The 49568-nt window shown below is 72.0% G+C and carries 57 protein-coding genes; 20 read left to right on the forward strand and 37 right to left on the reverse strand.

Translation table 11 applies throughout. From position 1 onward, the window contains the following. Positions 1 to 494: 494 nt before the first annotated feature. Entirely contained in the window at positions 495 to 3086 is a 2592-nt protein-coding gene (locus BI06_RS43100; protein ID WP_149030673.1) for a DEAD/DEAH box helicase, read from the forward strand. A 247-nt stretch (positions 3087 to 3333) separates the two neighbouring features. On the opposite strand, the gene BI06_RS43105 is transcribed toward BI06_RS43100, so the two are convergent. From BI06_RS43105 to BI06_RS43115, 3 genes are all read right to left on the reverse strand, one after another. Next, a complete protein-coding gene (locus tag BI06_RS43105) occupies positions 3334 to 3693 on the reverse strand; it encodes an STAS domain-containing protein (RefSeq protein WP_043478046.1) in 360 nt (119 codons plus the stop codon). Positions 3694 to 4003: 310 nt separating this feature from the next. Continuing rightward, entirely contained in the window at positions 4004 to 4927 is a 924-nt protein-coding gene (locus BI06_RS43110) for a hypothetical protein (protein WP_051743004.1), read from the reverse strand. Next, positions 4924 to 5772, reverse strand: coding sequence for a ParA family protein (locus tag BI06_RS43115; RefSeq protein ID WP_051743005.1), 849 nt, complete (start codon positions 5770 to 5772; stop codon positions 4924 to 4926). Before BI06_RS43115 ends, BI06_RS43110 begins: the two co-directional genes overlap by 4 nt. A 442-nt stretch (positions 5773 to 6214) precedes the next feature. On the opposite strand from BI06_RS43115, the gene BI06_RS43120 reads away from it, so the two are divergent. Continuing rightward, on the forward strand, positions 6215 to 7393 hold the full coding sequence (locus BI06_RS43120) for an IS30 family transposase (protein WP_107113307.1): 1179 nt from the start codon (positions 6215 to 6217) through the stop codon (positions 7391 to 7393). A 68-nt stretch (positions 7394 to 7461) separates the two neighbouring features. Here BI06_RS43120 and BI06_RS43125 read toward each other — a convergent pair whose 3' ends face one another. Continuing rightward, on the reverse strand, positions 7462 to 7905 hold the full coding sequence (locus BI06_RS43125; protein ID WP_043478049.1) for a hypothetical protein: 444 nt from the start codon (positions 7903 to 7905) through the stop codon (positions 7462 to 7464). Between the two features lie 196 nt (positions 7906 to 8101). Between BI06_RS43125 and BI06_RS43130 the strand changes: the two genes are divergently transcribed. Then, a complete protein-coding gene (locus tag BI06_RS43130; RefSeq protein ID WP_149030674.1) occupies positions 8102 to 8659 on the forward strand; it encodes a hypothetical protein in 558 nt (185 codons plus the stop codon). Positions 8660 to 8668: 9 nt separating this feature from the next. Here BI06_RS43130 and BI06_RS52050 read toward each other — a convergent pair whose 3' ends face one another. Next, entirely contained in the window at positions 8669 to 8881 is a 213-nt protein-coding gene (locus tag BI06_RS52050; protein WP_043463480.1) for a hypothetical protein, read from the reverse strand. Positions 8882 to 9157: 276 nt separating this feature from the next. On the opposite strand from BI06_RS52050, the gene BI06_RS43140 reads away from it, so the two are divergent. The 4 genes from BI06_RS43140 (at position 9158) to BI06_RS43155 (ending at position 12215) form a co-directional block, all read left to right on the forward strand. Continuing rightward, positions 9158 to 10270: a DUF6192 family protein gene (locus BI06_RS43140; RefSeq protein ID WP_043464028.1), complete on the forward strand. Its 1113-nt coding sequence runs from the start codon at positions 9158 to 9160 to the stop codon at positions 10268 to 10270. 3 nt (positions 10271 to 10273) lie between these two features. Beyond that, a complete protein-coding gene (locus tag BI06_RS43145; protein ID WP_043463477.1) occupies positions 10274 to 10702 on the forward strand; it encodes a hypothetical protein in 429 nt (142 codons plus the stop codon). A gap of 74 nt (positions 10703 to 10776) precedes the next feature. Further along, on the forward strand, positions 10777 to 11628 hold the full coding sequence (locus BI06_RS43150; protein WP_043463473.1) for an IS5 family transposase: 852 nt from the start codon (positions 10777 to 10779) through the stop codon (positions 11626 to 11628). Positions 11629 to 11810: 182 nt separating this feature from the next. After that, positions 11811 to 12215 (forward strand): hypothetical protein, encoded by a 405-nt coding sequence (locus tag BI06_RS43155; protein WP_043463470.1) that lies wholly within the window; start codon positions 11811 to 11813, stop codon positions 12213 to 12215. 252 nt (positions 12216 to 12467) lie between these two features. Here the strand turns inward: BI06_RS43155 and BI06_RS49010 are convergent, their stop codons facing one another. The 27 genes from BI06_RS49010 to BI06_RS43295 all read right to left on the reverse strand — a co-directional run bounded on the left by BI06_RS49010 (position 12468) and on the right by BI06_RS43295 (position 31851). Next, positions 12468 to 12803, reverse strand: coding sequence for a hypothetical protein (locus BI06_RS49010; protein ID WP_043478058.1), 336 nt, complete (start codon positions 12801 to 12803; stop codon positions 12468 to 12470). A gap of 111 nt (positions 12804 to 12914) precedes the next feature. Further along, on the reverse strand, positions 12915 to 13427 hold the full coding sequence (locus BI06_RS43170) for an AAA family ATPase (RefSeq protein ID WP_051743006.1): 513 nt from the start codon (positions 13425 to 13427) through the stop codon (positions 12915 to 12917). A gap of 35 nt (positions 13428 to 13462) precedes the next feature. Further along, the gene (locus BI06_RS43175; RefSeq protein ID WP_043478061.1) at positions 13463 to 13954 is read right to left on the reverse strand and encodes a hypothetical protein; all 492 of its coding nucleotides are present in this window, start codon (positions 13952 to 13954) and stop codon (positions 13463 to 13465) included. A gap of 104 nt (positions 13955 to 14058) precedes the next feature. Then, positions 14059 to 14523, reverse strand: coding sequence for a hypothetical protein (locus BI06_RS43180; RefSeq protein ID WP_043478064.1), 465 nt, complete (start codon positions 14521 to 14523; stop codon positions 14059 to 14061). Next, complete coding sequence (locus tag BI06_RS52055) at positions 14523 to 15035, reverse strand: hypothetical protein (RefSeq protein WP_043478067.1); 513 nt, start codon at positions 15033 to 15035, stop codon at positions 14523 to 14525. Before BI06_RS52055 ends, BI06_RS43180 begins: the two co-directional genes overlap by 1 nt. 124 nt (positions 15036 to 15159) lie before the next feature. Next, positions 15160 to 15576: a hypothetical protein gene (locus BI06_RS43190; protein ID WP_043478068.1), complete on the reverse strand. Its 417-nt coding sequence runs from the start codon at positions 15574 to 15576 to the stop codon at positions 15160 to 15162. Positions 15577 to 15717: 141 nt separating this feature from the next. After that, on the reverse strand, positions 15718 to 15957 hold the full coding sequence (locus BI06_RS43195) for a hypothetical protein (RefSeq protein ID WP_043478071.1): 240 nt from the start codon (positions 15955 to 15957) through the stop codon (positions 15718 to 15720). Positions 15958 to 16047: 90 nt separating this feature from the next. Then, on the reverse strand, positions 16048 to 16281 hold the full coding sequence (locus BI06_RS43200) for a hypothetical protein (protein WP_043478074.1): 234 nt from the start codon (positions 16279 to 16281) through the stop codon (positions 16048 to 16050). Positions 16282 to 16345: 64 nt separating this feature from the next. Next, positions 16346 to 17098, reverse strand: a complete 753-nt coding sequence (locus BI06_RS43205) for a hypothetical protein (RefSeq protein ID WP_051743007.1) — start codon at positions 17096 to 17098, stop codon at positions 16346 to 16348. Between the two features lie 32 nt (positions 17099 to 17130). Next, the gene (locus BI06_RS43210; protein WP_043478076.1) at positions 17131 to 17421 is read right to left on the reverse strand and encodes a hypothetical protein; all 291 of its coding nucleotides are present in this window, start codon (positions 17419 to 17421) and stop codon (positions 17131 to 17133) included. 37 nt (positions 17422 to 17458) lie between these two features. After that, entirely contained in the window at positions 17459 to 18280 is an 822-nt protein-coding gene (locus BI06_RS54970) for a hypothetical protein (protein WP_043478079.1), read from the reverse strand. A gap of 85 nt (positions 18281 to 18365) precedes the next feature. After that, a complete protein-coding gene (gene dnaN / locus BI06_RS43220) occupies positions 18366 to 19559 on the reverse strand; it encodes a DNA polymerase III subunit beta (RefSeq protein WP_043478082.1) in 1194 nt (397 codons plus the stop codon). 66 nt (positions 19560 to 19625) lie between these two features. Next, positions 19626 to 20162, reverse strand: coding sequence for a hypothetical protein (locus tag BI06_RS52060; protein ID WP_043478084.1), 537 nt, complete (start codon positions 20160 to 20162; stop codon positions 19626 to 19628). Between the two features lie 126 nt (positions 20163 to 20288). After that, a complete protein-coding gene (locus BI06_RS43230) occupies positions 20289 to 20564 on the reverse strand; it encodes a hypothetical protein (RefSeq protein ID WP_051743008.1) in 276 nt (91 codons plus the stop codon). A gap of 24 nt (positions 20565 to 20588) precedes the next feature. Next, positions 20589 to 21248: a hypothetical protein gene (locus tag BI06_RS43235; RefSeq protein WP_043478087.1), complete on the reverse strand. Its 660-nt coding sequence runs from the start codon at positions 21246 to 21248 to the stop codon at positions 20589 to 20591. Positions 21249 to 21383: 135 nt separating this feature from the next. Continuing rightward, positions 21384 to 21578: a hypothetical protein gene (locus BI06_RS43240; RefSeq protein WP_051743009.1), complete on the reverse strand. Its 195-nt coding sequence runs from the start codon at positions 21576 to 21578 to the stop codon at positions 21384 to 21386. Positions 21579 to 21887: 309 nt separating this feature from the next. Then, positions 21888 to 23330, reverse strand: coding sequence for a hypothetical protein (locus BI06_RS43245; RefSeq protein WP_051743010.1), 1443 nt, complete (start codon positions 23328 to 23330; stop codon positions 21888 to 21890). A 1-nt stretch (position 23331) separates the two neighbouring features. Next, positions 23332 to 24162, reverse strand: coding sequence for a hypothetical protein (locus BI06_RS43250; protein ID WP_043478094.1), 831 nt, complete (start codon positions 24160 to 24162; stop codon positions 23332 to 23334). A 101-nt stretch (positions 24163 to 24263) separates the two neighbouring features. Next, complete coding sequence (locus BI06_RS43255; RefSeq protein WP_051743011.1) at positions 24264 to 24770, reverse strand: hypothetical protein; 507 nt, start codon at positions 24768 to 24770, stop codon at positions 24264 to 24266. 14 nt (positions 24771 to 24784) lie between these two features. Then, complete coding sequence (locus tag BI06_RS43260) at positions 24785 to 26884, reverse strand: hypothetical protein (RefSeq protein ID WP_043478096.1); 2100 nt, start codon at positions 26882 to 26884, stop codon at positions 24785 to 24787. 145 nt (positions 26885 to 27029) lie between these two features. Beyond that, entirely contained in the window at positions 27030 to 27212 is a 183-nt protein-coding gene (locus BI06_RS43265) for a hypothetical protein (protein WP_043478099.1), read from the reverse strand. Between the two features lies 1 nt (position 27213). Beyond that, complete coding sequence (locus BI06_RS43270) at positions 27214 to 27729, reverse strand: hypothetical protein (RefSeq protein ID WP_043478102.1); 516 nt, start codon at positions 27727 to 27729, stop codon at positions 27214 to 27216. A 158-nt stretch (positions 27730 to 27887) separates the two neighbouring features. Beyond that, positions 27888 to 29720: a DUF2637 domain-containing protein gene (locus BI06_RS55335; RefSeq protein ID WP_051743012.1), complete on the reverse strand. Its 1833-nt coding sequence runs from the start codon at positions 29718 to 29720 to the stop codon at positions 27888 to 27890. A gap of 24 nt (positions 29721 to 29744) precedes the next feature. Further along, positions 29745 to 29999, reverse strand: a complete 255-nt coding sequence (locus tag BI06_RS43280) for a hypothetical protein (protein ID WP_043478105.1) — start codon at positions 29997 to 29999, stop codon at positions 29745 to 29747. Between the two features lie 106 nt (positions 30000 to 30105). Then, complete coding sequence (locus BI06_RS43285; protein WP_043478108.1) at positions 30106 to 30360, reverse strand: hypothetical protein; 255 nt, start codon at positions 30358 to 30360, stop codon at positions 30106 to 30108. Positions 30361 to 30717: 357 nt separating this feature from the next. Continuing rightward, the gene (locus BI06_RS43290) at positions 30718 to 31137 is read right to left on the reverse strand and encodes a hypothetical protein (RefSeq protein ID WP_043478111.1); all 420 of its coding nucleotides are present in this window, start codon (positions 31135 to 31137) and stop codon (positions 30718 to 30720) included. A gap of 165 nt (positions 31138 to 31302) precedes the next feature. Next, the gene (locus BI06_RS43295) at positions 31303 to 31851 is read right to left on the reverse strand and encodes a hypothetical protein (protein WP_051743013.1); all 549 of its coding nucleotides are present in this window, start codon (positions 31849 to 31851) and stop codon (positions 31303 to 31305) included. A 407-nt stretch (positions 31852 to 32258) separates the two neighbouring features. On the opposite strand from BI06_RS43295, the gene BI06_RS43300 reads away from it, so the two are divergent. The 9 genes from BI06_RS43300 (at position 32259) to BI06_RS43340 (ending at position 41810) form a co-directional block, all read left to right on the forward strand. Continuing rightward, a complete protein-coding gene (locus BI06_RS43300) occupies positions 32259 to 33038 on the forward strand; it encodes a GntR family transcriptional regulator (protein ID WP_043478114.1) in 780 nt (259 codons plus the stop codon). Then, positions 33035 to 33571: a GNAT family N-acetyltransferase gene (locus BI06_RS43305; RefSeq protein ID WP_043478117.1), complete on the forward strand. Its 537-nt coding sequence runs from the start codon at positions 33035 to 33037 to the stop codon at positions 33569 to 33571. Before BI06_RS43300 ends, BI06_RS43305 begins: the two co-directional genes overlap by 4 nt. Positions 33572 to 33705: 134 nt before the next feature. Continuing rightward, entirely contained in the window at positions 33706 to 35145 is a 1440-nt protein-coding gene (locus tag BI06_RS47515; protein ID WP_043478120.1) for a helix-turn-helix transcriptional regulator, read from the forward strand. Positions 35146 to 35166: 21 nt separating this feature from the next. Then, complete coding sequence (locus tag BI06_RS43315; protein ID WP_233290544.1) at positions 35167 to 35832, forward strand: dihydrofolate reductase family protein; 666 nt, start codon at positions 35167 to 35169, stop codon at positions 35830 to 35832. Between the two features lie 594 nt (positions 35833 to 36426). After that, positions 36427 to 37878: a hypothetical protein gene (locus BI06_RS43320; protein WP_043478126.1), complete on the forward strand. Its 1452-nt coding sequence runs from the start codon at positions 36427 to 36429 to the stop codon at positions 37876 to 37878. 222 nt (positions 37879 to 38100) lie between these two features. Further along, positions 38101 to 38919 carry a DnaB-like helicase C-terminal domain-containing protein gene (locus tag BI06_RS43325; protein WP_043478129.1) on the forward strand — a complete coding sequence of 273 codons (819 nt, stop codon included), beginning with the start codon at positions 38101 to 38103 and terminating at the stop codon, positions 38917 to 38919. A gap of 150 nt (positions 38920 to 39069) precedes the next feature. After that, on the forward strand, positions 39070 to 39873 hold the full coding sequence (locus BI06_RS43330) for a DnaB-like helicase C-terminal domain-containing protein (protein WP_043478132.1): 804 nt from the start codon (positions 39070 to 39072) through the stop codon (positions 39871 to 39873). Positions 39874 to 40204: 331 nt separating this feature from the next. Further along, on the forward strand, positions 40205 to 40555 hold the full coding sequence (locus BI06_RS43335) for an IS3 family transposase (RefSeq protein ID WP_043478135.1): 351 nt from the start codon (positions 40205 to 40207) through the stop codon (positions 40553 to 40555). Between the two features lie 436 nt (positions 40556 to 40991). Then, positions 40992 to 41810, forward strand: coding sequence for an alpha/beta hydrolase (locus tag BI06_RS43340; RefSeq protein ID WP_043478138.1), 819 nt, complete (start codon positions 40992 to 40994; stop codon positions 41808 to 41810). Positions 41811 to 42081: 271 nt separating this feature from the next. Here BI06_RS43340 and BI06_RS43345 read toward each other — a convergent pair whose 3' ends face one another. The 4 genes from BI06_RS43345 to BI06_RS43360 form a co-directional block, all read right to left on the reverse strand. After that, positions 42082 to 42486: a hypothetical protein gene (locus BI06_RS43345; protein ID WP_043463470.1), complete on the reverse strand. Its 405-nt coding sequence runs from the start codon at positions 42484 to 42486 to the stop codon at positions 42082 to 42084. A 182-nt stretch (positions 42487 to 42668) separates the two neighbouring features. After that, complete coding sequence (locus tag BI06_RS43350; protein WP_043463473.1) at positions 42669 to 43520, reverse strand: IS5 family transposase; 852 nt, start codon at positions 43518 to 43520, stop codon at positions 42669 to 42671. Positions 43521 to 43594: 74 nt separating this feature from the next. Beyond that, positions 43595 to 44023 (reverse strand): hypothetical protein, encoded by a 429-nt coding sequence (locus BI06_RS43355; RefSeq protein WP_043463477.1) that lies wholly within the window; start codon positions 44021 to 44023, stop codon positions 43595 to 43597. A gap of 3 nt (positions 44024 to 44026) precedes the next feature. Then, positions 44027 to 45139: a DUF6192 family protein gene (locus BI06_RS43360; RefSeq protein WP_043464028.1), complete on the reverse strand. Its 1113-nt coding sequence runs from the start codon at positions 45137 to 45139 to the stop codon at positions 44027 to 44029. Positions 45140 to 45415: 276 nt separating this feature from the next. On the opposite strand from BI06_RS43360, the gene BI06_RS52065 reads away from it, so the two are divergent. Next, a complete protein-coding gene (locus tag BI06_RS52065) occupies positions 45416 to 45628 on the forward strand; it encodes a hypothetical protein (protein ID WP_043463480.1) in 213 nt (70 codons plus the stop codon). Between the two features lie 26 nt (positions 45629 to 45654). Here BI06_RS52065 and BI06_RS43370 read toward each other — a convergent pair whose 3' ends face one another. Next, positions 45655 to 46773 carry a helix-turn-helix transcriptional regulator gene (locus tag BI06_RS43370; RefSeq protein ID WP_051743014.1) on the reverse strand — a complete coding sequence of 373 codons (1119 nt, stop codon included), beginning with the start codon at positions 46771 to 46773 and terminating at the stop codon, positions 45655 to 45657. Between the two features lie 200 nt (positions 46774 to 46973). Between BI06_RS43370 and BI06_RS54975 the strand changes: the two genes are divergently transcribed. The 3 genes from BI06_RS54975 to BI06_RS43380 all read left to right on the forward strand — a co-directional run bounded on the left by BI06_RS54975 (position 46974) and on the right by BI06_RS43380 (position 49555). Beyond that, positions 46974 to 47102: a hypothetical protein gene (locus BI06_RS54975; RefSeq protein ID WP_255360327.1), complete on the forward strand. Its 129-nt coding sequence runs from the start codon at positions 46974 to 46976 to the stop codon at positions 47100 to 47102. A gap of 87 nt (positions 47103 to 47189) precedes the next feature. Continuing rightward, the gene (locus BI06_RS43375; RefSeq protein WP_043478141.1) at positions 47190 to 48662 is read left to right on the forward strand and encodes an MBL fold metallo-hydrolase; all 1473 of its coding nucleotides are present in this window, start codon (positions 47190 to 47192) and stop codon (positions 48660 to 48662) included. Beyond that, positions 48659 to 49555 (forward strand): hypothetical protein, encoded by an 897-nt coding sequence (locus tag BI06_RS43380; RefSeq protein ID WP_043478144.1) that lies wholly within the window; start codon positions 48659 to 48661, stop codon positions 49553 to 49555. The genes BI06_RS43375 and BI06_RS43380 overlap by 4 nt, the downstream gene beginning before the upstream one ends. Positions 49556 to 49568 lie beyond the last annotated feature (13 nt).

Raw genomic sequence — 49568 nt, forward strand, 5'->3', positions numbered from 1 at the left:
CTTCGCTCGGGCCCCGTCGGTCACTCCGCTTCGCTCCACTCCCTCCGGGTCGGCTGATGCCTGATCACATTTCTGAGCTGGGTTTTTGGTTGATCTCACGACAGGCTGACTAGGGGGAGGGGTGCGCTCCGGGGGCGTGTGCGGGTCGGCTTCACTCCTGCCGGATTGGTCTAGACCGTGGTCCAGACCAACGAAATGGCTGCGCGGCCGGCCCGGATCCGCTACCTTGGTGGGGTGACTCTCAAGAGTGAGTGTATCAGTCTTGTCCCGCTGGCAGATCCCGTCGCACGTGCCGTGTGGAACCTGCCAGACGGGGCTGTTTCGCCGCACCACAGTTCTCTTCACGGCATATCTGATTCCCCTGTCTAATTGGGTTCAGTTTTCCAGGATTGTCCGGCCTTCACTGTCCGGCCAATGTATCAGAAACGCACTGCTCGAAATTCCGGTGGGAGTCCCGGGGTCGGTTCCGGGAATGGGTGAGGGGAAGAGGTTCTGTGAGCATCGTCGAGCCGGGTCTGAAGGCCGCGAAGGCTGCTTCGGGGGTCACGCTGCGCGCGCACCAGGAGGAGGCGCTGGCGGCCATCGTGAGGGCGCTGACGCCCCGTCCAGGACTGCTGACGCCGAACGGGCTGCGGGCCACCGTGCAGATGGCCACGGGCTCGGGGAAGAGCTTCGTGGGGGCGGCGGCCGGCCAGAAGCTGGCGCCGCACGGGGCGGTCCTGGTGGTGGTCCCCACCTTGGATCTGCTGCTCCAGATGGTCGGGGCCTGGAAGGCCGCGGGGCGGGCCGGGGCGATGTACGCCGTGTGCTCGCTGACCCAGGGCGCCCTGCCGCTGGGGGTGCGGGGCAGCACCGGCGGGGTGCAGATCGCCGAGTGGCTGACCGATGCGGCCGAAGGCCGGCGGCCGGTCACGCTGTTCGCCACGTACGCCTCCGTCGGCGCCTTGAGGGACGCCTACCGGGCCGGGCCGGCGGTCCTGGGCAAGGAGGTGCCGCCGCTGGCCCTGATGGTCTGCGACGAGGCGCACCGGGCCTCTGGGAGCCTGGAGAAGACCTGGACGGTGGTGCACGACCAGGACAAGATTCCGGCGGTCAGGCGGCTGTACATGACCGCGACGCCGCGCATCTGGGCCCCTCCGAAGGCGTCTGTGCGGCGGCGTGAGGGTGCCTACCAGCCGCTGCCGGACGACCTTGTCTGTTCCATGTCGGATTCCCGTGTCTTCGGGAAGACGATCTTCTCGCTCGGGCTCGCCGAAGCGATCGACAGGAAGCTGTTGGCGCCCTTCGAGGTGGTGGTGCTGGAGCTGCGCGATCCGGAGTCGGACCGCAAGGCCGCCAAGCGCCAGCCGCTGCCCTGGGGGCCGGGGGTGGGCGAGGACGAGAACGGCGAGGAGGACCAGGTCCGCCCCGAGCGCCTGGCGGCGATCCAGGCCGGCCTCATCAAGACCGCCGTGGAACGGCAGCTCGGCCGGGTCATCACCTTCCATTCCCGCACCATCGAGGCCCGGTATTTCGCCGAGACGCTCGGCCAGACTGCCGAGCGTCTCCACGAGGAAGACCCCGACAAATACCCGGAGGAGGTCTGGGCGCAGTGGCTCTCCGGGGAGCACTCGGTGGAGTACCGGAAGGAGACCATCCAGGGCTTCGGAACGGCGCAGGAAAAGGAGGGCCTGGCGCACGCCTTTCTGGTGAATTGCAAGGTTCTCGGTGAGGGCGTTGATATTCCGAATGCGGACGCGGTGCTTCTCCAGGGTCGCGGGTCGATGGTGGATATCGTCCAGGCCATCGGCCGGGCCCTTCGTATGAAGCCTGGAGAGGGGAAAGTGGCGTCGCTTATCGTGCCTGTTTTCCTCAAGGCCGGGGAGGAGTCCGGGGACCTGTTGGAGTCCGATTCCTACGCGCCGCTCATCAAGATCCTCACCGCGCTGAGGGCCCACGACGCCAAGGTGGTGGAGAACCTCGCCGTGCCCCAGAAGTCCGGCAAGCGGACCACCGGGCGCAGCGCCGAGGCCGTTGCCGCGCCTGGCGAGGGAGAGGTCACGCCGGAGGGGACGCCCGCGTTCACGCTGCCGGTGCGCTTCCAGGACCCGGTCGATCCGAATGTACTGGCTCTGTTCGTGAGCCTGCGGGTTCTGACGGGTGAGAATGAGGCGTGGCGGGTCGGGATCGGGCACGCGCGGCGTTGGTTCGAGGAATACGGATCGCTGGATGTTCCGTATTCCACGATGGTCGGTGAGGATGATTCCTTTCCGCTCGGTAGGTGGCTCAGCGATAGGCGTGGGGAGTATTCGGAGGGGACATTGGCGCGTCACCGGGTCGGGATGCTGGACGACCTGGGCATGGTGTGGTCGGTGTCGGAGCTGCGGTTCGAGACCGGGTTGGACTGGGCGCGGGTGTGGGCGAAGGAGCACTTCGGGTCCCTGGCGGCGCCCACCCGGGCCGCGGTGGGCGGGTTCGGGGTGGGGGCCTGGCTCGCGTCGATGCGGCTGGCGGCCTCGCTGCCGGAGGGTGAGGAGGGCGCCCTGGAGGCGGACAAGCGCCGGCGGCTGGAGGAGATCGACCCGTGGTGGAACCCCACCTGGCCGGTCACCTGGCAGCGCGCGTACGTGGCAGCGCGGGCGTGGTGGCTGGAGTGCGACGGCCGGGTCGACTGGCCCGCGCTTGCGCTGGAGACCGAGTTCGAGGGGGAGCAGCTGGGCAAGTTCGTCGCCCGGGTGCGGGCGGAGTGGCCGGCGCTGGAGCAGGACCAGCGGGACCTGCTGACGGCGCTCGGCATCGAGGAGGATCCGGAGCTGGTGGCCGCGCGGGAGGCGGCCGTGGCGAAGCCGAAGACGTCCCACGCGGACCGCTTCCAGCAGGGCCTGGAGGCGCTGGCGGCGTTCGTGGAGCGCGAGGGGCACGCCCGGGTTCCCAGGGCCCACAAGGAGGCGCTGGGGGCCGTGGAGAGGCCGGACGGGAGCGGCGAGGTGGACGCTGGTGCGGTGGTGGCGCTGGGTACCTGGCTGAACAACCAGAAGGCCCGGCGGGGCAAGCTGACGGCCGGTCAGCTCGCGCAGCTCGCCGAGTACGGCGTGGCGTGGGCGTGAGCGGCATCGTGGTTGCGGCCGTGGTGATGAGCTGGTTGTAGCACTGTTTCCATCGGGTCCTGCTGGCCGATCCCGCAAGGTTGCGGGGTCGGCCAGCGGCGTTCGGTGGGGGCGGCCGGCGGTGTGTACGTCCGGCCAGCCGCCCCGGGACCGGCGCCGCCCGGCGGGCCTGGGTCGTGGGGGTGTGCGTCCCGGGCCGGTGCGTGAGCGGTGCCGTGTCGCGCCCTGGTGGGGGCGCTCGGCTGGTTCAACGAGCGGAGCGGGCCGCGGGCACGTCCGGGTCGATGGGGAACACCTGGTCGGTGCCGGTGATCTCCAGGAGCCGGGCGACGATGTGGGAGGGGCGGGCGAGGTGGACCGTGGTGCCGGCGCGGGCGGCCTCGATGCGGGCGAGCAGCAGGGCGTTGAGGCCGGTGGAGTCCATGAACGTCACGCCGCCCAGGTCGACCAGCAGCATCGGCGGGGCCGGGCGCACGGCGAGGGCGCGGTGGAGCGCCGCGTGCAGCACCGGGACCTGGTCGAGGTCCAGCTCTCCGGAACACTCCAGGACCGGCCCGGCGAGACTCTCTCGGACGGTGACGGCGAAGTCGTGATCGTGCTCGGGCATGGCGATCGGGCGGCTCCTTCGGTGTCCCCGTGCAGTTGGCATGACCACCGTACGACGTGCCGGGAGCGCGGGGGAGGGCGCGGCCCGGGGCCGCGTCCCCGTCCCTGCGCCCTGAAAGTGTGTCACTGTGACACACTTCCGGCCCTGCTCGGCACCGGTCTCCGGGCAGGCCGGGCAGGACCCGCAGCAGCACGGGCTGCCAGCAGCTGCGCCGGAGCCTGCTGTCCGAGGACTCGGGTAGGGTGCGTCGAGTACGCAAGAGGGCGCCCGGCCACCACATTTGGCCGGGTGCCCTTTCGTGCTGGGTATGTCAGCCGGCCTTCTTCATCCGGTCGGCGACGGCGTCGAAGACCCGGCTGTCCTTCTCGTCCGCGAACGCCGCGAGCAGGTGCCCGAGGACCTCCTGGCGGTCGATGCGCCTGCGGTCGAGCCGGTCGGCGAGGGCGACGGCCCGGCGGTCGACGTCGCGCTTGAGGTCGGCCGGCAGGGTGGTGGACGGCTTCGGCTGCGGCGGTTCGGCCGCTTCGATCGCGCTGGTCAGCGTCTGGGCGATGAGCTGTGCGTCGTCCTCGTCGCTGAGGGCCAGGTCGCCGGGCAGCAGGCGCACGGTCTCGCGGATCCGCTCGGCGGTGACCTTCTCGGCGCCCACGGCGTTGACCACCAGCTGGTAGACGCCGACGGCGGCCTTGAGGCCGTGCCGGTTCTTGAGCGGCACCAGCTCGCGAACCTGGCCTTCGGGGACCTTGTGGCCGTGGGCGTTGAGGACTTCCCCGAGCTCCCAGCCGGCGCGCAGCTTGCTGCACCGCGACTGCCGGATGCCGTGCTCGACGTCCGCCCACTCCTCGATCGTGGCGTAGCAGCGGGCCGGTTCCAGCCGGTGCGGGAGTTTGCGGAACAGCCGGCCGACCGCCATGGTGTCCAGCGACTTGCCCGCGACCCAGTAGGCGGTGGACAGCAGCTCCACGCCTTCGACGCAGGCCGCCAGGCGCTGTTCCTCCTCGGCGGTCAGGTCGCCGTCGCTGTCGGGCTCCACCGGGTCGGGGATCTTGTCGAGTCCGGGGCGGGCGGCGGCTGCGGCTGCCGCTGCGGCGGCCTCGATCTGCCGTGCCAGGGCTTTGCCGGTGGCGGCCTGGCGCTCCTTGGCGGCCCGCTTCGAGGTGCTGACCAGACTGTTGGCGGCGGCCTGGGTGGCCTCGTCGTCGTCCCAGCCGTCGATCTCGTACTCGTCGCTCACGCGGCCTTCACCAGCCCGGCGTTGACGGCGATGGTGCGGAAGAAGCCGGCGGTGTCGGTGCGGGGCCGGTGCTGCACGACCGGCAGGCCGACCGCGCGGGACTCCTTGAGGTCGGTCGACCGGATGGGCACCTCGCCGATGCAGCGGATCCGCGGATGCCGCTGGAGCTGGCGGTAGATCTTGGCGTCGATGTCGCCCATCGGTTTGACGATGCGGCCGATGACCAGGCCGAGGATGTCGAGGTCGTCGTCCGGGCGCTCGGCCCTGCGCATGACGGCGATGTGCTGCGCCTGCTGCATCTTGACGGCCTTCATCGCCCACTCGTCGACGTCGACGAGGATGATCGCCCCGTTCGCGGCGGCGGTCTGCGCGTCGGTGTCGGTGTCCAGCGCCGGGCGTAGGTCGAGCAGGATGACGTCGTAGAGGTGGAGGACGTGGGACAGCATGCGGCGGTACAGGCTGACGCTGACGCCGGACTCGCGCATCCGGGACGGCAGGAAGCACATGTCCATCGACGCGGGCAGGACGTGGATGTTCGGCACCTTGGTCTCGGCGATGAGGGGCCGCGGGTCGCCCATCTCCAGGAGCACGGTGGCCTGGGTGGGGCCCTTGTCCTCGTCGAGCAGCGGCACCTTGCACGCCATGGTGGCGTTGCCCTGCGGGTCGCAGTCGACCACCAGGACGCGCCGTCCGTGTTCGGCGAGGGCGCCGGCGAGGTTGATGGTGGTGGTCGTCTTGCCGACGCCGCCCTTTTGGTTGCACATGGCGATGATGTACGCCTCGCCGGGGCGCGGCCCGGGTACGGCGGGGGCGCCGAGAGCGGGCGCCGTGGTGGTTTCGGTCATGCAGGGACGATAGCCACTGGGTGGTCCGGCGCGGGGCGGCGCGTCCGAACCTCACCCTTTCCGGACCTTCTCCCGGCGCCACCGGGGATCCCGACCAAGATCGTTCTTGCACAATTGGGCAAGAACGATCTTGGTCGGGAGGTTGGCCCTGAAAACGCGAAAGGGCCCACCGCCGGCGCCGAACGGGCGGGTTCTAGCGATCCCCGCAACACCCTGACCCCAGGGAGTTGCGGGGATCGTGGATTTTGAGGACTTGAAGGCGAGGTTCTTCGAAGCGCTGGACCGGGAGGACGGCAGTGTCACGGGGGCGGCCCGGGCGGTCGGGGCGAACCGTCACACGGCGGCCGGGTGGGCACGCAAGGCCGGTGTCCGTGGCCGTGGGAAGCCGGGAAGGAACAGGCACTCGGGCCGGGCGGAGTACGAGCGGCTTCGCGCGGCCGGGGTGCGACGGCAGGACGCCGCCGCGCGGGTCGGGGTCCACAAGCGCACCGCCCAGGACTGGGACCACGGGATCCGCAAGAGCGGCAACGCGCGCCTCCACCCCGATGGACACAAGATCGACTACACAACGGGCATGACCAGCACCGTTCCCCGCACGCCGGCGCCCTCGACAGCGGCGGTCGAGGCCAGGCTGCACCCACGGTTCCTGACGGTGACCGAACGGGAGCTGATAGCCGACATGCGCCGCGAGGGCCGGTCGCTGCGGGCAATCGGGCGGGCCCTGGGCCGGCCGGCCTCCACCGTCAAGCGCGAGATCGACACCCGTGCGGTCGACGGCGTCTACCGGCCGCACCGGGCCCAGCGGGCATGGGCGGCAAGCCGATCACGCCCCAAGGAGTCCAAGCTCGCCCGGCCGGGCGCACTGCGCGAGTTCGTCGCGGACGGGCTGCGGGAGCGGTGGTCGCCCGAGCAGATCTGTCACGCTCTGGTCAGCGAGTTCCCCGACGACGAGAGCATGCGGGTGAGTCCGGAGACGATCTACCAGGCGGTCTACGTCCAGGCCCGCGGCGGGCTGCGACGCGAGGTCGCGCTCGCACTGCGCACCGGGCGCACTCGCCGCAAGCCGCACCGCAGCCCCGAGCAGCGCACCCGCCGGTTCGTCGACGAGATGGTGATGATCTCCGAGCGGCCCGCCGAGGTCGAGGACCGGGCGGTGCCCGGCCATTGGGAGGGGGACTTGATCGTCGGCCCCCGCAGTGAGAGCGCGATCGTGACCCTGGTCGAGCGCTCCACCCGCTACGTCATGCTCGGGCACCTGCCCGGCGGGCACACCGCAGCGGAGGTCCGCGACGTGCTGGTGCCCTTGATCCAGAGCCTGCCCGAGCACCTGCGCGGCTCGCTGACTTGGGACCAGGGCTGCGAGATGGCCGCGCACAAGCAGTTCACCGTCGCCACGGGAGTGCCGGTCTACTTCTGCGATCCGCACTCGCCCTGGCAGCGCGGATCGAACGAGAACACGAACGGTCTGCTGCGGCAGTACTTCCCCAAGAGCACCGACCTGTCCGTGCACAGTCCCGAAGACCTCGAACACGTCGCCCAGCAACTCAACCGCCGGCCACGCAAAACGCTCGGCTGGAAGACCCCAGCCGAGCGCCTGCGTGATCTACTGACAGCCGCATAGGCCATCAGGTGTTGCGAGGACCCCTAGAAACCGCCACGCCGGGGGTGGGCCCTTCTGATTCGCCGGGATCAGGCGGCCGTTCGGTCGCCGGGACGGTCCAGGCCGATCGCACGGCTGACCGCGGCGAAGGTGACGGCCCAGTCGCCGGCGTGGTGGACGGCGCGGTCGTCCACGTACGCGGCCGCGCCGAGCTTGGTGTTGGTGACCAGGATCGGGCCGCCTACCGCGGTGTAGTACGCCCTGCCCGGCGACGGGTCGACGAAGGCCTCCAGGCCGGAGTACCAGGTGACCCAGTCGGCGATTTCCGGCAGCCACACGGAGGCCCGCGCCGTGTAGACGAACACGGCCCGGCACCGGGCAAGGGTGCGCAGCGCGTCGATGGCGCCGGGCTGGGGCAGGGCGATGCGGCCTCCGAGCCAGGGGCCGGGCTGGGTGAGGGTGCCGTCCAGGTCCAGGCCGACGGCCTGGCTCGCGGGGCTGTCGGGGCTGGGGGCGATGACGGAGCGGGTCACGGAGTCCTCCAGGCTGTGGGGCGGTTCGGGGAGAGCGCCCGGCCCGGTCCGCTGGTGCGGGCCGGGCCGGGCGCTGGCGGCTCGTCGGAAGCGGCGGGGGTTAGAAGGGCGGCTCCTCGGAGTAGCCGCCCACGAAGAGGACCGCGCGAGCCTCGCGGGCCTCGGGGTCCTGGTCGTCCTCGTCGTCCAGGTCGCGGTGGTCGTCCGGCTCGTCGTCGCCGTACTGGTCGTCGTCGCGGTAGTGCTCGTCTTCGTCGTCGTCGGTCTCCGGGTCGAGGGTGCCGGCCTCGGCGAGGCGGTCCAGGAGGGCGACGATCTCGGCGAGGGTGTGGACCTCGATCGGGCGCTCGCCGTCGGCGACGAGGTGGTAGGTGCGGGCGCCGGCGCCGTAGCGGTCGGTGGGGGCGGGCAGGCACAGCAGGTGGGCGTCGGGGGTCAGCTCGCAGGTCGCGCTGCCATCGCTCGCGCCCTCCCAGTTGGCGGCCTGGGTGAGGCTGCCGGAGCCGTGGTCGAGGCTGTGGGCGCGGGTGGCTGCGCGGTGTGCGGCGTCGGCGGCGGCCTCGGTCGTGAGCTGCTCCGGCGAGGGGGCCGTGGCCGGGGTGGTGGTTGCGGTGGCGGTGTAGCCGTAGGCGGGCAGGCCGAGGCGGCCGCGCAGGGGGCGGCGGAGCAGGGTGGTGGCCTGGTCGGCGAGGCAGAGGGCCAGGGCACCGGCGGCTGCGGTGAGTACCTGTGTCTGAACCCCCCTTTTGGGTAGCCTGGAGCCCTAACCTGGGCTGGTGTCCGAGGGCAGCGGGCCGGTTGGCGAGCGGAAGTGCGAGGGCTGCGGCGTACGGCTGAGGCCGGGGTCGCGGCCCAGCGCGGTGTACTGCTCGACCACGTGTCGTGCCAGGCAGTGGCGGGTGGACCAGCGACTGCGGAAGCGGGTGGCGGCCGAGATCAGCGGCGCCGGCCGGGTGAACTGCCCGGAGTGCGACACCTGGTGGGTGGCCGGGGTGGATCGGCGTTCGAACGCCGTCTACTGCTCGCGGCGGTGCGTGATGAGGGCCTGGCGGGCCCGACACGAACCGTTCGGCGAACGGTCACAGTGACCGTTGAACGAACGGCATAAGTGTTACTAAACGGTCAATTCCGTTCATCCGCAGGTTTTTGTTGTGATCATCACATCTCGGGCCGGACTCTGCTGCACGGAAGCGGGCCGGTCCCGTCGCGGCCAACGGCCGCGTCCGGTCTGCGAGTTGGTGGTGTGATCCACATGGCTCAGGAGATCGCGGAGAAGGTCGGCTGCGTCAGCGCCAGCCGATACGAGGAGATCGTCGCCGAGCTGCGAAAGCTGGTCGAGACGACCACCCGCGCGCAGTTCACGATCGGCGACTACGCGCTGGAGATCGAGCCGATGCGCCAGCCGGGCGGCTCGGCGCCGGCGGACGAGCTGTTCTCCGTCGAGAAGTCGCTGGTCAGGGTGGCCGACGACATCGGCCTGTCCTACTCGCAGGTCAAGCGCGCGAGGTGGACCGCGTCCAGGTGGCCCCAGGAGCGCCGGCAGCGCGGCGTCTCACACACGGTCCACGAGATCCTGGCCGGGATCGCGGACGAGCAGGAGCGGTTCGAGACGATCCTCAACCCGCCGCAGCCGCGGGGGAAGTGGACGCCGGACGAGGCCAAGCGCCGGGTCGGCCGGCAGGTCGAGCGCCCGGTCACGCCGGAGGAGAAGGTCCGCGCGATCCACACCCTGGCCGCGTCGGAGGAGGTCGCGGCGAAGGTGACCGGCGACCTGCTGCGGCGGCCCGAGGTGATGGCCCAGGTCGAGCCGAAGGACAAGGTGCGGGCGGTCGAGGAGCTGACCCGCGACGACCAGGTCGCCGCCGCGGTTGCGCCGTCGTTCCTGCGGCGGCCGGAGGTGGTCGCCCGGGTCGCCCCGGCCGAGAAGGTGAAGGTGGTCGAGGAGCTGACCCGCGACGACCACGTGGCGGCGGAGGTGACCACCGGGCTGCTGCGGCGACCGGACGTCGCGGCCCGCGCGATGGCCGACGACACCGCCCGCCACCAGGTCAACCATGCGCAGGTCGAGCGCGGCCGCCAGGCCCGCGAGCACTTCGAGCAGACCAACCCCGTCGCGCCGGCGATCCGCCAGATCGATCGGACGGTGGAGTTCCTCGACCTGGTCACCGCCTGCCACGCCTTCGTCGCCGCGGCCGGCCGGGTCGTCCCCGGCCTGCGCGACCGGCAGCTCAGCGACGACGAGAAGGCCGTGATCAGGGAGAACTGCGCGCGGGTGAAGGCCACGCTCGACTGGGTCGAGACCGCGGTCGACACCGGCAAGGTCGACATGGACGGCGAGCTCGCCCGCCTCCTCCAGGGTGAGTAGGCGATGCCACGCGCTTCCAAGCGCAGGTCGCCCTCTGCCGAACGGCACGCCGACACCGTCCGCAAGGTGCTGTTCGAGGCCCGGCCGGCCGGGCTGGCCTTCGACCAGCTGAGCCGGGCCTCGTCGCTGAGCCCGAGCCAGGTTCGGGCGGGGCTGGCCTGCCTGCGCGACATCATCGCCGAGCGGGGCTGGCCGCCGCTGATCTGGAGCCGGGCGGACGGCTACAAGTTCTGCTCGGACCCGACCGAGCTGCAGGCTTACGAGGTCGCGGTGATCCGCGAGAAGCTCACCGAGTTCCGCCGGTTCATCACCGGAGTTGTCGCCCCGCATGCCGTTCTGCAACCGAAGGGGCGGTGGGTCAAGCACCTGGTCACCCAGCTCAACTCGGTGGAATCCACGCTCGAAATGATCGCGGACTACAGCGACGTCTGACCGTCACCGATCCTCCGGGCCCGGCCGCCTTCGGCGGCCGGGCCCGCCAACTGCCTGTCTCTGAAGGGGAGTCCGTGCGCCGCCGCTGCTATCCGTCGGACACCTTCGACGACGAGTGGGCCCTGATCGAACCGCTGCTGCCCACCCCGGCCTGCGAGACGAAGGCCGGCGGGCGCCCGGAGAAGCACCCGCGGCGCGAGATCGTGGACGCGATCCGCTACGTCGTCGACGCCGGCTGCAAGTGGCGCGCGCTCCCGAAGGACTTCCCGCCCTGGCGGACCTGCTACGGGTTCATGGCCCGCTGGGCCGCGGCCGGCGTGATCGGGCGGATCCGCGACCAGCTGCGCGAGCGGGTCCGCCGCGACATGGGCCGGGCCCCCGGAGCGGTCGCCACCATCATCGACTCGCAGTCGGTGAAGGCCGCCGAGACCGTCGGCCGCGACTCGCGCGGCTACGACGCGGCCAAGAAAATCAACGGCAGGAAGCGGCACCTGGTCGTGGACACCAAGGGCCTGCCGCTGTTCGTCATGGTCACCCCGGCCGACATCACCGACCGCGACGCCGCGAAGGAAGTGCTGTTCCGGCTGCGGCTGATGCACCCCGAGATCACCATCGTCTGGGCCGACTCCGCCTATGCCGGACAGCTCGTGACCTGGGCGAAGAAGTACCTGAACCTCACGATCAAGACGGTCAGCCGGCCCAAGGACGCCAAGGGGTTCGTCGTCCTGCCCCGGCGCTGGGTGGTCGAGAGGTCCCACGCCTGGATCATGCACGCCCGCCGACACGCCCGCGACTACGAACGTCTCGTCCAGCACTCCGAATCGCTGATCACCTGGGCCGCGATCACCATCATGACCAGGCGCATCACCCAGCGGCAGTCCCGGCGCAAGGGCCAGCCGGAGCCCCGCGAAGCCCAGCGGGACTGATCGTTCTCGGAGTCGGTCCGCCGACCGACCCCCTGACCACCCGAAGAACCGGCCAGACCCACTCTCCCACGGCCCCCGATGGCCCGTCAGCGGATTCGCCAGCGCCACGGCCGGCACCTGGCTGATGATGTGATCCATCCGGCGCCGAGGGTGAACCGGCCGGCCGGGGGAAGGGACCGCGCATGGAGATGATCAGCGGCACCGGCCTGGGCGGCCATCCCTGGCCCGAGCTGATGCCCGACCGCCGCCCGGTCCTGGTCGTCCCCGCCGCACCCGGCCGCCTCCTGGTCCTCGAAGACGGCTGGGCCGACCGCGACACCGCCACCCCGGAGCTGACCGCCGGCCCCGACCCGGCCTGGTCCGCCGTCCTGGACGACCACCGGCTGACGATCCACCGTCCCGGCGGCCTGACCTGGTTCGACGGCGACATCGCCGCCACCCGCGAGTGGCGCCGCCAGGTCCGCGAGCACCGCACCCTGCTGCTGATCACCGGACCGTTCACCAGCGTCTTCGACTTCCGGACCACCGCCGCGGCCGGCCAGCTCTTCCTCCTCACGACGCCGATCCGGCTCGCCAGCGGTATCTGATCCGAGGGTCCTGTTCGATTCCTGGCCCGGCAGAACGCTTCGCACACCCTCGGAAACAGGTACTGAGGGTGAGGCGGGTCTCGATGGGGCGGTCGGCCAGGGCGCGGTAGGCGGCGAGGCCGGCGGCGGCTCCGACCACGACGGTGGCGGCGCTGTCGGCGGTGTCCAGGGCGGTGGCGAGCAGGCGAGTGCGGGCGGTCTCGGTCATCTCAGGGTGTCCCTTCGTTCGAGGCGGTGCAGGGCGTACGGGGGTCAGATCCAGGCGCCGGTGGGGTCGTCGCTCACCGGCTCCGCCCCGGCCGGGGCGGCCGGGGTGGTGGTTGGCTGGTTGAGGAGGGCCAGGAGGAGGTCGGCGACCTGGAGGACGCCGACGCGGATCCACGGCTGCGGGCAGCAGTCGTACAGGCCGTCGACGCCGGGGTGGATCGGGGCGCGGCCCCGGTGGTCCCGGTCGCACTCGGGGGCGATGGCGGGCAGGTCGTCCAGGCGGACCAGGCGCCAGGTGCCGGGCAGCGGCCGGTCGGCGTACCGCTCGATCTCGCGCTGGGCCGCGGCGCGCAGGGCGGCCAGGTCGGGGGAGGAGGTCATCTGGGTGGCTCCGTGCTTCCGGTGCGGGGCTCGGCCGGGTGGCCGCGCCGCGCACCAGAGCGCCCCGCCCCGGGCGGAATGCCGGGGCGGGGCGGGCGCTGGTGGGCAGCGTCAGGACCCGAAGAAGCGGTGCAGTCGGACTTCGTCGAACCCTTCGCCGGCGAGCAGCTCGCGGGCGGAGCGGACCATGCGGTGCTGCCAGCGCACGACGTCCTCGGGCACCCGCCGCTCGGCCGGCCGTTGCGCGTTCCTCGCCAGACACACCGAAAGTGGCACGTCCACCCATGTCGCCACCACACGGCGGCCGTGCTGGTGGCCGAGCTCGACCAGTTGCGTCCTGTGGTGTGCCTCGGCCGACGTGTTGTCCACCCAGGTCGCAAGGCCGCGTCGCAGCCTCATGGCCAGGATCTGGTTCTGCAGCAGGACGGCGTCGGCGGTCGCTTCCTGCTGGCCGGCCGAGTCCGCGACGACGGCGCGCAGGCTGTCGAGGCTGACGACCTGGGTGGGCGCAAGGTGGCGCAGCAGGGTCGACTTGCCCGAGCCACTGGCGCCGATCATAACGACCAAATCGCCTTCGCCCGGGGCCGGGACGGTGTCGAGGGTGGAGGGCTGGGTGGAGAGCATGGGCGTTCCCTTCGGTGGGTGGCTCTGGGTGGGTGTCAGCAGGAGAGGACGGCGGCGGCGATGGTCTCGAAGCCGTGGTGGACGGCGGCGTCCATCCGCGCCGCGCCGTTGATGCCGTGGTCGGCGAGGCGGTAGAAGTTGCCCTTGCCGGTGGTCTCGGCGAACCGCTGAAGCAGCCCGCCCGGAACCCTTCGGTCAACGGCGTAGTGGGTGAGTCCCGAGATGGCGAGCGCGGCGGCGAGGTGACGGGGGCGCAGGCGCAGGCCGAACGCGCGGGAGCCCAGGAGAAGGGCTGCGGCCTGGGTGGCGGAGTAGGTCAGGCAGTGGACCGCGCACGCCTTTCGGCCGGCCTTCGTGCCGTGGACGGTGCCGTCGTCGCCGACGGCGGGGGCGGCGTCGGTGGCGCCCTTGGTGCGGGCGCAGAAATCCGACTGCACGAGGTGGTCTCCGATGTCCGCCGCGGCGCGGAGCAGGGCGTAGGCGGCGGCGAAGCGGACGGCGCGGTCCGGGCGGGCGGTGGTGTTCACGGCGGGTTCCTCCGTCGGTGGCGGGTGTGCGGCTCTGCGCCGCTTCGCCCAGGGCCGGGGTGGCATCGGGTGCGAAGCGGCGCAGAGTGGGCCGGGCTGGCGGGTCAGGCCAGGTGCTCGGCGGCGCCGGCGACCAGGCGCTCGCCGGCGTGGGCGGCCTGGGTGCGGGCCCGGTCGAGGGCTGTGTGGTCGGTGGCGCCGCGCAGGGCGTAGGTGGCGCGGGCGGCGTTCTGGGCGGCGGGGGCGAGGGCGGGGGCGAGGATGGCGAGGGTGACCAGCGGGGCGGTGATGTCGGAGCGGGTGCGGTGGCTCTCCGAGCGGGCTTCCGCGTACACCGCGTCGTCGGCACCGGTGAGGCGCAGCCGTTCGCGGGCCCACATGGTGCGGCGGTGTGCGGCGAGGGCGGCTACCAGGGCGGTGACGGCCTGGACGAGTTCGCGGCGCCGTTCCTGCTCGGTGCGCTCGGCGCGGGCGGCGCGGGCGGCGCGATGCTGGAGCGCGGTGACGGTCAGGGTGCCGGCGAGCGTGCCGACGACGCCGACCAGGGCGATGGCGAGTTCAGCGGCCATCAGGCACCGACCTGCTGCGGGGCGGGACGGCGGCCGGTGATCGCCTCGGGGCGACGGGACCAGCGCACGTAATCGACGGAGCTCGCCGCGTAGGTGGTGGTCATCATGCTGCCGGAACGGTCGATCGCGTCGTGCAGGCTGTCCAGGCGCTGCCAGGCCAGGCGCAGCTGGTCGAGCAGCCAGGTCCGGTCTTCGCCGGCGAGCTCCGAGGTGGCGCCGACGGCGTCCAGGCGGCTGCGGTCCTGCACGCCGGCCGCGAGGAAGGCGTCGATCCGCCGGGCCTCCTCGGCGGTGAGCTTGTCGGCGAGACGCCGGGCTTCCTCGGCACCGGGGTCGTTGGCGTAGCTGGCGAAGGATCGCTCGGAGAGCGCGAAGCGGGCCAGCGCCCAGTCGGTCGCGCCCTCCTCGATGCTGTCCTGGCGCCAGGTTCGCCCCGAGCGGGCGAACGGCGCGTGGACGGCCGGGGCGGCCGAGCGGGTGGTGTCGGTGGTCGGGGTGGTGTCGGTGGACACGGCAGGTACCTCCGGGGTCGGGTCCGGCCCGGGTGGCCGCGCCGCGCACCACGACGTCCGCCGCTCCGGCCTGGCTGGCCGAGGGGGCGGGCGTGGTGGTACGCAGCGTCGGGGCCCGGACGGGTCAGAGGTGCTGGAGTTCGGCGGAGCTCTCGTCGGCCGGCAGGGCGAGGAGGGTGGCCTCGGCGACGAGGGTGCGGAGCTTCTCGGACGCGGTGAGGGCGTCCAGCAGCGCTCGGTAGAGGGCGCGCTGGCGGGGGTCGTGCAGGTCCAGGTTGGTCTCGGACGCGGCCGCGACGCCGCACAGGTAGATGACGATCTCGGCGCTCTCCTGGTGCAGGTCGAGCAGGCCGGGCTGGAACTCCAGCGGAACGGTGAGCTTGCGCAGGGCGGCGCGCAGTTCGACGTCGTGTCCGGCGCGGGCGGCAGCGAGGTTGTTCTCGATCGCGACGGCCAGGGCGGCCGGGTCGTGCAGGGCGAGGTGGTAGCCGAGGCGGCGGGCGAGACGGGCGGGCAGCAGGCGCAGCAGACTCTCGCGCACGGTTTCCTCCAGAAGGCGGTTTGGTGCTGAGCAGGGTGGTGTCCGGCCGGGCGGCCGCGCCGCGCACCACGGCCGCCCCGCCCCCGGGCCTGGCTGGCTCGGGGGCGGGGCGCGGTGGTGGGCAGCGTGATGGCCCGGCCGTCAGTGGAGGGCGCTCCAGGCGATCAGCAGGAGCACGGCGGCGGCGATGAGGACGGCCTTCGGCGAGATGCTCGTGGTGGACTCCAGGCGCCGTATCTCGGCGTGGATGGCGTCGCACTCGGCCTGGATACCGGCGTGGGAGTGGCTGCCGGGGGTGAGGCCGGCCAGGATCGCGGAGCGGTGGTGGAGCTTCTCGTAGAGGGCGGCGATCTGTGCGTCGCGGGATACGGCCAGGGCCACGGTGGGTGCCTTCCGGTGGGCGGTGCTCGGCAAGTGGGCGGTGCGGTCGGGGCCGACGCTGTGGGCGTCGGCCCCGGGGCTGGTCGTCGGTCAGGTGAGGCTGCGGGCGTCGTACAGGCCCTCGATCCGGGACGCCTGGCCGTGGATGCGCTGGGCCAGGACGGTGAGCCGCTCGGTGTCGGTGGTGCTGATCCCGCGGGCGAGGTCGGCGGCGAGGCGGTCGGCGTCGGCGCGCAGCTGGGCGACGTCGGCGGCCAGCGCCTGGGTGCGCTGGGCGATGACGTCGACCACCCGGACGGGGTGGGGGAGTGCGGGTTCGGGCACGGGGTGGCTGCTCCTGGTGGTCGTGGTCGGGGCAGGGTCAGCGCTGGCGGTCGGTGGTTTCGGGTCAGCGGCGGTGGTCGAAGGGGCTGGGCGGGTTCGGCAGCGAAGCGAGCCGGGCCGGCGCCGGCTTGGGCTCCGGCGGCGCCTGGACGACGATCTGCGGGTGGACCTCGGTGCGGCTGATCACCATCGGGCGCAGCGAGACGGAGAGACCGCGCAGGGCGACGGCGGAGGCTGCGGCGATGGCGGCCGCGGTGATGCCGACGGCGACCGTGCGGCCCGGCTCGGGGGTGGCGTTCCAGACCATGGCGAGGGTGGCGGCGGACCAGCAGGACCAGGCCAGGCGCCAGGTGGCGGTCTGGGAGGCGAAGGAGAGGACGGCGACGATCAGGCCGACGGTCTTCCACGTCCCGTATGCGGTGGCCTCGGTGAGCGGGGCGGGCAGGTGGGAGGCGAGGTAGGTGTGGATCGGGCCGGTGATCGCGGCGCGCAGGCCGTCACCGGAGCCGGGGATGTGCTCGGGCAGGTGGATCGCGCCCATCACGGCGGCGGCGCCGTTCAGCAGGATGCCGCCGACGGTGCCGAGCAGCAGGACCGCGGCGGCGGTTCCGACGAGGTAGGCGAGGACGCGCACCCAGCGTTCGGCGCTGTCCCAGTCGTCGGTGGCGTCCAGCAGGTCGCGGCGGAGCCGGTCGAGTCGGCCGCCGGGGGCGGTGAGCTGGTGCAGTTGCCGGGTGGCGGCCTCGCGCAGGGTGCCGGGCGGCTGTTCGTCGGCGGTGGGGGTGGTGGCGGGCTCGGGCTGGTGGGGCTGGTTCACGGCGGGTTCCTGTTCTGGGTCGGTGACGTGGGTCAGGGGGTGGTGGTGCCGGGCTGGGTGTGCAGGGCGGTCCACGGGTCTTCGCTGTGCTGCCAGGCGGTAACGGCGGCGCGGTGGGCGGCGGTGGCGTCGTCCATCGCCTGTTGGACGACGGGGTCGAGCTCGTCGGGCCAGGTGCACCACAGGTCGTCCGGGTGCGGGTCGGGGGCGGGTGGTTCGGTCAGGTAGACGCTCGGCGGGTCCGCCTCCTCGTTGCCGGGTCCGGGTGGGTCGGGCGGCGTGGTGGGGCGGCGGAGCAGGTCCAGCAGGTGCCGGAGCTTCACGGCGGGTCCCTTCGGGGTGGGTCGGCGGGATGCCGGGTCAGAAGAAGGCGAGCTGCTCGCGCTCGTCGCGGGCGGGGGCGAGGTCGGGCAGGCCGGGGGAGTCGGCGGGGGCGGGGCCCTTCTCGCCGGCGATGTGCCAGGCGGCGAGGGCCTGGGCGTCGGCGGCGGTGCGGCACCAGGAGTCGTCCATGCCGCGGCGGGTGATGATCCGGCCGCAGCAGTTCACCCACCACCAGCCCGGCCGGGTCTCGCCGTGGGCCTGCTGGATCAGCGGCGCCGGGTGGTGGCAGGCGCAGCGGCAGATCTGGCGGCACGGCTCGCCCTCGATCCACACCCACGCGAGGTCGTTGATGCCGGAGCGTTCCTGGCTCGGGTGGGCGTGGGGTTCGAGGTGGCGGGCCGGGGTGAGGCGGTGGGTCTGGATGACGGTTTCGCGGATCGGTCGGCCGTCTTCACGGCACTCGGTGTGACGGCCGGCCTGGCATTCGCAGGACGGCGGGCTCTGGCAGGCGCACTCGGTGAACGTGCCGGGGATGTGCTCGAAGCTCTTCAGCCAACGGGGAGGCCAGACGTTCTCCCGGACCCAGGCGGCGGCGCCGGGCGGCATGGCGTCCGGCTGGCGGGCGCCGGTGTCGTGGTCGTCGCGGGCTCGCTCGACGGCGAGGCGGGCGCGGCCGGTGTCGGTCAGACGGGGGCCGTCGGGGTGGTCGGCGATCAGGCCGCCCCAGATCAGGGCGACGACGTTGTTGGGGACGCCATGGATGCGGTAGCGGTCGCGGTCGTAGTGCAGCAGGTGGCGGTCGGCGAGGTCCAGCCACCTCGCGTTGACGGGCCGGTCGTCGGGCCAGGGGTCGAACACCGAGGACTCCTTCGGGATGGCGGGGTGCCGGTCCGGCCGCGCGGGAGTGCGCGGCCGGACCGGCAGGGGCGGGCGGGGAGGGGGTTCAGCCGGAGAGGCGGACCGGCATGACCAGGTGCTGGTAGGTGGCGTCGAGGTCGTCGCCGACCAGGCCGGCCAGGAAGGCCGGCTTGTGCGGGTGGCGGACGCGCAGCTGCGCCTCCGAGGTGCCGAGGGCCTTCAGGCCGTCCACGAGGTACGCCGGGTTGAACGCGAGGACCAGGACGTCGTCGTCGCCGTCCCTCTCGGCGTCGCCGGTGGCGTGGGCGGGGATGCGGTCGCTGGCCTGCGCGTCGTCACCGGAGCCGGCCTCGACGCGCAGCTGCTCACCGCCCGGGTCCAGCACGAGGCGGATGGGGGTGTTGCGGGTGGCGACCAGGGCCACGCGCTGGATCGCGGCGACGGCCTCGGCCACCGGAACGGTGATGGTCATCGGCCACTCACCGCCGAAGAAGCCGCCCATCTTCGGGAACTCGTAGCCGTCCAGCAGCCGGGTCATGTAGGTGCGCCCGCCCGGGATGGACAGGCCGAGCAAGCCGTCGGACCAGTGCAGGGTGAGGGTGTGTTCGCCCTCCAGCGCCTTCGCGGCCTCGGCGAGGGCCTTGGCGGGCACCAGCACCGCCGCCTGGTCGTCGCCGTCCTTCTTCTTGCCGCGCTTCGCGGGGGCCGGCACGGTGCCGGTGGGGCGCACCGTCAGCTCCTTGTGTGCCATGCGGTAGCGGTCGGTGGCGTCCAGGTGCAGGGTGTCGCCGTCCAGGCCGAGCTTGATGCCGGTCAGCGCGGGCAGCGCGGTGTCGGTGGATGCGGCGACCGCGACCTGGGCGACGGCTTCGGCGAGGACGTCGGCCTGCACGGTGGCGATGGCGTCCGGCATCGCGACCGTCGCCGGGTACTCCTCAACGGGAAGGACCGGAAGGGTGAAGCGGGCCGCGCCGCATCCGACGACCAGGCGGGCGCCATTGTCGACCAGCTCCAGGTCCACCTCCGCCGACTTCGGCAGGCGCGAGCAGATGTCGTTCAGCAGTCGGCCGGGAACCAGCGCGGTGCCGTCGTCGGCGATCTCGGCGGAGACGGCGGCGGTGGTGTAGACCTCGCCGTCGGCGGCGGACAGGCGCAGGCCGCCCTCGCCGGTGGTCAGCAGCATGCCGAGCATGACCGGGACCGGCGGGCGGGCCGGGAGTGCCTTGGCGGTGTAGGAGACGGCGTCGGCGAGCTCGGAGACGAACAGGCGCAGCTTCACGGTGTGGAACCTCTCGGGGTGTGGTGGTGCCGGGGCAGGTGCGGGCGTCGCGACGGCGGGGCGAGGTCAGTCCTCGTCGCCGTCCTCGGCGTAGTCGTCCTCGTCCTCGTCCTCGTCGGGGCAGCCGGTGTAGGGGGTGTAGAGGTGCAGGGCGCCGTCGTAGTCGGCGTCGGTCAGCACGTCGCCGTCGGCGGTGACCGGCGCGAAGTCGGGCAGGCCCGCGAGGCGCTCGCGCAGCTCGCCGACGGGCAGCAGGTTGGTGCGGGTGCTGCGCCACACCGAGGCCGGCGCCGCGGGCTCCCCGGCGCCGGGCACGGGCGGCGCGGTGCGCGGGGTGTGGAGGTGGGCGGTGCCGTCGTAGGTGGTGTCGCACAGCAGCTCGCCGTCGACCATCACCGGGGCGGTGTCGGGCAGGTCCGCCAGGCGCGCCAGCAGGTCGCCGGCGGTCAGGCGACCGCTGCGCCAGGAGGCCACGGGCAGCGGCCCGGTGGGGGCGCTCGCGCGGCCGGCGGCGCGGAGGGTCTTGGTGATGGCGGCGGTGGTGGCGGCGGCCACCGAGGCGGGATCGGACGGGTCGGCGGTCTCGATCACGGTGACGCTCACGGAGGATCTCCCATCGACAGGGGTGCTCCGGCCGGTCGGCCGGCCCCGTCCCCGGACGCGCCGCGCCCGCCCGGCCGAGGTGGCGGGGCGGGCGGCGGGCGGCCGGGGGCGAGACGGGCCGGTCGGTCAGCAGTGGAGGCGGCGGCCGTCGTCGTCCGTGTCGGGCAGGCAGCCGCCGCACAGGCCGCCGTCCTCGTCCTGCGGCGCGCCGAACAGGTGCTCGCCGCAGAAGTAACGGCCGCAGCCGTGTTCGCCGCCGCCGGGCCCGTCGCCGCACAGGAAGGCCAGGCCTCGGTCGATCTCCCTGGTGCAGTTGTCCTGATCGCAGTCGGCGACGACGCCGTAGCCGGCCTCGATCTCGATGCCATCGGCGCGGCGGACGGTGTAGCGGGCGTAGCCCATGTCGGTTCCCCTTCGTGGTGGTGGTCAGCCGTTGTTGTTGGTGATGGAGCCGCGCCACCCGGCGGACTGGCGGCCGATGCTGGTCTGGTGGGTGCGGTGGACCAGGGCCAGGACTGTGCCGGTCGCGCTCGCGCCGTCGCCGCCCGCGGACGCGGACGTACCCGATCCGGTGCCGGCGGCGAGGGAGCGGAGCTTGCCGAGCAGGCCGGCCACGCCGAGCACCACGGCGGCGACTAGGACGGCGGCCCACTTGAGGACGTCGCCGATCTGGCCGGCGTGCGGGGCGACCTCGGCGACGGCAGCGCCGAGCATCCACACCGCGCCGCCGGCCGCGAGGGAGGCGATGGAGCCGTAGAGGACGTACTGGCGCACCGCGAGCGACAGGCCCGGGTCGACGGCCGGCGCGGCCGCGGGTGAAACGGGGGGCATGGCGGCGATGGCCCGCCGGTGTTCGGCCAGGCGGGCCTCCATGACGTCCAGGCGGGCACTCACGTCGAAGACGGGCACGGCCGCGGCCTGGCCGTCGACGAGCGCGGGCACGCTGGTGGCGCCCCCGTGGTCCCGGCTGGTGGGGACGGCGACGATCTCGCCGTCGAAGTTCGACGGCATGTATCCGGGTTCCAGGAGGATGACCTGCGGGCCGGGGGGCCAACCGGACGCGGGGGTGTTGTCGGGGATGGGCACGGCTGTCTCCTTCGAGGGCTGCGGGGGAAGAAGGGCGGGGCGCCGGGCGCCTTCTGGGGCCGCCGGACAGGCCCTGTGGCGGGCGGGGCCGGCGGCCCCCGGAGAGGCCGGGAGCGGGCAGGTCGTGTCGGCGGGTCAGGAGGCGGCGTGGCTGATGGCGGTGACCAGGCTGTTGAGCAGCTGGGTGATGGCGGGGCCGGCTCCGGTGGAGGCGAGGGTGAAGCCGAACGCGCAGACGGTCAGGCTCGGCCACAGGCGCAGAAGGCCGACGCGGTAGAAGACGACGGTGAGGATGCCGAGCAGGACGGCGAGGGAGACGGTGACGGCCACGGTTGCTCCTGGCAGGTCGGGGGGTTGGGCGGACAGGCAGGCCGGATCGGGTGTTTGCTGGTCGGGCCTGGTGGTACGTCAGGTTCGGGCTGTGCCCCGCACCGTTCGGTGCGGGGCCCGGAGACAAAGGGGGCCTGCGGTGGCGCACGTGCACTACGCCTGCTGGAACTGCGATGCGGACAACCGTGTGCATGGCGAGGGCTGTGACTGCTGCGACGTGGTGGAGGTCCCCGAGTCGTGGTTCTGCTGGAACTGCGATGCGGAGAACTTCTGCTAGCTCCCGTCGCCGCCCTGCCTGGGCAGCTGGGGTCAGCCGAGGCCGTTGAGGGCGTTGCGGACGCCGCCGAGGCTGGCCTTGCGGCCGCCGTCGGCGTTGACGGCGGCGAGGATCTCGTACACGTCCAGTTCCTCGCCGTCGTGGTTCTCCAGGACGGCCTGGACGCGGTCGGCGAGGGTGAGCCTGGAGGCGGTCCGGGGCTCGGGGGCGGCGGTGGGGATGACCGGGACCGGCGCACTGCGCGCCCGGCCCCCGCCCCCACCACCGCCGCCCTCGCTGCGGCCCCGGCCACCGCCCCCGCCGTTCTCGGACTCCTCGAACTTCTCCGGGCACGCGGCCTTGTATGCCTCCATCCCGTCCAGGCGGCCGGCGTAGGCCTCGCCCGCGTCCTCCCAGGACGCCTCTTCCAGTACCGCGTGCTCGCCGTCGCCGTACAGGGCGAGCATTTCCGGGTCGAGGCCGTCGGTCGGCATGTCGGAGCCGACCTTGAAGAACCGCATGCGGGCAGTGGGGTGCAGGCCGGAGAGGTGGTAACCGCTGCCCTGGGTGCCGGGCCGGTCCTCGTCCGCCTCCGTGTCATCGAACTGCGAGACGAGTTCGACGGCGCCGGCGTATTTGGGGATGGGGGCGAGCTTCTGCCCAGCGGGCAGCAGGCCGTCGGAGACCAGCTGCCGCATGAGGTTGGAGGTCCAGCGCAGCAGGATGACCTCGCCCTCCTTGAGCATGGAGCGCAGGGTGTCGGAGCCGCCGAGCTCCTCGAGGTGGCCGGCCTGCGCGAACAGCGCGATGCCCATGCCTAGCGAGCGGCCGGTGCGGCCGATGTCCTTGATGTAGAAGGTGGCCTCGTCCCGGTAGGGGGCGCCCTTCTCCAGCAGCCGGTTGGCCTCGTCCAGGACCATGTACATCAGCGGGTCGGGGCGGTCGCGCAGGAACTTGGAGCGCCCGGCCGCGGCGTAGCGGACCTCGCGGGCCTTCATGATGTTCCAGAAGACGCGCAGCTGGGCGATGGCGCCTTCCTGCGTGTAGACGCACCAGCAGCAGTTGCCGCGGGCCTCGGGCGCGGACTGGCCGCCCTTGAGGTCGGCGTAGAACACGGCGACGCCGGAGCGCTTCATCCCGGCGAGGAGGATCTGCCCGCCGGTGGACTTGCCGGCGCCGGTGGTCCCGAACAGCAGCATGCGCTGCGCGGAGCCGGACTTGGGGTCGTACAGGCGGATCTTGGCCCGTCGGCCGTTGTGGTGCAGGCCGACCCAGATCCGGCCGGCGGCGTCCATGACCAGGCATTCGGGGTCGGGCATGGCGACGTGGGCGAGCGGGTCGCAGGGGTAGATGGTGACCAGGCCCTTGCTGCCGCTGATCTCGACGGCCAGGCGGGCGGGGTCCTTGATGTCCAGGGCGTCGGCCAGGCGGCCCAGGTCGTAGTTGATGACGTCGCCGGCGGGCACCCGGACGGTGAGCTCGTAGATCTTTCCCATGTCAGTGCAGTTCCTTCGTGTCGGTGTCGACGATGCGGATGTCGGTGATGGACGTGCCGGGCATGCCCTTCGGGGCGATGTTCTTCATCCAGTGCGTGTACGGGTCCTGCGCCTCGGGGGCCTGACCGACGCTCAGGCGCCGCACCCCGGCGCCGCGGCCCGCGACCTTGGCGACGCTGATCTCCTCCTCGTCCCAGTCCAGGAGCGCGGAGAGCGCGGTGATGGAAATCGTGGGCACCGGCGTGCCCGGCACCGCGGCGCGGATCAGCCCGGTCATCGACTTCGGCCCGGTGAGCTCGATGTCCTGCAGAACGGTGCCGGGGGCGACGCCGCCCTCGATGGCGACTCGCTGCGCCCACCACAGCGACATGGGGTGGGTGGAGCCGGCCGGGATGAGGGCTGCGGCCTGCTCCTGCTGGAACTCCTGGACGGCCTCGACGGTCAGGGAGCGCTCGCGGCCCGACAGGACACGGGCCATGCGGGCCGGGCGGACCTTCCACGTGGCCAGTGCCCAGGCGGCGTCCAGCGCCAGCTCCCACCAGTGCACGCCGTGCACCAGGCGCTCGGTGACCAGCAGTCCGGCCGCGGTCACGGGCGGGGTGAGGTAGAGGGCGGTGGCGGCGTCCCGGATGCGGCCCTTGGGCAGGGTCGCGGACCAGATGAGGCCGTACACGGTGGCGGCGCCCGCGCCGCTGATCGTGACGATGTAGGGCAGGGGGCCGGTGGTGAAGGCGGCGGTGGCGAGTCCTGCCGTGCCGGCGAGGGTGAGGGCACGGCCGGTGTAGCCGCGGGCGACGGCGAGGTGCCCGCGCAGCGGGCCGAGGGACAGCATGGGGTGGGGGCTCCTTCGCAGTGCCGGGGAAGGCGGTGGGGTGCGCGAAGGGGCGGCCGGCCCAGCCCGTGAGGGCGGCACCGGCCGCCCCTCACGTGGGGTCAGCGGTTGGCGTAGAACTCGCGGTCGGCCATCTCGCCCTCCTTGGCGGCGGCCGCGTCGTCGACGGGGCCGTAGTCCGCCTCGTGTGCGTCCGCGGTCTGCTGGAACAAGGTGGCGAGTTCCTCGGTGGCGGTGGCCATGGCCTCGGCCTCCGCCAGGACGGAGAGCATCACGGTGGCGGCGTCGCGGTGCTCGCCGACCGTGTCGCGGTCGACGCTCATCGAGGCGGCCTGGTCGGCGAGGCGCTGCACCGAGGCGGCGCAGCTCTCGACGTAGGTGTAGGTGCCGCGGACCTGTTCGGACAGGCGGGCCAGGCGCACGGAGGCGATGGCGAGCTGGCCGACGACCAGGCCGTAGTGGACGGCGTCGCTGATCACCTCTCCGGCGGCGGCGAGCACGCCGCCGGTGGAGGCGGCCAGCTCGCCGCCGGCGGGCCGGTCGGCGGGGGCGTCGTGGGTGGAGGCCGGGGCGCTGGTGGTGATCGGCGCGAGGTCGGTGTCGGACACGGTGGCTCTCCCTTCTACTTGTTGTGGTACTCGCGCTCGGCGGGGGCGGCGTGGCCCATGTCGCGCACGGTGTCGGCGTAGGGCTGGTCGCGGCGGGAGGCATTCGCGCCGGCCTGGGCGATGGCCTCGGCGGCGGCCGGGATGGTCTCGGCGACGGCCTCCGCCTTGGCCTTGACCTCCTCGGTCTTCTCGATCAGTCCGGCGACCAGGCCCTCCAGGACGCCGGGGACCTTGAGGTCGATCACCTTGGCGTGCAGGGCCTCCAGGCGGCCGAGGAGCTTCTCGCAGCCGTCGGCAGCGGCCCGGGCGTCGTCGGCGCCCTGGAGGATCTCCTCCGCCATGTCGGCGTCGGCCTCGATGACGTCGTAGATCGTCAGGTCCGCGTCGGCGTACTGGGTTCCGCGCCCGGGGCGCGGCGCGGGGATGGTCACGGGTCGTCCTCCAGGGGTGGGTGGGGTCGGCGGCGTCGGGGCTGTGGTGCCCGGCCGGGTGTGCGGGGAGTGGTACGGGGCGCGCGGCAGGGCGGCCTGGCCCCGGCCGATGGCGCCCGCGATGTCGGCGTCGGGGTCGGGCCGGTCCTCGCGGCGCACCTTGAAGGCCTCGCCGTGGAACCAGCCGGGCGGCGGCCCGAACCCCGTGTCGGTGTCGGTTCCGGTGCCGGCACTCGGGCCGGTGCCAGTGGTGGTCCCGGCCTGGGTGCGGCGGGCCCGCTGCGAGCGGCGGGCGTTGGTGCGCTCCGCCCGCTCCCGCTCCGTCCGTGCCCGGCGCTCCTCTTTCTCCTTGCGCTTCTTCTCCTGCGGGCTGCCGGGGGCGGTGGTGCCGGGCTTGCGTACACGCCATGGCCTGCTCCCGGCTGCCCCGCCCGGCGTGAACACCCGCCGGGGCCCGGACCGGCCGCCCTTCGCAGTACCTGCGGACGCTGCCGACCCGGCCGCTCCCGTTCCGGCACCGGCCGACCCGCTGCCGACGGGCCGGACGGCGAGGTCGGTGCCCGGCGCCGAAGGCGTGGGGGCGGCCGTCTTCGCGGCGTCGTCCTTCGTGTCCTTCGGCTTCTTGCCGTTCAGGATCCGGTCCACCGCCCGCTTGCGGAACGCGCCGCGGATCGTGGTCGGTGTCGCGCCGCCGGCGGTGTGGGCACCGGTCGGCTTCCACGAGCCGGTGGTGATCCGGTCGGCGGCCCGCTGCCGGGCCGCTCCCCGGATCGTGTCCGGCCCCGCCAACTGCTTGGCGGACCCCTGCTGCTTGTCGGGCTTCGTCTGCTTGTCCTTGGGGCCGTTCAGGATCCGGTCTGCGGCGCGCTGCCGGGCCGCTCCCCGGATCGTGTCCGGGGAAGCCGGCTGGCGCCCCGTGCGACCCGGCCCGAGGCCCGAAGTGCCGTTCCGGGAGCCATTTCTGTCCCCGGAATTCCCCTCCGGACGCCCCTTGCGGCCGGAGTCCTCCAGGGCCTTCTTGCGGGCCTCCTGGACCCGTCCGGGCCCGGTGGTGCCATCCGCGCCCGAGCGGCCGCCCTTGCCCCCGCCTGGGCCCGTGTCGGGCTTCGTCGGCTGGGGGCCGGCGGGTCCCGTGGGCGGGGTCTGACGGAACGTCGAAGGCACTGAAGAATTCGTCCGACCCGAATTCTGGGCGGAATTCCCGGGCGCATTGCGGGACTGGCGGCCGAATTCCGGACCGGACTGCATGCGGCCGCGCTGCTGCGCCGCCATGGCCGCCGCGCGGGCCTTTTCGAGTTCGGAATTTGCTTTTCCCGTCGCGGCGTCCTGCTGGTCCCGGACGGCCTTGAAGTGCTCCGCGCGGGCTTTCAGGTAGCCGACCGCGTGATAGGCGCCGCGCAGGGCGGCGACCGTGATTCCGGCCATCATGACGGTGGACATCGCGGCCACCGAGGAGAGGGAGCCGGGCCCGGCATCGGGGGCGGCCTCCATTCCGTGGGCGGCGGTTTCCTCATTTCCGCCGAGCACAGGGGCGTCGGCAACGGAAAGGGAAGCGGGCGGGGTGAATTCGGTGGTGAGCGGGGCGAGGGCGGGCAGGCCGTCGTCCGGCCCGTCCTCGCCCACGACCCCGGGCAGGGTCAGGCCGGGGAAGCCGAGCACGGTCCCCGTGGTGTCGTCGGCCATCCGGCCGCCTCCAATCGTTCGTCACTGTCGGTCACCAAACCGGTGGCCCCTCGCGTGCGCGCACAGTGCGCGCACGTGGGGACCCCGGATGACGGCATCGCGGCGGTTTCGGTGAGCGCGAAGAGTCACCTCGCCGGCCGGGCCGTCAGGAGCTGGCGCGGGCCTGCGTCCACGCGGTGAGCATCCGCACCAGGTCGGCCCACGCGGCTTCGTCCCGGCCGGCCATCGTGCGGGCCAGATCCCACAGCACCGGCGCCCGCTCGGAATTCGTGGCGGTCGCCGCGATCCGCTGGTTCCAGTGGGCGGCCTGCCCCGGCGTGAGCGGCATTTCACGCCTCCTTCAGGAAATCCAGGAACGTCGAGACGGGCTTCTCCGTGGCGTTTCCGTTCCCGTTTCGGTCCTGCTCGCCGGTGATTCCGGCCGAGATCCCGTGCAGGTTCGCCGCCGTGTTCAGCGACTGCGTTCCCTGCGCGTTCTTGAGACCCGCCTTGTGGGCCTTCTGGAGCGCCTTGGCGGTCGCCCGCTTCTCACGCTTGACCGGGAGCTCGACGTACAGCCGGTTGAAAGCCGCGTCGATCTTTCCGGCCTCGTTCACGGCCGCCCGCAGGTTCTTCTCCAGGTTGGCCATCGGCCGCGTCGCGCGGAATGCGCGGACCTTGTGCTCCAGCGGCTTGTCGCCGTCGATGCGGATTTCCTCCAGCGCCGAGCGGTACTCGCTCAGCAGCGACTGGACCTCGTTGGCCATCTGCCGCAGCCGCTCGCGCTGCTGGGCGGCGTACAGGTTGGTGCCCTGCGGCTTGAGCAGGTGCTCCGACGTCCATCCCGCCTTGTTGTTCTGGGTCATGCGGTCCTCCAGGTGATGTGGTCGACCCGGGCTCCGGCCGGATGGCCGGGTCGCTACGGTGGTGCTCGGCGCCGTCGGCGCCTTCGGCGGTCACCAGGGCGATTACCGCGCCCTGGTGGCCACCGGAGAGGCCGGTACTCCGTCGTGCTGAGGGATGGTCAGGCCGCGAGCGACTCGCCCTGCCCGTCCTGGCCGGCGTTCCGGCTCCGGCGCTCGGCGACGATCTCCCGGGCGCGGTCACGGCGGTCCTGGCGGGTGCCGCCGGTGATGCCGAGGGCCCGCTCGATGTAGCTGAGCGTCACGACCTTCTCGCCGAACTTCTCGAGCATGTCGGCGACGATCAGGGCCTGGCGCTCGGCCGGGCTACGGGAGGCGTTCTCGTGGGCTACGGACGCGGCCTCCAGGGCTACGGCCATCGCCCGCTCCAGCTCCGCAGCCTCCGCCTCGGCGACGGCGGCGAGGCGCTTGGCCTCCGCCGCCCGGCGCTCGGCCTCGGCCTGGGTCACGACCGCCTGTGCCCGGGTTACGGACGCCGCCTCCAGGGCTACGGCCGCGTCCTGCTCGGCCACGGCCTTCTTACGGAGGGCCTCGGCGGCCTCCTTGTCGGCCTCCGCCCGCTCCCGGTGCAGGCGGGACAACTCGGCGTCGCGGGCAGCCGCGGCCTTGGCCATCTCGGCCTTCGCCTCCTCCGCCTGACGGGTCGCCTCCAGCTGCGCCAGCCGCTCCTGGTCGGCCGCATCGCGCTCCAGCCTGCGGCGGTCAATCTCCGCCTTGAGCTGGGCTTCCTCCGCGCGTCGCCGGATCTCGGCGGCCTCCGCCTCGGCCTGCGCAGTCGCCTTCGCGGCCTGCGCCTCGGCCTCGGCACGCAGCCGCTCGGCCTCGGCCGTAGCCTTCGCCCGCTGGACCTGTAGCTCCAGCTCGCGCCTTCGTACCACCGTGTCCGCCGCCGTACGGGCCTCTTCCGCGGCGGCCTTCTGCTGCGCCTCGGCGAGCAGCCGCTTGGCGTCGGCGGAGGCCTTCGCGGCGGCGATCTCCGCCTCCCGCTCGACCGCGCGGAGGGCTTCCGTAGCCTCCTCCTCCTGCATCCGTAGGGTCAGCGCCCGGGTCCGTACCTCGGTCTCGTGCGCCCGTAGGGCGTCCCGCTCGGCCCGCTCGGCGGGCCGGTTCAGCGCGGCCTCTACCGTGATGCCGTAGGGGGCGAGCGTGAGGGGCATCAGCTCCTGCCGTGAGGCCGCCTTCTTCCACCCCTTGCCGTGACGCTGCGTGAGCAGCTCGCGGTAGACGATCCGCTCCTGCTGCAGGCGCAGCGCCGTGTCGTAGGAGCGGATCTCCCACAGCTTCATCTGCCGCGCGATGCGGGCGGTGGAGATCGGGGAGAGGAGCCAGCGGGAGAAGCGGACGCCTTCCATGCGCTGGCGGCCGCGCAGCCGGCCGATGTGGCCGGCGTACAGATGGGCGGCGATTTCGCTGAAGACGACCCACAGGGCGGCAAGGCCGGCGTGTCCGGCGGCCGCGGTGCCGGAGGCGCCGGCCTCCCAGTTGAGCCAGATCGTCAGGCCGGTCAACGCCCGGGGCACCCACTTCACCCAGCCGGCTTCCCGCTCCGCCCTGATGAGCAGGAGGTTGACGATGCCGAAGGCGAGGATCGCGAGGTCGACGGCGACGGGGAGCATCCACGGCTGCTCCCAGCCCCAGCCGCCCTCGGCGACCGTCTTCGCGGCCTTGGCCTCGACGGCCTGGTAGGAGGCGACCAGGCCGATGGTGGAGACGCCGATGGCAAGCAGGCCGCCGGCACCGGCCAGCCACCTCTCCCAGCGGGCCAGCTCGATGCGCACCGCCGGCCGCGCCGCTGTGTCGTCGGCCGGACGGTCCGTCTCCTCCCCGACCTCAGCGGCCGGGGATGCCTGCGTGGGCAGGCCGGGCTTGATGAAGGACTCGCGGCGCACCGTGTCGTCGGCCGCCGTGATCGCCGGTTCGTAAGTCGTGCTCACCTGGTTCTCCCTTCTGGAGGGCGGTCAGAGCCGGTTGGGCTGGAGGTCGAAGAAGATCGTGTTCGCGCGGGCCAGCTCGGGGTGCTGCCGCACGATGCCGTCCCGGATCGCCTTGTAGAAGTCGGCGCGGGTCCAGCCGACGGCCGGCGTGTGGGTGCCCTCGGTGGTGAAGACCTGGAAGCCGGACCCGAGGGAGGCCTGGAGGGTGAGGATGTAGTGGTAGGCCCCCGGCGTGGCGGGAGCCTGCGGCTGGACGGCGGCGGCGGTGGTCTGGGACATCAGCTGCTCCAGGGTCGAAGGGCGGTGCGTCGGGCACCGTCGAACACCGCCGCCCCGCGCCTGGTGGAGCTGGGCGGGGGCGGCGGCGAACGACAGCAACCGGCGGTCAGGCCGTGGGGGCGAGGCGCCGGAACGCCTCGAACAGCGCGGGGTGGGCGGCCTCGTCCAGGACGTGCCGCTGCTCCAGCTCCGCGCCGCCGACCGCGTCGCGGGCCAGGATGGGGTCGGCCCAGACGGCGACGTCCCGGGCGTCGAGCTCGTCCATGAACGCGACGTACTCGGCCTGGTCGGCCTCCTCGTAGGCGGCGTGCATCGCGGCCAGCTCGGCCTGCCGACGCTCGTACTCCTCGGTGCTCAGCACAGTTCTGGTTCCTCTCGGATCGGCGGGCGGGTCACTTCTGCTTCTCGGCCTGGGCCTTCGCGTGCATCTCGCGGGCCCGGCGCAGCAGCTCGTCCATCTGCTTGCTGGTCCAGGCCTGGTCCTCGGGGCTGCTCACCGGCCACCGCCGGGCGTGGGCGGGGCCGGCGGCGTGGGCTGGGGGAGGGGGGTGCCGCCGCCGATGTAGGAGCGGCAGACGGCGAGGTGGGTGATCGTCACTTGCGTCCTCCGGGGGTGGCGGCCTTGAGGGCGTCGGCGGCGGCGCGGGCGGCCGCCTTGGCGGCAGCGGCGGCGGCCTTCGCGGCGAGCATCTTGATCAGGGCCTCGCTGGCCACGGGGTCACCCGGCCAGGGGGAGCGCGCGCAGGGCGGCGACGGCCGCGGAGACGGTGGCCGGGAGCGGCCGGATCGTGGTGATCGTGGTGACCGGCTCGTCGGCGGCGTCGTCCAGGTCGATGACGACCTCGCGGATCGCCTCGCTGGCGGCGGCGGACCGGGCGCGGATCCGGCGGACCTTGGCGCGCAGCAGGACCAGCAGGCCGGCGAAGCCGCGGGCGCCGTCCGGGTAGTGGCCGGCCTCGACCGCCTCCCACACGGCGTCGGCCAGGTCCTCGTCGAGGTCGGCGGCGGCCGGGCTGATCTCGGCGAGCTGCTCGGCGGCGGCCGCGAGCAGTCGGACCGAGTACCGGCCGTACAGCTCGTCGAAGTCGGTGTTCGGGTTGCTCGCCGGGATGCCGACGAGTGCCATCATGGTGTCCACGGTCGTGTCCTCTCGTCATGGTGCGGTGCGACCGACTACGGCCCCGGGGATTACGGCCCCGGGGCCGTCTTGCTGCTCTGTGCTGCGTACGAGCAGCCACGGCCGCCGCCCACCCCGTCGTGCTCGGGGTGGGCGGCGGCCGTGGCGGTTCGTGCTGATGTCGGGTCAGGCGGCGGCGGGGTGCAGCGTCTTCCGCGGGACCTCAATGCCGCGGATCGGCCCGACGGCACCGACCAGCGGCTGGGCCCGCAGGTCGTCGGTCGCCTTGACGACCTGCACCACCTTCTTCCACTGCGCCGTACGCTGCCGGGCCTGCGCGATGCGCTCGCCAGCCGTGGGCTCCTCGGTCTCCGGCCGGGCGGTCGCCATCAGGTGCACCGGGCCGGGCTGCGCCGGCAGCGGCTTGTAGTGCTGGGTGGCCGCGCGGCGAGTCTCGGCCGACAGGGCGTCGAGCTCCTGGCGCCGCAGGCGGGCGAGCCACCGGTCCGGCGTCAGGTCGACCTGGACCTGGCGGTTGCCGCCGGGGCAGTGGTCGGACGTCCCGCGCTCGTGGCCGATCACCTTGAGGTCGGTCTTGCCAACGATCCGGCGCCAGGTGTCGCACTCCGGGCAGACGATCGAGGCCTGCGCCATGTCGATGTTGGCGGGGTTGAGCGAGCTGAGCTTGAGCGGGGCCCGGCCGTAGGTGCGGCGGGAACGGGTGCGGGTCGACATCGGGTTCCTCCGGAACGGTCGAGGGGACGGGGGCGAGAGGTTGCTGCTCTCTCCGCCCGCCAGGCCCGGCCCGATGGCCGGTGTCCTGGCGGACAGGCAGCGCAGCACGCTGCTCAAAAGTGGTTCTGGTGTTGCTATGAGGTACAGCCGTCCGGCGCTTGGGGGAGCTAGAGCATCAACCCCGCGACCTCGCCACCGCCCGAAGGCGGCTGACAACCGCATGTTCTGCTCCGGCGTTGTCAGCGCCGGCCTTGCTCAATCAAGGTGACCAACAAACACCACCTTGACCCCTTGCCCCGCTTGTCGGGACAAGTTGTATAGTGATCGTGCACCCACACCGAGCTACAAGTCAAGGGGGAACGCTCGACATGTACCAACAGGCTGGTTCAGTAGGGCAAGATGGCCCCATGAGCAAACCGCTGTATCGCCAGGTCGCCGACACCCTTCGGGCCGAGATCGCCGGCGGAGTTTTCGGACCCGGCGATGACCTTCCCTCCGAGCGAGAGTTGCGCGAGCGCTTCGACGCCTCCCGCAACACAGTCCGGCAGGGCTTGCAGCTGCTGGTCTCGGAAGGCTTGCTCAACTCCTCGCAGGGCCGCGCCTACCAGGTCAGGTCCCATGAGATCTTCGTCCTCAACGCGTCCAAGTTCGAAAATCTGCAGTTCTCCCAACGGGAGGACGGCGACTCGTACGACAACGAGGTGCTGCACTCCGGACGGCAGCCCCACCAGGAGTTCCGGGTCGAGATGGTGAAGGTTACGCAGGAGATCGCCGAGCGGCTCAAGGTCACCCCCGGTGAACAGGGAGTCCTCCGGTTCTGCCGTCGATTCGTTGACGACACGCCCTGGTCGACACAGGCCACGCACTACCCGAAGTGGCTGGTCGACGCGCACCCCCGCCTTGCCGAGCCCGACGACATCGAAGAGGGCAGCACGAGGTACCTGGCTGACCGGGGCCTTGAGCAGATCGGCTACCACGACGAACTGATGACCCGAATGCCAACTCCGGAGGAAGCCAGCGAACTCCAGATCGGTCCCGGCGTTCCGGTGCTGATCTGGATCCGCACCGGATTCAGCGCGGACAAACCCGTTCGTTGTACGCGCACCACGTTCCGCGGCGACCTGAACCACATCACCTACGACCTGGGCGATCTCCGAGCCCACGCCACCGGAGGCGACCTTCATTGATCATCACCCGCGCAACGCCAACCGATCTGCCGCTGCTCCTCCAGTACCGGCAGGAGGCAGCAGCTTGGCTCCGCACTCTCGGGATCGATCAGTGGAGCAATGCCTTCCCCAATGCGCACATCCTGGCGAGCATCGAGGCCGGCAACGTCTTTCTGCTGAAGGATGGGCCCCAGACCGCTGCCACGATCACGCTCGACAGTGAGCCCGAGCCGGGCCTTTGGACGGAAGCCGAACTGCGTGAACCGTCCATGCACCTTCACAAGCTGATCGTGAACCGTGCATACGCAGGCCAAGGCATCGGCAGTCGGTTGGTGGACTGGGCATGCGACCGCGCTGCACAGGCGGGCGGCCACTGGGTCCGAATCAACGTGTGGAGCACCAACGAACGTCTCCAGGCCTACTGGGGCAGCCAAGGCTTCCAACATGTGCGGACCGTGGTCGGCGGAGGAGTCGGAGGCGCCGGCGTTGCCGGATGGCTCGGGCAGCGGGCTGCAGATCGGAACGATCGGCACGAACTTGTCGAGATGCCCTAACGGACTGCTCACTGATCGCTCCTTGACTCGGACCGGTTGCTGATAGTTCGGTTCTAGTCCTTGGTGATCCTCAACTTCCAGATCCGACATGTGGCCAGACGCATTGGCCACGTAGGCCACGCCTTGGGGGCAGCATGGGCCAGCGACCGAACGATCTGACACCTGACGCGTCACCACTTCACCGGTGGGGCTACGAGCTTCGGCAGCTCCGTCAGGGACGCCGGTTGTCCCTGCGCGGCCTGGCTCTTGCTGCCCTGATAGACCACAGCCACCTGGGACGTTTCGAGCGGGCCGAACGGATGCCCGACAGAGATCAGGTCGCCCGCCTCGACACCGCCCTGAACGCGTGCGGCTCCCTGATCCGCGCATGGGACCGTCTCGCGGACGGTCGCGGCGATGTGGCCAGTCCTGTGGTCCATGTGGCCAAAGCGTCGGCAGGTCTGGCCCTGACCCTGCCTCACCAGGCAGCGTCGGACAGTGAGGGGATGTCCGTCCCCTGTCGTCTACGAGACGGGTCGGTGGTCTGGGTGAATCTCGATCGACGCGCGCTTCTGCGCAGCGGGGTCGGGCTCGGTGTGGCGGCTACGGTAGGCGTGGGAACGTCGCCCGCGGTGGCTGCCGACCGGGGAACGACATCGGCGCTCGCGCGCAAGGCCCGTGCCGCCTCGGCGTACGGGGCAACGCCCGTGGAGCACCTGCGGCGTACACGGCGGCTACTGATCGACAGCGACAACCTGCTCGGCCCTCGGCAGGTCATCGCAACGGTCCACGAGCACATCGGCGTGATCCAGGAGCTCCGCAAGGACGCCAAGGCCTCGGACCGGCGTGACCTGGCAGAGCTGCAGACCCAGTACGGCGAGTTCCTGTCCTGGCTCTACCAGGATCTCGGGAACAACGAGCAGGCCGGGTACTGGTTGGACCGGGCCTTCCAGTGGTCGCACACCGTTGGCGACGGTGAACTGACCTCGTACGTGATGGCCCGCAAGGCCCAGTTGGCTGGCGACATGGCCGACTTGGCCGAGGTCGTCGACCTGGCGGAGGCCGCGCAGCGGATGGCCCGGCCCCGTAGCCGGCTCGCCGCCGTTGCCCGGACCTACGAGGCGTACGGGCACGCTCTGCGCGGTGACGCCTCCGAGAGCGAGCGGGCGATCGACCAGGTCCGCCAGGCCCTGGACGGGGTCGCCGCCGACCCGACTCCGTGGGGTTCCTGGCTCAACGCCGCGTACGTTGAGGTCCACCGCGCGCGGGGCCTCGAAGTCCTCGGCCGCCATGATCAAGCGGCGGACGCCTTCGCCGGAGCGATCCGGCTGCTCCCCGACGGCTACCACCGCGACCGCGGCGTCTACATGGCGCGGCAGGCCGTTGCCCTCGCTGGCGCCCGGCGCCCGGAGGAGGCAGCGGTCGCCGGCGTACACGCGCTTGCCGTTGCCGAGGACACCGGCTCCGGCCGCATCTTCACCGAGCTCGCCCGGCTCGATCACGAGCTGGCCGACTGGTCCCGCCTGCCCGAGGTCGCCGAGTTCCGCCGCACCCTCAACGACACCCTTCTCCACGAGACCGAACAGGACGCCTGACTCATGACTTCCCGCCCTTACGTGCTGCTGTCCGCCGCTACGTCGGTCGATGGCTACCTGGACGACGCCAGCGACACCCGGCTGCTGCTCTCCAACCCGGAGGACTTCGACCGGGTCGACCAGGTGCGCGCCGAGTCCGACGCGATCCTCATCGGCGCCACCACCATGCGCAAGGACAACCCGCGTCTGTTGGTCAACAGCGAGGCGCGCCGCGCGCAGCGCATCGCCGACGGCAAGCCGGAATACCCGCTCAAGGTCACGGTTACCCGAACCGGCGACCTCGACGCCGACCTGAAGTTCTGGCATCACGGCGGCGAAAAGGTGGTGTTCACCGTGGACAGCGCCGTCGAGAAGGTGCGGGCCAATCTCGGCGGCCTGGCCGACGTTGTGAGCACCGGGCCAGAGTTCGACTGGGACCAGGTCCTGGAGGAACTCGGCCGACGCGGTGTCGGCCGGCTGATGGTGGAGGGCGGCGGCACGATCCACACTCAGCTCGTCGCACAGAACCTCGCGGACGAGATCCACCTCGCGGTCGCTCCGCTCCTGGTCGGACAGCCCGATGCTCCCCGATTCCTCGGCACCGCCGAGTACCCCGGCGGATCCAACGCCCGCATGCGTCTGCTCGAAGCCCGGCCGATCGGCGACGTCGTGCTCCTGCGCTACGCCCCGAAGGATCGCTCGGCCTGACGTCCAACCACTGTCCACAGGCCAGCCGCCAGATGCTGCATCTGGCGGACACGCCCGGCGGCGTCCGGCATAGGAGACCAGCCTCTACACGGGGCTAGGCTCCGGTCGGCGCCTCCTGGGCACTTCAACACCTGTTCCTGAGAACGCGAAAGCGGCCCCGCAATCCGCCAAGATTTGGGCCGCTCTCGTTGATCTAACTACGTATTCAGCTGTCTTCGGTCCGACGTTACCAGTTAGGTCTAGGTCTGGGCGAGAGGGACATGTCCTCTCGCCCGGCCGGGGATCGCCTGACACCGACGGACTGGCGACAGCGGGAAAGAGAGCCACCCCCTTGACCACCGCCACCCTGCGGCGCAGCCGGCTAACCCCGGCCGCCCCATCCTCGCCGTCGTGCTCGGGCCTCGCCCTGGCGTGCCGTGACACACGTCACTCCGCATCAGATGCAATTCCGCTCGACAAGGGTCACACCGAGCTCGGATTTCCGGCCTCTATGGGCATGCAGAACCACACCCATGATCAGCGCCCGCCCTCCTACCGCCCGGCCGCCCAGGCCGGGCTGCTCCTGGCCGTCGTCACCGGATCGGCGGTGACCCGATGAGTCTGGAGAAGCCGAAGCTCGCCCAGGTCGTCATCCCCGCGTGGATGGCGAAGCTGCTGGAGCAGGTCCGTGAGGCCGAGCAGGAGGAGGGGACGTTCGAGATCGAGGCTGAGGACGAGCTCCCGTTCGCCCAGCTCGGTTCCTGGGTGGCGCTGTCCGGCGTCAGTCCGCGGGCGATGGCCCTGTACTGGTTCATGGCGATGCACCTGAACCTCAAGCGGGGGGACCGGTACGTCTGGCCGTCGAAGGACGCCCTGGCGTACCTGATGCAGTACTCGCGCGGCGACAAGATCGACCCGTTCCTCAAGGAGCTGGTGGCGATCGGCGCGGTGATCGTGGTCTCCGTGCCGGACAGCAGCGGCCCGCAGAAACGCAACGTCTACCGGCTGCGGCGCAACCCTCCACCCGGCTACGCCGCCGGCCCGCTGACCCTCGGCGAGTTCTACGCGACGCTGGGCCCGGTGCTGGAGGCCGAGCGGACCACCGCTGCCGCCGCCCGCGCGGTTAAATCCAACAAAACAGCAGGTCACCACGCTTCCCCCGAAACGGGGGGACAGGACGGCGCGGCGGGCGACCAGGACGGTGGACACGTTAAATCAGACGAAACCGCAGGTCAGGGCGTATACCCCGAAACGGGGGGAGACGTGACCCCCGAAACCGGGGTACACGTGACCCCCGAAATGGGGTGTGTAACTACAGCAACCACTAACAACACGAATGACGCTGCGCCCGTTGGGCGCGTTAGCGCCCCTGACGCCCGTAGGGCATCTACAGGTAGTAGCGCGCGCGCGATGCGAAGCGGCTCCGCCGCGCCCCAAAAGGCCAGCCCCGCCCGGATGGACAAAAGCACCGCTGCCGCGTTCCGGACCGTGGTAGACGCGCTGCCCGCCGACCTGCGCCAGCTCGTCGAACGGCCGCTGCCCGTCAAGGTGCCGGCCAAGCCGCTCGGCGACCTGGTCCGGGAGCAGCTGCGCGAGCGCACGCCGGAGCAGCTGGTGAACCGGATCGGGCGGCGGTGGATCCAGCACCGCTGGGAGGAGAAGTGCCGCAGCGCGATGGCCGGTGAGCAGCTGCGTTCCGGTGTCGGGATCGCGGTGGAGCTGCTGAAGGCGCCTGAGTGCTCGCACCCGCGGTGCGAGGACGGAACGGACATCGACACGAAGATGCCCTGCCGGATCTGCCCGGAGCGACAGGCGGACTTCCGCCGGTCCCGGCGTTCGGGTGGCGGTGCGATCCCGCCGCAGTCGGGCGGCCAGGGTGAGGGGCCGGTGAAGTGGTGGTGCGTCACCGACGGCTGCGGCTACAACTCGTACGGTACGGGGCCGGCTGATGGCCTGTGCGCCGACTGCCGCACCGAGCTGGAGCTGGGGCCGATTGACCCGGCCGAACTCGCAGAGGTGGCCCGGGCCTTCGCGGCGGCGGGTTTCGGTCCCGAAGGTGCCCAGTGACTGGCCCGTTCAGAGGCTGGGGCGAGGGATCGCCGAGAACGGCCTGCGCACCCCTGTGGCGATCACCTTCCCCTTCCGCGCTCGATCCGGTGCGCGGGGTCGAGATCGCACGGCAGGGGGCTGTTCGACCGCTTCGCCGTACATGAGGGCCGACGCTGCGCAATCCTTCGTCGGACGAAGACCCGCAAGTCGAAGCCCGACCTCGCCAAGGAGTGAACGTCCATGTCGCAGACCACCAGCGAGGAAAACCGACTCGGCGAGGTCGGTCCCGACGCCGAGCAAGGCGTTCGTACCGGCCTGGCTGACCTGGACGAGCTCACCGGTCCGCTGCCTCCCGGCCGCCTTGTTGTAGTCGGCGGCCGCGCATCCGCCGGCTCCACGGCCTTCCTGGTGACCACCGCGCTGAACAGCGCGCTCGCCGGGCACGCCGTAGCTTTCGTGACCACGCAGGTCACCGACAGCCAGCTCCGGCGCAACGTGCTGGCCGCATTGGCCGGCGTGAACATGGACCGGTCCGAGACCGTGAACGCCGGACGGCGGGCCCGGGTGCGCAAGGCGGGCCAGGCCCTCGACCAGGTCGAGCTGCACATCTGGAACCCGATCCAAGGGACAGCCAACACGAACACGCCAGACGGAATCCGCCGCCGCATCCGGCATCTGAACGACCGCCACCCGCTCGGACTGGTCCTCATCGACGATCTCGCCCTCGCCTCCTACCGCGAGGAGACCGAGGGACAGACCGTCCATGACTTCACACGCCTCGCCCGCGAACTCGATGTGCCCGTGCTGCTGGCCGCGCACTTGCGATCCGAGGCCGGCAAGGACACCGTTCCGCCCGCGGTCGCCGACTTTTACGACCCGCACGTGCTGGAGGCGGCCGACGCCGTGATCCTGCTCCACCGCCCCGACCGGCACGGAAACGCTCCCAGCCGCGCCGGGCAGGTTGACCTGCTCGCCGCCCACGGCTGGCCGTCCAACGGAACCACAGCCGTCCGCTTCGAACCCGAGTACCACCGGTTCGTTGATCTGCCCAACTCCTGACGTTCCAGCATTGCGCCCGAGAACGGCCCTGAACGCCCCTCAGGGCGCCTGAAGGTCCCGCCCGCTTCCACGGAGGCGGGCGGGGCCTTGATCGCCCCGCAGAAGGCGATCTAGCCGTGACCGACCGACGACCAGAATCAGGACGACGCCGTGAACGACACCGCACTGCCGCAGCGCAAGACCCAGCCCTTCAACACGGCCTGGCCCGAGATCAACGAACTGCTCACGCTCAAAGCCGGACAGGTGGTCGTGGTCGCCGGCCCCGCCAGCACCGGCAAGTCGTTCTTCACCCACACCATCGCCGCCCGCGCCGCACTGATCTTCGGGCGGGGCGCCGGAATCATCAGCGCGGAGACCGACGGCCGCTTCGTCCACCAGCGGCTGATCGCGGCGGAGTGCCTGATCCCTATCCGTGCCCTCTCCGGCGCCGGCTCCACCGACCATCACCTCGACCTGCTCAAAGGCGCGTCCGACCACATCGCCGGTGCACGGATCCTCACCGCTGGCGACGAGTCGGTGGAGCCCGCCCGGCTGCGCGTCCTGCTCAAGCGCATGATCTCCGAGGGCTGGACCCCGGGTGTGGTGGTACTCGACTACTACTCCGCCCTCGCCGACGGGATCCACCGCGACGTTTCCGAGGAGGCGCTGGCCGCCGTTGCCGCCCAGCTGCCCGCCATCGCGGAGGAGTACGGCATCACCCTCCTGCTGGCCACACACCTCCAGCACCCGTTCGTCGACGAGAACCCGAAGGCCGAGAACATCCCGGCCGGCGCCTGGAGGATCGCGGACACCGTTCTCATGCTCCGCAACAACGGAACCGCCCCGCGACGCCGCATCACGGTCACCGTCGAGAAGTCCGAGGACGGACACACCGGGAAGTCCTGCGACCTGCTCTTCGACGGCTGGTACGGCCGCTTCGCCAGCACCGCCCTTGAAGGCGGACCGGAACTCTGACACGGCACGACTGGCCCCGACGGCTGCTCGTCATCCCGGCCTGACCGGCCACCGCCGCCCGGCCGACTACGGCCGGGCGGCGGGAGCCTCTCGCGCGCGAGGCCACCAGCAGCCAGACCCTCGCCGAACGCCGAGCCCGCCACGAACTTCGGGCCGGTCCGCTGATCGTGGCCGCCAGCCTCGCCCAGGCGCGCGCGTAGGCCACCCGTCACCTGGCCTACGGCCGTCCGGGAGACGTCTGGACCTGGGTTCTGGATGCGGGGGACCTGTCCCCGATGGGTGGACACCTTCGATCCCGGTCCTGGTCAGGACCGGGGAGGAGGAATCTCTTATGGTGATGAGGGTGTACTCGCCGCAGTTCAAGGCTGACGCCGTCGCGCTGTACCTGTCGGACCCGGACCACACCTTCGAGGGGGTGGGCAGGGATCTGGGGGTCGCGCGGGGGACGCTGCGAAGCTGGGTGCAAGCCGAGCAGGCCCGCCGGGGGCCGGCCGGCACGACGAGCAGGAACATGAACGACAAGAAGCCGGGACCCGAGCCGACCTCCGACGAGCTGCGGGCGGAGAACGAGGCCCTGCGCAAGCAACTGGCCCAGGTCCGCAAGGAGAACGAGAAGCTGGCCACGGAGCGGGACATTCTGCGGAAGGCGACGAAGTTTTTCGCCTCCGAGATGACCTGGTGACCCGCTGCCAGTTCATTGAGGACCACCACAGCGCCTACGGCGTGAAGCGGTTGTGCCAGGTTTTGGAGGTGGCCAGCTCCAGCTTCTACAAGTGTGTGAACGGTCAGCGATTTCCCCCACTTCTGAGGCTTCGTGGTCACGGAATTGGCCAGGGTCGCGGTCACGAGTCCCCACGGGGAACTTGACCACGGTGGAAGCCTGGAATACCCCAGATCAGGTGGTTTGACCTGCGAGTGATCGTTCCATCCGAATCGTTCAGGTTCCCCTTGGGCATCCCCGAGCCGGGTTGAGGGTCCTGACCGTCTCGGAGTCGTCACCGTCCCTGGGGTCCAGCCAAGGTACGTGCAAAAGGGGCCATGACGTGATCTTGAAAGTGTCCGTCGGCCTGTAGCCGTCCTTGCCCCCGCCGCCCCCGCAGGGTGGCTACCATCTGCTTATGGTCGATCACGAGACGGCGTTTCGGTCCCTGGACGGTACCGCGTTGTTCGGCACCATCTGCTCGGCGAAGACGCCGGTGGGGACGGCGGTGGGGACGGCGGTGCTGGTCCACGGGTCGGGGGTGACCCGGGAGGAGGGCGGCTTCTTCACGCGCCTGGCCATCGGCCTCGCCGCCTCCGGGGTGACCAGTCTGCGGTTCGACCTGCGGGCGCACGGAGTGAGCGGCGGGCGCGAGTCGGAGCTGACGATCGCCTCGGTGACCAACGACATCCGCGCGGCCAGCGATCACCTGCTCGCGGAGACCGGCCGCCAGGGCCCGGTGCACGTGATCGCCGCCTCGTTCTCCGGCGGCGCCGCCGCGCTGCACGCCGCCCACCGGCCTGACGAGGTCGACAAGCTGGTGCTGCTGAACCCGAGGCTGGACTACAAGGAGCGGTACGTCACCTCCCGGCCGGGCTGGTCGGACGACTACCTGTCCGGGGAGATGGCGGTGCGGCTGGAGGAGCAGGGCTTCACCGAGAAGTCGCCGTTCGAGCTGAACCGGGCCTTGCTGAACGAGGTCTTCTACCTGGACACCCCGAGCATTCTGGCCGGGGTGCGGGCGCCGGTGCTGATGGTGCACGGCACCGCGGACACCTTCGTGCCCGTCGAGTCGTCCCGTCGGCACCGGTCGATGTTCGGCGGGCCGGTGGAGCTGGTGGAGCTGGACGGCGCCCAGCACGGCTTCGCCGTCCACGACGACCCCACGTACCTGCACCCCAAGTCGCAGACGTGGCAGCGCGAGGTGATCGGGAAGGTCAGCGCCTTCCTGGGTTAGACCGCCGCCAGCTCGCCCAGGCGCTGCCGGAACTCCCGTACGACCGGACGCTGGGCGTACGGCGCGAGGTCGGCGGCGGTGCGGTGGAGCTCGGCGAGAGCCTGCCCGAACCGGGCGCCGGCGGCGAGGGTGAGGGACTCTATCGCGGCCAGGGCGGCCTGGTCCGGCTCACCGGCCGCGACCAGGGCGCCGGAGTACTGCGCGGTGAGTACCTGTTTCCGAGGGTGTGCGAAGCGTTCTGCCGGGCCAGGAATCGAACAGGACCCTCGGATCAGATACCGCTGGCGAGCCGGATCGGCGTCGTGAGGAGGAAGAGCTGGCCGGCCGCGGCGGTGGTCCGGAAGTCGAAGACGCTGGTGAACGGTCCGGTGATCAGCAGCAGGGTGCGGTGCTCGCGGACCTGGCGGCGCCACTCGCGGGTGGCGGCGATGTCGCCGTCGAACCAGGTCAGGCCGCCGGGACGGTGGATCGTCAGCCGGTGGTCGTCCAGGACGGCGGACCAGGCCGGGTCGGGGCCGGCGGTCAGCTCCGGGGTGGCGGTGTCGCGGTCGGCCCAGCCGTCTTCGAGGACCAGGAGGCGGCCGGGTGCGGCGGGGACGACCAGGACCGGGCGGCGGTCGGGCATCAGCTCGGGCCAGGGATGGCCGCCCAGGCCGGTGCCGCTGATCATCTCCATGCGCGGTCCCTTCCCCCGGCCGGCCGGTTCACCCTCGGCGCCGGATGGATCACATCATCAGCCAGGTGCCGGCCGTGGCGCTGGCGAATCCGCTGACGGGCCATCGGGGGCCGTGGGAGAGTGGGTCTGGCCGGTTCTTCGGGTGGTCAGGGGGTCGGTCGGCGGACCGACTCCGAGAACGATCAGTCCCGCTGGGCTTCGCGGGGCTCCGGCTGGCCCTTGCGCCGGGACTGCCGCTGGGTGATGCGCCTGGTCATGATGGTGATCGCGGCCCAGGTGATCAGCGATTCGGAGTGCTGGACGAGACGTTCGTAGTCGCGGGCGTGTCGGCGGGCGTGCATGATCCAGGCGTGGGACCTCTCGACCACCCAGCGCCGGGGCAGGACGACGAACCCCTTGGCGTCCTTGGGCCGGCTGACCGTCTTGATCGTGAGGTTCAGGTACTTCTTCGCCCAGGTCACGAGCTGTCCGGCATAGGCGGAGTCGGCCCAGACGATGGTGATCTCGGGGTGCATCAGCCGCAGCCGGAACAGCACTTCCTTCGCGGCGTCGCGGTCGGTGATGTCGGCCGGGGTGACCATGACGAACAGCGGCAGGCCCTTGGTGTCCACGACCAGGTGCCGCTTCCTGCCGTTGATTTTCTTGGCCGCGTCGTAGCCGCGCGAGTCGCGGCCGACGGTCTCGGCGGCCTTCACCGACTGCGAGTCGATGATGGTGGCGACCGCTCCGGGGGCCCGGCCCATGTCGCGGCGGACCCGCTCGCGCAGCTGGTCGCGGATCCGCCCGATCACGCCGGCCGCGGCCCAGCGGGCCATGAACCCGTAGCAGGTCCGCCAGGGCGGGAAGTCCTTCGGGAGCGCGCGCCACTTGCAGCCGGCGTCGACGACGTAGCGGATCGCGTCCACGATCTCGCGCCGCGGGTGCTTCTCCGGGCGCCCGCCGGCCTTCGTCTCGCAGGCCGGGGTGGGCAGCAGCGGTTCGATCAGGGCCCACTCGTCGTCGAAGGTGTCCGACGGATAGCAGCGGCGGCGCACGGACTCCCCTTCAGAGACAGGCAGTTGGCGGGCCCGGCCGCCGAAGGCGGCCGGGCCCGGAGGATCGGTGACGGTCAGACGTCGCTGTAGTCCGCGATCATTTCGAGCGTGGATTCCACCGAGTTGAGCTGGGTGACCAGGTGCTTGACCCACCGCCCCTTCGGTTGCAGAACGGCATGCGGGGCGACAACTCCGGTGATGAACCGGCGGAACTCGGTGAGCTTCTCGCGGATCACCGCGACCTCGTAAGCCTGCAGCTCGGTCGGGTCCGAGCAGAACTTGTAGCCGTCCGCCCGGCTCCAGATCAGCGGCGGCCAGCCCCGCTCGGCGATGATGTCGCGCAGGCAGGCCAGCCCCGCCCGAACCTGGCTCGGGCTCAGCGACGAGGCCCGGCTCAGCTGGTCGAAGGCCAGCCCGGCCGGCCGGGCCTCGAACAGCACCTTGCGGACGGTGTCGGCGTGCCGTTCGGCAGAGGGCGACCTGCGCTTGGAAGCGCGTGGCATCGCCTACTCACCCTGGAGGAGGCGGGCGAGCTCGCCGTCCATGTCGACCTTGCCGGTGTCGACCGCGGTCTCGACCCAGTCGAGCGTGGCCTTCACCCGCGCGCAGTTCTCCCTGATCACGGCCTTCTCGTCGTCGCTGAGCTGCCGGTCGCGCAGGCCGGGGACGACCCGGCCGGCCGCGGCGACGAAGGCGTGGCAGGCGGTGACCAGGTCGAGGAACTCCACCGTCCGATCGATCTGGCGGATCGCCGGCGCGACGGGGTTGGTCTGCTCGAAGTGCTCGCGGGCCTGGCGGCCGCGCTCGACCTGCGCATGGTTGACCTGGTGGCGGGCGGTGTCGTCGGCCATCGCGCGGGCCGCGACGTCCGGTCGCCGCAGCAGCCCGGTGGTCACCTCCGCCGCCACGTGGTCGTCGCGGGTCAGCTCCTCGACCACCTTCACCTTCTCGGCCGGGGCGACCCGGGCGACCACCTCCGGCCGCCGCAGGAACGACGGCGCAACCGCGGCGGCGACCTGGTCGTCGCGGGTCAGCTCCTCGACCGCCCGCACCTTGTCCTTCGGCTCGACCTGGGCCATCACCTCGGGCCGCCGCAGCAGGTCGCCGGTCACCTTCGCCGCGACCTCCTCCGACGCGGCCAGGGTGTGGATCGCGCGGACCTTCTCCTCCGGCGTGACCGGGCGCTCGACCTGCCGGCCGACCCGGCGCTTGGCCTCGTCCGGCGTCCACTTCCCCCGCGGCTGCGGCGGGTTGAGGATCGTCTCGAACCGCTCCTGCTCGTCCGCGATCCCGGCCAGGATCTCGTGGACCGTGTGTGAGACGCCGCGCTGCCGGCGCTCCTGGGGCCACCTGGACGCGGTCCACCTCGCGCGCTTGACCTGCGAGTAGGACAGGCCGATGTCGTCGGCCACCCTGACCAGCGACTTCTCGACGGAGAACAGCTCGTCCGCCGGCGCCGAGCCGCCCGGCTGGCGCATCGGCTCGATCTCCAGCGCGTAGTCGCCGATCGTGAACTGCGCGCGGGTGGTCGTCTCGACCAGCTTTCGCAGCTCGGCGACGATCTCCTCGTATCGGCTGGCGCTGACGCAGCCGACCTTCTCCGCGATCTCCTGAGCCATGTGGATCACACCACCAACTCGCAGACCGGACGCGGCCGTTGGCCGCGACGGGACCGGCCCGCTTCCGTGCAGCAGAGTCCGGCCCGAGATGTGATGATCACAACAAAAACCTGCGGATGAACGGAATTGACCGTTTAGTAACACTTATGCCGTTCGTTCAACGGTCACTGTGACCGTTCGCCGAACGGTTCGTGTCGGGCCCGCCAGGCCCTCATCACGCACCGCCGCGAGCAGTAGACGGCGTTCGAACGCCGATCCACCCCGGCCACCCACCAGGTGTCGCACTCCGGGCAGTTCACCCGGCCGGCGCCGCTGATCTCGGCCGCCACCCGCTTCCGCAGTCGCTGGTCCACCCGCCACTGCCTGGCACGACACGTGGTCGAGCAGTACACCGCGCTGGGCCGCGACCCCGGCCTCAGCCGTACGCCGCAGCCCTCGCACTTCCGCTCGCCAACCGGCCCGCTGCCCTCGGACACCAGCCCAGGTTAGGGCTCCAGGCTACCCAAAAGGGGGGTTCAGACACAGGTACTGAAGAACGCGCGATCGCGGGGCGCGAACACGCCGGTGGCCAGGTGCTGGCCGAAGAGGCTGACGGCCCGTTCGCTCTGGCCGGCTTCGCGGTAGCAGATCGCGCTCTGCACCATCAGCCGCTGGTCGGTGTAGCCGTCGCCGAGCGGGCCGGTGCAGGTGGCGGGCCCGCTCGCGGGGGTGGCCTGGCCGAGCGCGTCGTGCGCCCGCTCCAACGTGCGGGCCACCTCCTCGACGCGGGCACCGATGAGGGCCAGCGCCCGGGCCTGCTGCTGGAACGCTTCCGCGCGCGGTCTCGGTGGCAGGGTCCAGGGGCCGGTGGTGGCGGCGCGGGCGAGGTCGAGCATCCGGGCCGGGTCGGTGCGGTCGGTGGCCTGGGCCTGGCGGAGCAGGACGTAGGCGTGCATCGCGCCGTCGCCGGTCAGCGTCGCCCACTCCTTCGCCTGGTGGTGCCAGTACGCGACGGCCCGCTCGGGGGCGCCGGCGTCGCGGTGCAGCCAGGCGGCCAGTTCGGCGCCCCGGGCTCCGAGGATCAGCAGTTCGCGCCGCAGGCCGGGGGCGGCGGTGCGGGCGGCGGAGTTGATCCCCGTGAGGATGCCCAGCACGGTGGGCAGCGCCTCGTGCGGGCCGGCCAGGCCGTCGGCGCGGGCGGCGTCGTCCAGCGCGGTCCGCAGGTGGCCGAGGAGTTCGCCCCCGCCGTGCCGACGGGCGCCGTGGGCGGCGTCGGTGAGGTGGTCCAGGGCGTCAAGGTCGAGCATCGGGGCGGCGCCCGCCAAGCCCAGGAACGTCCGTCGGCGCACGTCGCACCCCTCCAGCTTCTCTTCGCTCTCGCCCGGGCGCCGCCGCGTGGTCCGGGCGGGCCGTCGAAAGCCGAGGTCCTCAAGCGGGCAGCCGAACATCGCCTCCAGGACGCGCCTCGCGTCGCGGTTGGGCCAGGTCGACTCGCCCGACTCCCACCGCCTCACCTGCCGCACCGAGATCCGGGCCTGCTCGCGCAGCTCGCGGGCCTTGTCGTCGTACGCGGCGGCGAAGTCCTCCTGGGTGTGCCAGCCGCGCTCGACGCGGGCGGCGACGAGGCGCCAGTTGGCGACGGCGTGTTCGGGCATGGGCACCCCCGGAATCCAGGACCACCACGGTAGCCATCATGACCACCGTCAGCGAGAGGCCGGTACCTACCCGTCACGGTGTCCGGTGAAGCGTCCGGTGATCCGGCCTCGACCCGGGCCCCGCCCGGCGGTGAACTGTGAGCACCGGACCGGCCCGCCCGGCCGAGTCCCCAACACCCCCTCTACGCAAGGAGGACGCCATGAAGACCACCGCGAAGACCCCGGCCGTCACGCTCGACCCGAAGAAGGTCGCCGCGCTCCAGGCCAAGGTCAACCGGCTCGTCGGCACCGGTGCGCTGGCCGCGGCCCCGCACACCTACCACCACTGAGTGATCTCCGGGAGGGCGGGACGGCTGGGGCCGTCCTGCCCTCCCGGGCCCTCCAGCCCCAGTACCGAACATCGAGGAGGCAAAGCTGTGGACACCCGCCTGGAGCTGACGTTCCTGGGCCACCAGACCTGGCTGGTCCAGGGCGGCGGCCACCGCGTCCTGATCGACCCCGTCCTTACCGAGGCGTTCGGCCTGCCCGGCCGGGCCGAGTGCCGGGTGTGGCCGCCGCGCCGGATCGACGCCGGCCTGATGCCCCGCCCGGACGCCGTCGTGCTCACCCACGAGCACCTCGACCACTTCCACCTGCCCTCCCTGGACCTGCTGGACCGCAGCGTGCCCGTCTACACCGGGCCGTTGCTGCCCGCCCCGGTCGAAGAGGCGATCGTGAGGCTCGGGTTCACCGTGCGCCGGGTCGACCACACCACCCCGATCGAGCTGGGTGACCTGCGCGTCATCCTCTACCCGGCCGGCGCCCAGACGCTGTTCTGGGAGGACCGCGTCGTCCAGCCCTGCGTGCAGGTCGGCGACGGCCCGGCCGTGTTCATCGCGGTCGACGCCGACCCCTCCGACCTGTACCTGCAGCAGGTCGCCGAGGGCGCCCAGCCCGTACCGCGGATGGCGGTGGTCTCCAACAACTCGCAGATCGTGCCGCCCGGCATGCCTGCCTCCTCGGTCAACCTGCTGCCCGGCGTCGACGGCACCCGGCACAAGACCGGCCTGAGCGTCCTCAACCAGCTGCTGCTCGAAGTCCTCGCCCCGCTCGACGGTGTGAGGGACGTGGCGCTGTGCGGCAACGGCTTCCTGCCCCCGGGCAGCCCGCACGGCCCGTTCCTCTACTCCGACCACCCGAAGATGGCCGAAGCCGCCAACGGCCTGCAGAACCTGTTCCGGGCCCACGGCCCGCGCCCGGGCGAGCGGCTGACCGTCCCCGCCTCGCCGGCCGAGAAGGTGACGTCCGATCAGGTCGGCTGGGTGCGGATCGACGACGACTTCGAGTACGAGGCGCTCATCGCCCACGCCGCGTTCCTCGCCGACCCCGGCACCGTCCAGCTGGTCCCGCTCGCCGAACCGCCCGCCGACCAGGACGGGGCCCTCGCCGTCGTGAGGGCGGAACTGCCGCGGCTGGGCCGCGAGCTGCTGGCCACCGGCACCGGCATGCTGGCGTGCAGCATCCACGAGTACCTCTCCGGCCCGCTCGGCCCCCACCGCGCGGTGCTGCGGCTCAAGGACGGCCCGGGCGGCGAACTCCTGCAGTTCGGCTGGGACGTCACCAGCGCCGACTTCGTCCAGGTCGAGGCGACCGGCCGGGAGGAGGCGATGGCCGCCTACCCGTTCGGCGCGGAGATGTTCTTCCAGGACTACCTCGCCCTGCTCCAGGGACGGCTGCAGGTGTGGGACGTGGCCGGCGGCGCGATGGAGTGCTGGCACATCGGCCGCCCCCTCGACAGCCTCGTCTACGCCTTCTTCGGCATCTACGGCGAGCACCAGCGCCCCGACCTCGCCGCCCTGTCCTACGTGAACCTGGCCTCCGGCATCACCGCCCCGGCGGGAGCCCGATGAGCACCGCCCCGGCGCCGGCCACGGCCGCCCAGGCGCTGACCGGGCTGGCCCGCATCCGCCCGCCCGGGTGGCTGGCCACCCCGATGCCCGTCGACCCCGTCGACCTGCTCGTGCTCGCCCGCCGGGTGCTCGCCGCCGACCACCCTGGCGTGAACGGCAGGGTCAGCGTGGTCAGCGCCCGGTACACCGCCGCAGTGTTCGCGGTGCACCGCCCGCCGCGGGAGAGCTCGCTGGTGCTCAAGCTCCACGCCGATCCGGCCGCGTACGCCGGGGAGACGTTGGCGTACGCGCTGCTGGCCGACACCGCGCCGGTCGCCCGGCTGTACGCGGAGGCCGACCAGTCGCGCTCGCTGCTGCTGGAGTACCTGCCCGAGCCCGCCGACTGGACCGGGGCCCAGATGCCCGCCGTGCTGGCGGAGCGGGTCGCCGCCGTCCACACGGCCTCGCTGCGGCTGCCCGGCGAGGCCGCCGAGGCGATGGCCGGCTTCACCCTCGCGGCCCTGCACGGCGCTCCTGCCCCGGCCTGGATCACCGACCCGTCCGCGTACGGCGAGGTGCTGGCCGCACACTTGGACGCCTACGGCCCCGACCTGGTGCCGCTGGGCCACCTCGACCTCAAGCCCGAGCACCTGCGCAGGCGCCCGGACGGCGAGCTGGTGGTGCTCGACGTGGAGAGCGTGCGCCCGGACGTGACCGGGCTGATCGACCTGGTCACCCTGCCCGCCGTCCTGCGCCAGGCCGGGCACGATCTCGACCCGGCCCGGGTACTGGGCCTGTACCTGGACGCCACCGCCGCCCGGGGCGGCAACTGGACGGCCAGTTCGCTGAAGAACGCCCTGCGCGCGTACACGGCGGCCACCGGCTTGGAGAGCCTGCACGGCCTGGACCGGTGAACGCCGAAGGCCC

Origin of the sequence: Kitasatospora sp. MBT66, from assembly GCF_000710405.2 — a bacterium.
GTDB lineage: Bacteria > Actinomycetota > Actinomycetes > Streptomycetales > Streptomycetaceae > Kitasatospora > Kitasatospora purpeofusca.

Excerpts from the sequence above, each read along its gene's own strand:
- BI06_RS43320 (WP_043478126.1), top strand. The coding sequence starts at position 36,427 with ATGAGTCTGGAGAAGCCGAAGCTCGCCCAGGTCGTCATCCCCGCGTGG.
- BI06_RS43300 (WP_043478114.1), top strand. The coding sequence starts at position 32,259 with ATGAGCAAACCGCTGTATCGCCAGGTCGCCGACACCCTTCGGGCCGAG.
- BI06_RS43155 (WP_043463470.1), top strand. The coding sequence starts at position 11,811 with ATGGAGATGATCAGCGGCACCGGCCTGGGCGGCCATCCCTGGCCCGAG.
- BI06_RS43340 (WP_043478138.1), top strand. The coding sequence starts at position 40,992 with ATGGTCGATCACGAGACGGCGTTTCGGTCCCTGGACGGTACCGCGTTG.
- BI06_RS43245 (WP_051743010.1), bottom strand. The coding sequence starts at position 23,330 with ATGGGAAAGATCTACGAGCTCACCGTCCGGGTGCCCGCCGGCGACGTC.
- BI06_RS43170 (WP_051743006.1), bottom strand. The coding sequence starts at position 13,427 with ATGCTCTCCACCCAGCCCTCCACCCTCGACACCGTCCCGGCCCCGGGC.
- BI06_RS43115 (WP_051743005.1), bottom strand. The coding sequence starts at position 5,772 with ATGACCGAAACCACCACGGCGCCCGCTCTCGGCGCCCCCGCCGTACCC.
- BI06_RS43105 (WP_043478046.1), bottom strand. The coding sequence starts at position 3,693 with ATGCCCGAGCACGATCACGACTTCGCCGTCACCGTCCGAGAGAGTCTC.
- BI06_RS43140 (WP_043464028.1), top strand. The coding sequence starts at position 9,158 with ATGGCTCAGGAGATCGCGGAGAAGGTCGGCTGCGTCAGCGCCAGCCGA.
- BI06_RS43370 (WP_051743014.1), bottom strand. The coding sequence starts at position 46,773 with ATGCCCGAACACGCCGTCGCCAACTGGCGCCTCGTCGCCGCCCGCGTC.
- BI06_RS43380 (WP_043478144.1), top strand. The coding sequence starts at position 48,659 with ATGAGCACCGCCCCGGCGCCGGCCACGGCCGCCCAGGCGCTGACCGGG.
- BI06_RS43335 (WP_043478135.1), top strand. The coding sequence starts at position 40,205 with ATGGTGATGAGGGTGTACTCGCCGCAGTTCAAGGCTGACGCCGTCGCG.
- BI06_RS43355 (WP_043463477.1), bottom strand. The coding sequence starts at position 44,023 with ATGCCACGCGCTTCCAAGCGCAGGTCGCCCTCTGCCGAACGGCACGCC.
- BI06_RS43145 (WP_043463477.1), top strand. The coding sequence starts at position 10,274 with ATGCCACGCGCTTCCAAGCGCAGGTCGCCCTCTGCCGAACGGCACGCC.
- BI06_RS43360 (WP_043464028.1), bottom strand. The coding sequence starts at position 45,139 with ATGGCTCAGGAGATCGCGGAGAAGGTCGGCTGCGTCAGCGCCAGCCGA.
- BI06_RS43270 (WP_043478102.1), bottom strand. The coding sequence starts at position 27,729 with ATGACCCAGAACAACAAGGCGGGATGGACGTCGGAGCACCTGCTCAAG.
- BI06_RS43260 (WP_043478096.1), bottom strand. The coding sequence starts at position 26,884 with ATGGCCGACGACACCACGGGGACCGTGCTCGGCTTCCCCGGCCTGACC.
- BI06_RS54975 (WP_255360327.1), top strand. The coding sequence starts at position 46,974 with ATGAAGACCACCGCGAAGACCCCGGCCGTCACGCTCGACCCGAAGAAG.
- BI06_RS43345 (WP_043463470.1), bottom strand. The coding sequence starts at position 42,486 with ATGGAGATGATCAGCGGCACCGGCCTGGGCGGCCATCCCTGGCCCGAG.
- BI06_RS43180 (WP_043478064.1), bottom strand. The coding sequence starts at position 14,523 with ATGGCCGCTGAACTCGCCATCGCCCTGGTCGGCGTCGTCGGCACGCTC.
- BI06_RS43280 (WP_043478105.1), bottom strand. The coding sequence starts at position 29,999 with ATGTCCCAGACCACCGCCGCCGCCGTCCAGCCGCAGGCTCCCGCCACG.
- BI06_RS49010 (WP_043478058.1), bottom strand. The coding sequence starts at position 12,803 with ATGACCTCCTCCCCCGACCTGGCCGCCCTGCGCGCCGCGGCCCAGCGC.
- BI06_RS47515 (WP_043478120.1), top strand. The coding sequence starts at position 33,706 with ATGGGCCAGCGACCGAACGATCTGACACCTGACGCGTCACCACTTCAC.
- BI06_RS43265 (WP_043478099.1), bottom strand. The coding sequence starts at position 27,212 with ATGCCGCTCACGCCGGGGCAGGCCGCCCACTGGAACCAGCGGATCGCG.
- BI06_RS43250 (WP_043478094.1), bottom strand. The coding sequence starts at position 24,162 with ATGCTGTCCCTCGGCCCGCTGCGCGGGCACCTCGCCGTCGCCCGCGGC.
- BI06_RS43230 (WP_051743008.1), bottom strand. The coding sequence starts at position 20,564 with ATGGGCTACGCCCGCTACACCGTCCGCCGCGCCGATGGCATCGAGATC.
- BI06_RS43295 (WP_051743013.1), bottom strand. The coding sequence starts at position 31,851 with ATGTCGACCCGCACCCGTTCCCGCCGCACCTACGGCCGGGCCCCGCTC.
- BI06_RS43325 (WP_043478129.1), top strand. The coding sequence starts at position 38,101 with ATGTCGCAGACCACCAGCGAGGAAAACCGACTCGGCGAGGTCGGTCCC.